This is a genomic window from Serratia sp. PL17, from assembly GCF_017832355.1.
In the GTDB taxonomy this organism is placed as follows: Bacteria; Pseudomonadota; Gammaproteobacteria; order Enterobacterales; family Enterobacteriaceae; genus Serratia.
The window spans coordinates 341,515-399,185 of the sequence record NZ_JAFIBY010000003.1 but is presented as its reverse complement, the minus strand read 5'-3'; the positions used below and the strand labels follow the sequence as shown (position 1 = coordinate 399,185).

46 protein-coding genes, 1 tRNA gene, 1 pseudogene and 1 riboswitch (2 of these 49 only partly in view) are annotated in these 57,671 nt (G+C 51.6%); of the genes and pseudogenes, 22 read left to right on the top strand and 26 right to left on the bottom strand.

Features of this window, described 5'->3' with window-relative positions:
- The 5 genes from JOE25_RS13485 to JOE25_RS13465 form a co-directional block, all read left to right on the top strand.
- Positions 1–153, top strand: the end of a protein-coding gene (locus tag JOE25_RS13485) for an ABC transporter ATP-binding protein (protein WP_209635913.1). The gene continues 1,506 nt to the left of window position 1, outside the view; 153 of the gene's 1,659 nt are visible here — the last part of the coding sequence; the start codon falls outside the window, past its left edge; it ends in the stop codon at positions 151–153.
- Positions 143–1,189 carry a putative FMN-dependent luciferase-like monooxygenase gene (locus JOE25_RS13480; protein WP_209635911.1) on the top strand — a complete coding sequence of 349 codons (1,047 nt, stop codon included), beginning with the start codon at positions 143–145 and terminating at the stop codon, positions 1,187–1,189. The genes JOE25_RS13485 and JOE25_RS13480 overlap by 11 nt, the downstream gene beginning before the upstream one ends.
- Positions 1,186–2,307: an alkylhydroperoxidase domain protein gene (locus JOE25_RS13475; RefSeq protein ID WP_209635909.1), complete on the top strand. Its 1,122-nt coding sequence runs from the start codon at positions 1,186–1,188 to the stop codon at positions 2,305–2,307. Before JOE25_RS13480 ends, JOE25_RS13475 begins: the two co-directional genes overlap by 4 nt.
- Before the next feature lie 260 nt (positions 2,308–2,567).
- A complete protein-coding gene (locus JOE25_RS13470; RefSeq protein ID WP_209636135.1) occupies positions 2,568–3,476 on the top strand; it encodes a sugar glycosyltransferase in 909 nt (302 codons plus the stop codon).
- Positions 3,454–4,635 carry an O-antigen ligase family protein gene (locus JOE25_RS13465; RefSeq protein WP_209635906.1) on the top strand — a complete coding sequence of 394 codons (1,182 nt, stop codon included), beginning with the start codon at positions 3,454–3,456 and terminating at the stop codon, positions 4,633–4,635. The genes JOE25_RS13470 and JOE25_RS13465 overlap by 23 nt, the downstream gene beginning before the upstream one ends.
- Here JOE25_RS13465 and JOE25_RS13460 read toward each other — a convergent pair.
- Positions 4,621–5,715 (bottom strand): glycosyltransferase family 9 protein, encoded by a 1,095-nt coding sequence (locus JOE25_RS13460; RefSeq protein ID WP_209635904.1) that lies wholly within the window; start codon positions 5,713–5,715, stop codon positions 4,621–4,623. The genes JOE25_RS13465 and JOE25_RS13460 overlap by 15 nt on opposite strands.
- A 318-nt stretch (positions 5,716–6,033) precedes the next feature.
- Here JOE25_RS13460 and JOE25_RS13455 point away from each other — a divergent pair, with 318 nt between their 5' ends.
- Together JOE25_RS13455 and JOE25_RS13450 are read left to right on the top strand one after the other, a co-directional pair.
- On the top strand, positions 6,034–6,621 hold the full coding sequence (locus JOE25_RS13455; RefSeq protein WP_209635902.1) for a nitroreductase family protein: 588 nt from the start codon (positions 6,034–6,036) through the stop codon (positions 6,619–6,621).
- A gap of 155 nt (positions 6,622–6,776) precedes the next feature.
- Positions 6,777–7,070, top strand: a complete 294-nt coding sequence (locus JOE25_RS13450) for a DUF2623 family protein (RefSeq protein ID WP_209635900.1) — start codon at positions 6,777–6,779, stop codon at positions 7,068–7,070.
- Positions 7,071–7,097: 27 nt separating this feature from the next.
- Here JOE25_RS13450 and JOE25_RS13445 read toward each other — a convergent pair whose 3' ends face one another.
- Complete coding sequence (locus tag JOE25_RS13445) at positions 7,098–7,667, bottom strand: XRE family transcriptional regulator (RefSeq protein ID WP_209635898.1); 570 nt, start codon at positions 7,665–7,667, stop codon at positions 7,098–7,100.
- Between the two features lie 39 nt (positions 7,668–7,706).
- Between JOE25_RS13445 and JOE25_RS13440 the strand changes: the two genes are divergently transcribed.
- Both JOE25_RS13440 and JOE25_RS13435 read left to right on the top strand, forming a co-directional pair.
- The gene (locus tag JOE25_RS13440; RefSeq protein ID WP_209635896.1) at positions 7,707–8,225 is read left to right on the top strand and encodes a GNAT family N-acetyltransferase; all 519 of its coding nucleotides are present in this window, start codon (positions 7,707–7,709) and stop codon (positions 8,223–8,225) included.
- A gap of 24 nt (positions 8,226–8,249) precedes the next feature.
- The gene (locus JOE25_RS13435; protein ID WP_209635894.1) at positions 8,250–8,693 is read left to right on the top strand and encodes a DMT family transporter; all 444 of its coding nucleotides are present in this window, start codon (positions 8,250–8,252) and stop codon (positions 8,691–8,693) included.
- 48 nt (positions 8,694–8,741) lie between these two features.
- Here JOE25_RS13435 and JOE25_RS13430 read toward each other — a convergent pair whose 3' ends face one another.
- On the bottom strand, positions 8,742–9,629 hold the full coding sequence (locus JOE25_RS13430) for an SDR family oxidoreductase (RefSeq protein WP_245209868.1): 888 nt from the start codon (positions 9,627–9,629) through the stop codon (positions 8,742–8,744).
- A 140-nt stretch (positions 9,630–9,769) separates the two neighbouring features.
- On the opposite strand from JOE25_RS13430, the gene JOE25_RS13425 reads away from it, so the two are divergent.
- A complete protein-coding gene (locus JOE25_RS13425) occupies positions 9,770–10,702 on the top strand; it encodes a LysR family transcriptional regulator (RefSeq protein ID WP_209635890.1) in 933 nt (310 codons plus the stop codon).
- Positions 10,703–11,030: 328 nt separating this feature from the next.
- On the opposite strand, the gene JOE25_RS13420 is transcribed toward JOE25_RS13425, so the two are convergent.
- From JOE25_RS13420 to JOE25_RS13405, 4 genes and pseudogenes are all read right to left on the bottom strand, one after another.
- Positions 11,031–12,062: a methionine synthase gene (locus JOE25_RS13420; protein ID WP_209635888.1), complete on the bottom strand. Its 1,032-nt coding sequence runs from the start codon at positions 12,060–12,062 to the stop codon at positions 11,031–11,033.
- A 27-nt stretch (positions 12,063–12,089) separates the two neighbouring features.
- Entirely contained in the window at positions 12,090–13,067 is a 978-nt protein-coding gene (locus tag JOE25_RS13415) for a DUF1852 domain-containing protein (RefSeq protein WP_209635886.1), read from the bottom strand.
- A 333-nt stretch (positions 13,068–13,400) separates the two neighbouring features.
- A pseudogene (locus JOE25_RS13410) lies at positions 13,401–13,758 on the bottom strand (pseudouridine synthase); the annotation flags it as partial.
- A 101-nt stretch (positions 13,759–13,859) separates the two neighbouring features.
- Positions 13,860–13,935 (bottom strand) — tRNA-Asn (locus JOE25_RS13405).
- Between the two features lie 349 nt (positions 13,936–14,284).
- On the opposite strand from JOE25_RS13405, the gene nac reads away from it, so the two are divergent.
- Positions 14,285–15,208 carry a nitrogen assimilation transcriptional regulator NAC gene (nac, locus tag JOE25_RS13400; protein ID WP_209635883.1) on the top strand — a complete coding sequence of 308 codons (924 nt, stop codon included), beginning with the start codon at positions 14,285–14,287 and terminating at the stop codon, positions 15,206–15,208.
- A 71-nt stretch (positions 15,209–15,279) separates the two neighbouring features.
- On the opposite strand, the gene JOE25_RS13395 is transcribed toward nac, so the two are convergent.
- From JOE25_RS13395 to tenA, 7 genes are all read right to left on the bottom strand, one after another.
- On the bottom strand, positions 15,280–16,197 hold the full coding sequence (locus JOE25_RS13395; protein WP_209636133.1) for a bestrophin family ion channel: 918 nt from the start codon (positions 16,195–16,197) through the stop codon (positions 15,280–15,282).
- 673 nt (positions 16,198–16,870) lie between these two features.
- Complete coding sequence (locus JOE25_RS13390) at positions 16,871–18,331, bottom strand: AMP nucleosidase (protein ID WP_209635881.1); 1,461 nt, start codon at positions 18,329–18,331, stop codon at positions 16,871–16,873.
- A gap of 211 nt (positions 18,332–18,542) precedes the next feature.
- Positions 18,543–20,846 (bottom strand): phosphatidylglycerol--membrane-oligosaccharide glycerophosphotransferase, encoded by a 2,304-nt coding sequence (gene opgB / locus JOE25_RS13385; RefSeq protein ID WP_209635880.1) that lies wholly within the window; start codon positions 20,844–20,846, stop codon positions 18,543–18,545.
- Between the two features lie 249 nt (positions 20,847–21,095).
- The gene (locus tag JOE25_RS13380; RefSeq protein WP_209635878.1) at positions 21,096–22,031 is read right to left on the bottom strand and encodes an ABC transporter substrate-binding protein; all 936 of its coding nucleotides are present in this window, start codon (positions 22,029–22,031) and stop codon (positions 21,096–21,098) included.
- Positions 22,032–22,047: 16 nt separating this feature from the next.
- Positions 22,048–22,815: an ABC transporter permease gene (locus JOE25_RS13375; protein ID WP_209635876.1), complete on the bottom strand. Its 768-nt coding sequence runs from the start codon at positions 22,813–22,815 to the stop codon at positions 22,048–22,050.
- Positions 22,812–23,567: an ABC transporter ATP-binding protein gene (locus JOE25_RS13370; RefSeq protein ID WP_209635873.1), complete on the bottom strand. Its 756-nt coding sequence runs from the start codon at positions 23,565–23,567 to the stop codon at positions 22,812–22,814. The genes JOE25_RS13375 and JOE25_RS13370 overlap by 4 nt, the downstream gene beginning before the upstream one ends.
- The gene (tenA, locus tag JOE25_RS13365) at positions 23,564–24,244 is read right to left on the bottom strand and encodes a thiaminase II (protein ID WP_209635870.1); all 681 of its coding nucleotides are present in this window, start codon (positions 24,242–24,244) and stop codon (positions 23,564–23,566) included. Before tenA ends, JOE25_RS13370 begins: the two co-directional genes overlap by 4 nt.
- 62 nt (positions 24,245–24,306) lie before the next feature.
- Positions 24,307–24,409, bottom strand: a riboswitch (TPP riboswitch).
- 180 nt (positions 24,410–24,589) lie between these two features.
- Here tenA and JOE25_RS13360 point away from each other — a divergent pair.
- The 3 genes from JOE25_RS13360 (at position 24,590) to gap (ending at position 27,743) form a co-directional block, all read left to right on the top strand.
- Positions 24,590–25,612 carry an LLM class flavin-dependent oxidoreductase gene (locus JOE25_RS13360; RefSeq protein WP_209635868.1) on the top strand — a complete coding sequence of 341 codons (1,023 nt, stop codon included), beginning with the start codon at positions 24,590–24,592 and terminating at the stop codon, positions 25,610–25,612.
- Positions 25,613–25,679: 67 nt separating this feature from the next.
- Positions 25,680–26,654, top strand: coding sequence for a helix-turn-helix domain-containing protein (locus JOE25_RS13355; protein WP_209635866.1), 975 nt, complete (start codon positions 25,680–25,682; stop codon positions 26,652–26,654).
- A gap of 78 nt (positions 26,655–26,732) precedes the next feature.
- Entirely contained in the window at positions 26,733–27,743 is a 1,011-nt protein-coding gene (gene gap, locus JOE25_RS13350) for a type I glyceraldehyde-3-phosphate dehydrogenase (RefSeq protein WP_209635864.1), read from the top strand.
- A gap of 114 nt (positions 27,744–27,857) precedes the next feature.
- On the opposite strand, the gene JOE25_RS13345 is transcribed toward gap, so the two are convergent.
- The 4 genes from JOE25_RS13345 to JOE25_RS13330 form a co-directional block, all read right to left on the bottom strand.
- A complete protein-coding gene (locus JOE25_RS13345) occupies positions 27,858–28,646 on the bottom strand; it encodes an inositol monophosphatase (RefSeq protein WP_209635862.1) in 789 nt (262 codons plus the stop codon).
- A 24-nt stretch (positions 28,647–28,670) separates the two neighbouring features.
- The gene (locus tag JOE25_RS13340) at positions 28,671–29,732 is read right to left on the bottom strand and encodes an ABC transporter ATP-binding protein (RefSeq protein ID WP_209635860.1); all 1,062 of its coding nucleotides are present in this window, start codon (positions 29,730–29,732) and stop codon (positions 28,671–28,673) included.
- Entirely contained in the window at positions 29,729–31,957 is a 2,229-nt protein-coding gene (locus JOE25_RS13335) for an iron ABC transporter permease (protein ID WP_209635858.1), read from the bottom strand. Before JOE25_RS13335 ends, JOE25_RS13340 begins: the two co-directional genes overlap by 4 nt.
- 107 nt (positions 31,958–32,064) lie before the next feature.
- Positions 32,065–33,093, bottom strand: coding sequence for an ABC transporter substrate-binding protein (locus JOE25_RS13330; RefSeq protein WP_209635856.1), 1,029 nt, complete (start codon positions 33,091–33,093; stop codon positions 32,065–32,067).
- Positions 33,094–33,311: 218 nt separating this feature from the next.
- On the opposite strand from JOE25_RS13330, the gene JOE25_RS13320 reads away from it, so the two are divergent.
- Positions 33,312–34,352 (top strand): LacI family DNA-binding transcriptional regulator, encoded by a 1,041-nt coding sequence (locus tag JOE25_RS13320; RefSeq protein ID WP_209635854.1) that lies wholly within the window; start codon positions 33,312–33,314, stop codon positions 34,350–34,352.
- Positions 34,353–34,394: 42 nt separating this feature from the next.
- On the opposite strand, the gene JOE25_RS13315 is transcribed toward JOE25_RS13320, so the two are convergent.
- From JOE25_RS13315 to JOE25_RS13305, 3 genes are read right to left on the bottom strand one after another with little or no spacing between them, the layout of a single operon-like run.
- Complete coding sequence (locus JOE25_RS13315; RefSeq protein WP_209635852.1) at positions 34,395–34,733, bottom strand: DUF6616 family protein; 339 nt, start codon at positions 34,731–34,733, stop codon at positions 34,395–34,397.
- A gap of 13 nt (positions 34,734–34,746) precedes the next feature.
- Positions 34,747–35,523: a DNA alkylation repair protein gene (locus JOE25_RS13310; RefSeq protein ID WP_209635850.1), complete on the bottom strand. Its 777-nt coding sequence runs from the start codon at positions 35,521–35,523 to the stop codon at positions 34,747–34,749.
- Entirely contained in the window at positions 35,520–36,026 is a 507-nt protein-coding gene (locus JOE25_RS13305; RefSeq protein WP_209635848.1) for a MarR family transcriptional regulator, read from the bottom strand. The genes JOE25_RS13310 and JOE25_RS13305 overlap by 4 nt, the downstream gene beginning before the upstream one ends.
- A 700-nt stretch (positions 36,027–36,726) precedes the next feature.
- Between JOE25_RS13305 and JOE25_RS13300 the strand changes: the two genes are divergently transcribed.
- A complete protein-coding gene (locus JOE25_RS13300) occupies positions 36,727–38,022 on the top strand; it encodes an FRG domain-containing protein (protein ID WP_209635846.1) in 1,296 nt (431 codons plus the stop codon).
- A 75-nt stretch (positions 38,023–38,097) separates the two neighbouring features.
- A complete protein-coding gene (locus tag JOE25_RS13295; RefSeq protein ID WP_209635844.1) occupies positions 38,098–39,684 on the top strand; it encodes a hypothetical protein in 1,587 nt (528 codons plus the stop codon).
- A gap of 231 nt (positions 39,685–39,915) precedes the next feature.
- Here the strand turns inward: JOE25_RS13295 and JOE25_RS13290 are convergent, their stop codons facing one another.
- Complete coding sequence (locus JOE25_RS13290) at positions 39,916–41,763, bottom strand: UvrD-helicase domain-containing protein (RefSeq protein WP_209635842.1); 1,848 nt, start codon at positions 41,761–41,763, stop codon at positions 39,916–39,918.
- The gene (locus JOE25_RS13285; RefSeq protein WP_209635840.1) at positions 41,760–44,054 is read right to left on the bottom strand and encodes an AAA family ATPase; all 2,295 of its coding nucleotides are present in this window, start codon (positions 44,052–44,054) and stop codon (positions 41,760–41,762) included. The genes JOE25_RS13290 and JOE25_RS13285 overlap by 4 nt, the downstream gene beginning before the upstream one ends.
- A 668-nt stretch (positions 44,055–44,722) precedes the next feature.
- Between JOE25_RS13285 and JOE25_RS13280 the strand changes: the two genes are divergently transcribed.
- From JOE25_RS13280 to JOE25_RS13255, 5 genes are all read left to right on the top strand, one after another.
- The gene (locus JOE25_RS13280; RefSeq protein ID WP_209635838.1) at positions 44,723–46,222 is read left to right on the top strand and encodes an SAVED domain-containing protein; all 1,500 of its coding nucleotides are present in this window, start codon (positions 44,723–44,725) and stop codon (positions 46,220–46,222) included.
- A gap of 5 nt (positions 46,223–46,227) precedes the next feature.
- The gene (locus JOE25_RS13275) at positions 46,228–47,373 is read left to right on the top strand and encodes a hypothetical protein (protein WP_209635836.1); all 1,146 of its coding nucleotides are present in this window, start codon (positions 46,228–46,230) and stop codon (positions 47,371–47,373) included.
- Positions 47,370–49,172, top strand: a complete 1,803-nt coding sequence (locus JOE25_RS13270) for a ThiF family adenylyltransferase (RefSeq protein WP_209635834.1) — start codon at positions 47,370–47,372, stop codon at positions 49,170–49,172. Before JOE25_RS13275 ends, JOE25_RS13270 begins: the two co-directional genes overlap by 4 nt.
- A 1,459-nt stretch (positions 49,173–50,631) precedes the next feature.
- Positions 50,632–53,529: an AAA family ATPase gene (locus JOE25_RS13260; RefSeq protein WP_209635832.1), complete on the top strand. Its 2,898-nt coding sequence runs from the start codon at positions 50,632–50,634 to the stop codon at positions 53,527–53,529.
- A 481-nt stretch (positions 53,530–54,010) separates the two neighbouring features.
- Entirely contained in the window at positions 54,011–54,955 is a 945-nt protein-coding gene (locus JOE25_RS13255) for a zincin-like metallopeptidase domain-containing protein (protein ID WP_209636131.1), read from the top strand.
- 163 nt (positions 54,956–55,118) lie between these two features.
- On the opposite strand, the gene JOE25_RS13250 is transcribed toward JOE25_RS13255, so the two are convergent.
- The 3 genes from JOE25_RS13250 to JOE25_RS13240 all read right to left on the bottom strand — a co-directional run.
- Positions 55,119–55,406: a hypothetical protein gene (locus JOE25_RS13250; RefSeq protein WP_209635830.1), complete on the bottom strand. Its 288-nt coding sequence runs from the start codon at positions 55,404–55,406 to the stop codon at positions 55,119–55,121.
- 106 nt (positions 55,407–55,512) lie between these two features.
- Complete coding sequence (mobC, locus tag JOE25_RS13245; RefSeq protein WP_209635828.1) at positions 55,513–56,259, bottom strand: MobC family replication-relaxation protein; 747 nt, start codon at positions 56,257–56,259, stop codon at positions 55,513–55,515.
- A gap of 11 nt (positions 56,260–56,270) precedes the next feature.
- Positions 56,271–57,671, bottom strand: the 3' portion of a protein-coding gene (locus JOE25_RS13240) for a type IV secretion system DNA-binding domain-containing protein (protein WP_209635826.1). 471 nt of this gene lie beyond the right edge of the window; only the last 1,401 of its 1,872 coding nucleotides appear in the window; the start codon falls outside the window, past its right edge; its stop codon occupies positions 56,271–56,273.

Genomic DNA, 57,671 nt, shown 5'->3' with positions numbered 1-57,671 from the left:
CTGCACCGCGGTGTTCAGGTGGACAACGGTGCGACCGGCGATCTGTTCGCCATGCCGGGCAGTGATTACACCCGGCAGTTGATTGAGGCCATTCCCGGTCGGCAGTTTTATGCCGAACCGCCTAAGGTTGAGGATGCAGTCTATGAGCAGTAAAAGACTCGGTTTTTTTACACGGTTACTGGATCAAGGCAGTGCGCAGCAGCGCTATCGGCTCGCGACCGAACAAATCGTGCATGCCGAACGGGCCGGATTTGATAGCGCTTGGGTAGCGCAACACCATTTTCATGAGGATGAGGGGGGCTTGCCTTCCCCGTTGGTATTTCTGGCGCAGGTGGCGGCGCGTACCCGCGATATTCGGCTGGGAACGGGGGTGATCACGCTGCCGATGGAGTCCGCCATTCGAGTGGCAGAGGACACCGCGGTGCTGGATCTCCTGTCCGACGGCAGGCTGGAAGTTGGCATCGCGGCCGGCGGTACGCCTTCTTCGTTCAGCGCCTTTGGTTTCGATGCCACGCAGCGCCACGCGGTATTTGCGGATAATTTCAACACGCTATTGCGCGCCTGGCGAGGAGAGGACTTGGGGGGTGGGGACAACCGCCTGTATCCGGCTGCACCGCAGTTGGCGGAACGGGTCTGGCAGGCCACGTTTTCGGTGGAGGGGGGCGAACGCGCCGGACGGGCCGGTGACGGTCTGATGCTATCGCGCACGCAACCGCGCCCGGCGGATACCCCCGACTTGCCGTTAGACGAATTGCAGAACCCGATTATTGACGCCTATCTGGCAGCTTTACCGGCGGGCATCGCGCCGCGCATCATGGGATCGCGCACCGCATTGGTCACTGACAATGGCCAGCTGGCGCGCGATCTGGCCGCGCAGGGGCTGGGCCGTGGGCTTGAACGCCTGCGTGCCAGCGGCCATCGACCGTCCGATGAGTCGCTTGATGGGCTGATCCGTGCCTTTGACGTGCATCTTGGCAGTCCGGATCAGGTCATTGCTTCGTTGCAGAAAGACAGCGCGCTGGCGCGGGTGACGGACCTGGCGTTTCAGGTACATTCCATCGATCCGCCGCACGCCCATATTTTGCGCTCGATTGAACTGATCGCTCGCCATGTCGCCCCTGAACTGGGTTGGCAACGCCGCACACCCGCGACGGTCTCCTATGAACATCACGCTGAGGAAAAGGTATGACTGCAACATGGAACAACGACGATCTGCTGGCCGTGTTGGCTGAGATTACGCCCGGTTCTGCGCTGGCGCAGGCAAGAGCAACGCGGCAGGCGGCAACAGACGCGATTCAGGCCAGTTACCTGGCGCTGTTTTTCCCCGCAGACGCGGGGGGCTTTTCCGTAGCGCAGCGGTTGCACATCGCGCAGCGTATCAGCGAATGGCATGCAGACAAGCGACTCTCCGCGCATTATGCGGCGTTGCTGCAACAACGGGGTAGTGCAGAGGAGGGGCCGTATTTGCAGGCCGCCCTGGATCATGCCGAGCGGCTGGCGTTTAAACCCGCCAGCGCCGACGCGCAGCATCTGCGGGGGCTACAGCAGGCGGGTTGGACGCTGGACGCTATCGTCACCCTGTCGCAACTGATCGCGTTTGTCAGCTTCCAAAGCCGGCTGCTGACGGGGTATAGGTTGCTTGGCGGTAAGCCGGTAGAAGAGGACAGTGTGGGTGCGCCAGTCAGAGCAGGCCGTTGGCGCACCGAATCGGCCACGCTGAGTGGTCGCCATACGCCGCCGGCGTTTACTCGGCAGGAACTGGGGTGGGAGCCTTGGATCGCCGCTAAACCACTGGCAGAATTTGACGCATCAGGCCAGGCGCTGTTGACGCGCTTTGGGCATAGCGATTCAGAATATTTCCGTCTGTTGGCCCGCAATCATCCGGTGTTGGAACAGCGGACGCTGGCGGACCGCGCGATTTTCTACACCTCGGGCGGGCTGGAGCGTAAAGATCGTGAACTCGCGGCGACGGTTGCGAGCAAGGTCAATGGCTGTATCTATTGCGCGTCGGTACATGCTCGCAAGGCAGCGCAATTGTCTAAGCAGACGGATGAGGTGCAGCGTTTGCTGGACATCGCTCCGGGAGAGGTATTGAGTGAAGGGCAAGGGGCGTCGTGGCGCGTGCAAATAGACTTTGCCGCGGCGTTGTCCGCCACGCCGCCACAGGCTAATGCCGTTCATCTGGCGCAACTGCGCGGGCTGGGGTTGGATGAGGTGTCCTTGCTGGATCTGGTGCAGTCAACGGCCTTCTTTGCCTGGGCGAATCGGCTGATGCTGACCCTTGGAGAACCCTTCGACGATCGGTAAAGCAAGTGCAAAACTCACGTTGAAATAACCGGGGATACGTTATTCGCCCCGGTATAATTAAAATAATAATTACCGTTCCCTACAGATTATTAACCTGATTAACAAATGCACACATCTCTTGTCATTATCATGACGAATAATTCAAATTGAAAAAATTGCTCCATCCCCCTCAATGCTTAGATACTCAGCCCATCAGTGAATTTAATTCAAAAATAGACAGTTAATGTTGGCTGGACGCATTTTCGATGGGATACGGCGCGATGGGAAGTTTTTTTAAGCAGGTATATCGTTATTCTCATGCACGGCCTTATCGGCATAATGAAAACCTCTGGCCGTACGTGAAAATTGAGCGTGCAGAGAGCGGAGAAATTGCGGTATTAGCGTATAAAAGACAGACCGTGCCCATAGCGACGTTGTCAGCATTGAAAGACAGTTGTCAGGGGCCGGTATTGCTCACCGCAACAGGGCCTTCGGTAAAAAAGATGTGCTTTAGCAACATCCCGGATATGCCGGCGATCGGCGTCAATGGTGCCTATTCCTTAAGCAAACAGGTCAGCTTCCGCTTTTACGTTATTGTCGATATGGGCTTTATCGATCGGCGGCCGGATATTATCCAGGATATTATCACTGAGCCTGACTTAATCCTGTTTACGACGGTACACGGCGTGGCGAAAATAATCGACCGGTTCACATTGACCGGGGTGAAGTGCCGGTTTGCCGTGGTTGAGGATGCAGCCTTCAAAATTTATAACCCGAAAATCAATCCGTTGGCGCTGTGGGAACATTATCGCCACGATCCGAGCGTTGATTTCTCGCCTGCATGTAAATCCATCGCATTTAGCCATGACATTCGGCATGGCATTTTCGATGCCGGGACCGTGGTGTATTGGGCCTTTCAGATAATTGCCTTTTTGGGCTTTAAACAGCTCTTTATTGCAGGGCTGGATATGAACAATTTCCATTTGCCACGCTTTTATGAAACCCCCGAAAACCAATTGCCAACCTTTTTACCAGAGAAGGTTGATGATTTGATTATCCCGGCTTTTAGCCATGCCGGAGAAAGCATGAAAATAAAAAATATTGTTATAAGAAATTTTTCTTTGAGCAGTGCCATTGACACAAGTATTTTTGAAAAGGTTGATTGCAATGATTTTTTCAAGAAGAACTGATGTCACGGCATTGATCTCTGTTTACGCTTTTCTGGCCTTCTCTTTTTTCAGCGCTATTTTCTGCGGTTTTACCCGGGTTAATAATTTATTCCATATCGCGGCATTTTTCTTCCTGTTTAGGTTGTGCACCAGGACAGCGTTTCGGCAAGCCTGGCATAAAAGACGATCGGCCGTCGTGGGGATCGTGTTGGCCGCATGTTTTCTCACCTATTACTCTGTCAGCAATCTCTGGGGGGGCACACCGGGTAATATGGTCTCCACCTTGACGCACAGCGTTTATATTCTGATTTATCTTGCTCTGTTGGTCACCGTGTTGGAGAGCCCTCACCGTACTCTTTTGCTGTGCTGCGTGATCGCTGGCATCACTGTGCTATGTCTTTACCTGACCTGGGTTGATTACCGGGCAATTTATGCCCTAAGAGAAACGTCAGACGCCAATCCCGGCCCGCGCAATGTGATAGACCTTGCCGGTTATGCCGCGTTGGGGATTATTTTAAGCCTATTGGTATTTCGTGATACCCAACAAAGAAAGGTGCTGCTGTCGATCCCGGTGCTCTTTGCTTTTATGGTCTTAACGCAAAGTCGTGGGCCTTTAATCGCACTATTGTCCTCGCTGGCATTAACCACATCCTACCTGGCGCTGAATAAAAAAACGGCTGTTTCCATTGTGGCGGTGCTGATACTTGCCATTGGCGCGGTTGTGTTTTCACCGATTGGCGAGATGCTGATTACGCGTTTTGGTGAATTGTATCAGCAGAGTTTTGTACGGATGAGTATTTGGCGACACAGCGGGTTGCTGATAGCGCAGGCGCCCTTTTTTGGCTATGGGTTTGATAAAGAACTGACCTTCACCAATTACACCGGCGAGTTTATTCATACGACACATAGCCTGTACCTGGGGGCATTACTCAAGGGTGGGTTAGTCGGGTTTGGCTTGTTTGCAGGATTATTGGTGTTTGGTGCGGTGCTTGCTGTCCGTCATCTCAACGCCGGGCGACGCCTGGAAGCCACATTGTATTTCTTCATGCTGATTTTCTATTGTTCACAGGGCATGTTTGTCATCGCCAATCCGGCCGAGTTTTGGTACCTGTTTTGGTTCCCGCTGGCCACGGTGTTTGCCCAGCCTGTTCCACCGGACAGCCGATCAACCGAGTTGTAACGCGTTCGTCACTTTGTCAAAGACCTGCTGCTCTGTGATGATGCTAAGCGGCTGGCGGCGTTGGGCGGCACTGAGCTGTACCCTATCTGTAGGGACGTACATGACCTGGTGCAACGCGCTATTTTGATAGGGGCCGGTATGCTGCGGATTGGCCGTGACAAACAGGCTGACGGTGGGGGTTTTGAGGGCAATGGCCAGATGCAAGGGGCCGGTATCGCCGGTGACCAGAACTTGCAGGTTTGACATCACCCCCAGCAGCTGCGGCAGGGTCGTTTTACCCATATGGCTGACCACGCGTTGTTGCTCTGAGGCAGTCAGGCCGGCCATAAATGCCTTTTCGATAGCGAGCTCTTTCGGGGTGCCAATTAACTCAATCTGGTTGTGTGGCGAGTGCGCCAACAGCAGCTTTGCCAGTTGGGTAAAGCGTTCGACGGGCCAGCAGCGCAACGTCTCGGAAGCCCCCATTTGGAAACCAATCAGGGTGTTACCGGCGGTTTTATTCACCGCTGGAAACTCAACAGGGATAAACATCTCGGTATTGTCTGTACGGCAACCCAATTGCGCCACCAGATCCAACTTGCGCTGAATTAAATGCCCGCCAGTGCTACGGCTGACTCCGGTCAACCAGGGTTCCATGCCGGTGGCTTTGTTGCCGTAAGCGTCTTTGAAGACATATTGGCAACCGGCAGTAATGGCGGCAATGACATCGTAAGGCGATTTGGAGTGTAGGATGATCGCCAGTTCAGGCTTATGTTTGCGCAGTTGGTGAATAATACTGAGGATGTCTTTTGCTTTATGATCCCAATAAATAACATCATCAAAGTATTGGCTTGTCGCGACCAGCTGTTTGTTTTTATGGCTTGAAATAAGGGTGAGGCGTGCCGCCGGGTAACGTTCACGCACTGCGCGAATAGCGGGCGTATTAAACATGAGATCGCCAAGTGCGGTGGTAGAGAAAATAACAATGCGATTAAACGTCAGGTCAGGATGAAAACCGGCTTTATCTTTAAGGTTGCCGCCAAACCGGGTGTAGACCTGCAAAAAGGCGTTGGCCGCCGTTATTTTCCATTGTTTTGACATCTTATTTCACTTTGAGTTGATTGGCGTACCGGCCTGACGGGCACATCATATGATGTTTATCCTGACGGGCCAATGGGCGGCAATATATTGCTACATATACTTGCGCAACCTTAATAAAGGGGCAGCGGGCTGCCCCTTTACCGCATCAACGTTGCCAAACTTGTGGGCCGGAAACGACACCCGCCCTGGAGGGCATGCCTGGATGGGCTGCAACAGGAACTCCTGCGCTGCGCGATAGCACAAAATAAAAGTTTTGCTGGCGTGAGTCGTGGGAATATCAGATAACGTTGCTATTCCCTACCCATGAGAGAGATGTCCATGAGCCAGCCAAGAATTTCCGATCACCCGATTGATGCGCAGTTTATTGAACGCTGGTCGCCGCGCGCGCTGGCGAATGATCCTATCGACGATGCAACCCTGCTGAGCTTCTTTGAAGCGGCGCGCTGGTCGCCTTCAGCGTATAACGTTCAGCCATGGCGCTTTGCCTACAGCAAGCACGGTTCGGCCAGTTGGGACACCTACCTGGATTTCCTGGTTGAATTCAACCGCGGTTGGGCGCAACACGCTTCAGCGTTGGTGGTGATCATCTCCAAAACCACCAGTCTGAACGGTGAAAAAGAAGTGAGCAACCCAAGCCACGCCTTCGATGCCGGTGCCGCATGGGCCAATCTGGCGCTACAGGCGCATTTGAAAGGCTGGTTGACCCACTGCATGGGGGGCATCCACCACGATAAAATCAAGGCTGCGCTCAATCTGCCGGACAACTATCAGGTGCATGGCATCGTGGCTATCGGTAAAGCGGGGGACAAATCCCGTCTGCCTGAGTTTCTGCAGCAAAAAGAGATCCCTTCAGGGCGCTTGCCACTCGAGCAGACCGTGGTGGAAGGGCTGAACTTTACCCTGTAAACATTCTGTCAGAAACTCATCGGCCCGCAAGATCGCCTTCTGCGGGCTTTTTTATGCCGTAAGACGATGAGTAAAACTTTGTGAGTATGTTCATGGCCACAATCATCGTTATATAATATTTTATATAGCGAAAGTGAAGAGAAAAGGGAGGGGCCATGAACAATCACTTCGGCAAGGGGCTGATGGCCGGTTTGAAAGCGCAAGACGCCAGCCCACCTGGCCAACTATCCCGGTTCTGCTGTGACTACAAACGGGGTTTCGTGTTGGGATATGCCCACCATTTGGCAGAAAGCTTGGGGGACGAAAATCAGGCGGCGTTCGAGGCCGGGTTACTTTGCCGGGCCTACGATCTCAACGGGGAACTGATGAGCGAGTTCTTCTCGGGCGGTGCCAATCGCCTGGCCGAAAAGTTTTTCTGCGCAGGGTATAACCGGGATCCGCAAAGCTAAGCGCAACACGCCTAAGGCCTGACGGGCTCAGGCCTTGTTCATCACCACCACCAGGTAAATGCAGGTTTCAGCGCTCTCATTTTTGAACACACAGTCGGTGGGCGGGCCAAGTTCAAGGCAATCACCTTCAGCCATCTCATGGCGAATTTCACCTTCCTGAAACACCAACGTACCTGACAACACCCAAAGCAATTGCCGCATAAACGCGTAGGCCGAGGCCGGCATGGGGATCTCTGCGCCCGCAGGCAATTCGATGCGTACCAGATCGAGCGGCATATCAGACTGTGGCGACACGTGGCGACGGATGTAGCCGCTGTCAGGATCGACCCAAATCGGCTGGTCCTGCTGGCGCATCATCCGGCCTTCCTGCGTTTCCGCCCGGGCAATCAATTTGGACATGCTCAAACCGAACGCGCCGGAAAGCCGCCCGAGCAACATCGCGGTAGGGCTGCTGTCGCCACGTTCAATTTTGTGCACCATGGCGCGCGAAACGCCGGCCCTCTCGGCCAGATCGGACAGCGACCAATGGCGTGCTTCACGTTCGATGCGGATCCGCGCGCCGATGCGTTGATTTAGGTTGTCTAATTTATTATTCATATCGTAGTATGATAGTAGACGGTCAACCAAGAGGTCAACATGCTTATACGTAACGCGACTATAACCGATAGTGCAGGCATTGCCGCTATCTATAACGACGCCGTGCTCAATACCACGGCAATCTGGAATGAACGTAGCGTCGACGCGGCGAACCGTGAGGCATGGATGGCGGAACGGCAGGCCGCGGGCTATCCGGTGTTGGTCGCGATTAATGAGGCGGGCGAGGTGATGGGTTATGCCTCATTCGGCGACTGGCGGGCTTGGGACGGTTACCGTCACACTGTCGAGCACTCGGTTTATGTCCGCAAAGATTGCCGTGGCGGCGGAGTAGGCAAAACGTTGTTGATCGCACTGATTGAGCATGCGCGGGTGATTGGCAAGCATGTCATGGTGGCGGGTATTGAATCCGGTAACCAGGCGTCCGTCCAGTTGCACCTCAATCTGGGCTTCGAGATGGTCGGACGGATGAGCGAAGTCGGCGCCAAGTTCGGCAAATGGCTGGATTTGACCTTCTTACAGTTAAAGCTCGATGACAGCAACGCGCCGCCGGCCCGCTAATCGCGCCGTAAATCCAGGATCGCTATGAATATCATGCTATTGCTGCTGGTGGCTGCCGGGATCAGTTTGGTTATCCAGAACCTGTTAATGGTGCGCATTACTGAAAGCGTGTCGACGGTGTTGATTACGCTGGTCATCAACTCTAGCGTCGGCCTGTTGCTATTGATGGGGCTATTGTTCGCCAAAAATGGCGTGAGCGCGTTAGCGGAGGTGACTGGCGCGCTCAGGGTTTGGATGCTGTTGCCCGGTTTACTGGGATCATTTTTTGTTTTCTCCGGCATCCTGGGCTACCAGAAGCTGGGGGCGGCGACCACCATTGCCGTATTGGTTGCCAGCCAACTGGTCGCAGGGTTGATGGTGGATATCTACAAAGCCGGGCCTGCCGCGTTGCGCGAAAATTTGCCAGCGCTTTTGGGCGGCGTGTTGTTGGTCATTGGCGCTTTTCTGGTGGCGAGACGAAGTTTTTGAACGTGGCAAGGCCCGCCCGGTTTTCCGAACGGGCCAGCCGAAAAGGGGCTAATAGGTGAAAGCGGCCCGGTGTTTGCGGATAAATTCAGGCCAACGAACCGGTTCTCTGCCGGCTATCGCCGGGAAGTTGTCGAAAGTCTCTTCGACACCGGGAATATCGCGTTCGGCAATGCGCCGCAGGTTGTCGCCCACGCAGTTCATATAGGCCATTTCGGCACCGGACTGCCGCATATTTTCCAGGAAAATCCGGGGGTCAAGTGCTTCATAGCGGAACGGCTGGCCAAGTATTTCAGTCATCATGGCCGCGATCTCGCCATAAGACTTGGCGTCATAACCCAGACGATAGGTTTTACCCGCGTGCTCTTCAGGGTGCAGCAGTGAACAGGCCGCTGCCCGTGCAACGTCCTCACCATCCACCCAACTGAAGGGGGCATCGCCGGTGTATTGCTGAATGACGCCATTGACGACGGCCGGAACGCCGCCGTAGCCGATCACATTTTGCATAAAGCACTCCGGCCGCAAATGCGTAAAGGAGAAGCCCAAAGCTTCAATATAGCGTTCGATCAGCTGATGCCAAGCCCAGTGTGCAATCGTGGTGTCGTCACGACCGCAGGCGCCCAGGTGCACAATATGCTGTACGCCGGCTTGTTTTGCCTTATCGAGAAACACTTTGCTCTGGCGCAACATATCGACGGTGTAGCCGGTTGCCAGAAAGACACGGTCAATGTTTTGCAGCGCGGGCGCCAGCGTGTCTTCTTTATCAAAATCCATAATGACAGTGCGAATGTTTTGCGCCTCAAAAGGCGCCGCTTTTTGCGGGGAGCGCACGGCAGCGATCGGCGTGATGGAAGGATCCGCCTGGAGAAAGCGCAGAGTATCACCCCCTATCTGGCCGGTGGCACCGGTAATCAGCACCCTGGGTTTCGTTATGCTCATGAGTAAACTCCTTTTGTGTGTGACTGAATAAGGCATGGGCCTCATGCCTGGCGATAGAGAGGAGTTTACTGAGAAAAATATTCCTATTTAGGCTATAAATTACCAAGTTTATGGAATTAAATTCATTAATGTGGCGGGTTATGTATTCTTCAGAAAGACTGAAAGGTATCGACTTATTTGTCTGCGTGGCGGATATGGGCAGCTTTACTGCTGCGGCTGAACGCATGAATTTGACCACCTCGGCCATCAGTAAAGGTATTGCACGTTTAGAAGCGCGGTTGCAGGTTCGTCTGTTTCATCGCACGACGCGGCGATTGTCACTGACCGATGCCGGGGTGAGGTTTTATCGCACCTGTACCGGTGTGCTTGGCGAACTGGAAGAGGCGGAGCTTTCAATGCAGGCCGAAAGCACCCAACCACAGGGAAAGGTGCGTATTGATCTGCCAGCTTCCTACGGCCGTCTGCATGCGTTGCCGGTGATCCTTAAACTGATCGAGGATCACCCATTGTTGATGCCGCATATTTCTTTTTCCGATCGCTTTGTTGATCCTGTAAGAGAAGGCATCGACATTATCGTACGTATTGGTGGCGCGGATATTTGGCCAAATACTTTGGGGCATTGCTATCTGGGCGCCCAACGGCATATTTTCTGCGCTTCGCCAGCCTATTTGGAAAAGCGTGGCGCGCCGGCAACCGCACAGGATTTAGAGAATCACAGCTGCGTGGTTTACGGTGAGGGAAACGGTCTGCCCACGCCTTGGCATTTTGCCGGCGTACAACCCAATAGCAGCGAGAAAAAGGTGTTGCCCGGGCGGGTGGCAATCGGTGATGCGGAAGGCCAGCTTACCGCAGTATTGGCCGGGCACGGTATTGCACAATTGCCCACCTGGCTGGTGAAGCGACAGCGTGAAGAGGGCACTTTGGTTGAAGTGTTGCCCCATTTGGCAACCGATGGGCTACCGATTAATTTGGCCTGGCTCAAAAGCCGTCAGGCATTGCCTAAAGTCCGTGCTTTGTTGACGATCCTGACCGAGAATTTGGGCCCGTCAGGCAGTCAGTTGAGCCCAGTATGAGGCAGAGTAACCTTTCATTAAGCCCTTAGGAGAAAGATCAGGAGACGGCGACGGTGAGTTTTTTTACTTCCCTGAATCCTATTTTATTCCTTAATTTTTACGGTACTTACCGTACATTCAAGTCGCTTGGTCAATTTAATAGCAACTGAATCTAACGGTGAGGAAGCTAAGTGGTGCAAGCATGTCTCGGGAATAAAGACGAAAAGGCGGAGTGTGACGCAGACTGATGCAACGAACACTAACGATTGCGGGTGGAAAAGCGAAAGCCCACTCAGGTTTTCCCGAGTGGGCTCAAAGGGGAGTCTCTGGACGTAAACGCCGGGTGACGTTATTTCGCCGAAAGCTCTTTCCGGATGATTTCTGCTCCTGCGCTTAAGGCATTGAGTTTGCCCGTGGCGACCTGACGAGATAAGGGAGCCATGCCGCAGTTAGTTGAAGGATAAAGCTTGTCGGCATCTACAAACTGGAGTGCTTTGCGCAATGTATTGGCGACTTCTTCCGGTGTTTCTATGGTATTGGTTGCCACGTCAATGGCCCCAACCATCACCTTTTTACCGCGAATCAGTTCAAGCAGGTCCATTGGGACATGCGAGTTATGACATTCCAGCGAGATGATATCGATGTTAGATGTCTGCAGTTTGGGGAAAGCCTCTTCATATTGCCGCCACTCTGAGCCCAGCGTCTTTTTCCAATCGGTATTGGCCTTGATGCCATATCCATAGCAGATATGTACGGCTGTTTCACATTTAAGTCCCTCAATGGCCCTTTCTAATGCGGCGATCCCCCAATCGTTCACCTCATCAAAAAATACATTAAAGGCCGGCTCATCAAACTGGATAATATCGACGCCGGCAGCTTCTAATTCTTTTGCTTCTTGATTGAGAATTTTTGCAAATTCCCAGGCGAGTTTTTCGCGGCTTTTATAGTGGTTGTCATAAAGCGTATCTATCATCGTCATAGGGCCGGGCAGGGCCCATTTAATCGGCTGCTTGGTGAGCTGACGTAAAAACTTGGCATCTTCGACAAAAACAGGTTTTTGACGAGCCACCGCTCCCACGACAGTCGGCACACTTGCATCGTAGCGATTACGAATTTTAACGACCTGACGCTTTTCAAAATCAACGCCGCTGAGGTGTTCAATAAACGTCGTGACAAAGTGTTGGCGCGTTTGCTCGCCGTCACTGACAATGTCGATGCCTGCACGCAGTTGATCTTCCAGAGATAAACGCAGAGCATCTTGTTTCCCCTCAACTAACTCTTCATTTTGCAACTTCCAGGGGGACCAAAGTGTCTCTGGTTGCGCAAGCCAGGAAGGTTTAGGCAAACTGCCAGCCGTTGACGTGGGGAGTAATATTTTCATAGTAGATGACCTTTTATTTTCTGTTAATCAAAGCGCGCAGTTAGCGGACCATTGTTCAAGAATATTTTTGTAGGGTTTGATAAAGTGCTCTTCAGTAAATTTCCCCTGCTCAATAGCTAACTGGCTGCGTTCTTCCCGGTCATAAACAATTTTTGTTAATGAATGATCCTGGTGATTCAGGCTGGGTTGATAATATTGCCCTGCCGCAGAATTACTATTATAAATCTCAGGTCGGTAAATTTTTTGGAAAGTCTCCATCGTACTGATAGTGCTGATAAGCTCAATATCAGTGTAATCACTCAGTAAATCACCAGAGAAATAAAAGGCCAAAGGTGCAACGCTATTTTTAGGCATGAAATAACGAACCTGCAACCCCATTTTGTTGAAATATTTTTCAGTTAAAGATGAATCATTCTGCTGGTATTCGATACCTAATACAGGATGCTGGTTCCCCGTCCGGTAGTAGGTGTCTTTACTTGAGACACTTAAACATATCACAGGCGATTTTTTAAAGTTCTCTTTGTACTCATGTGAGTTAACGAAGTATTTAAATATGTTCCCGTGCAAGCTACCAAAATCATCTGGGATGCTAAAGTGGGGTTGGTTATTATTGTGTTCTAACAGCAATACGCTGAAGTCATAATCCCGCACGTAAGAAGAGAAATTGTTCCCAACAATGCCTTCAATGCGTTCGTTATTTTTCTTGTCAATAACATTTGTTTTCAATATTTCAATCACAGGGAAGGTATTGCCATTGCCTGAAATATTCATCTCAACAGAAATGATTTCAAGTTCGACCGAGTAGCGATCCCCTTTGGGGTTATCCCAATGCGCTAATGTATTGAAACGATTATTAATCATCACCAAGGTGTTGCGTAAATTCTCTTGGCGATTTTTCCCTCTGGCCAAGTTAGCAAAGTTGGTCGTAATACGCGTACCTTCTGAAGGGTTATAGTTCTCATCAAAAGGAGTGCTCTTAATCGTAAATGTGAAGTCTTTATTCATCCTAATCTTGCACCCTGGTTCTGACATGAAAAATGAATTTATTTCTTGATTAGCCCGAGGTTACCGGCTTTCTCATTCATCAGTCTTTATGTTGTCAATACGTTAATATTGTATAATTTATGCCAGAGCCATGAGATGAGTGAAAGCGAGTTAATTTCATTACGACATGAGTCATATTCATGATCTGGCGGATGGGTGGGGCTGACACTGTCGCAGAAGCCCCTGGCCTGAAAGAGGCCGCGCGGGGAGCGGTGGCATGTGCGTGCGCAGCCATGCGCAAAAGCACACTCTTTGTATTATCACCCCAGGTCCGCGGATTCCCGTCAAACGCGTTTAGAACGGGCTGGTATTGTGGGCTTTGATCCACGCATTGCTATGGATGAATAAAATGCAGCTCACTGGCGTGCAGCATTAGTCGTTGCGCCTGTTCGGTGCCTAGTAACAGGCGGCCACCATACAGGTCACAACCTAAAATAGGGTGACCCAACTGCTGGCAGTGGATGCGGAGTTGATGAGTACGACCGGTTTCCGGGGTGAGCTGTACCCGCGTCAATGGCAGTAACGTCCCGTCTTCCCATTCATGACAAAAGCGCTCAACCACCCGATAATGGGAGCGCGCGGGTTTACCCTGGATTGCGCTAATCGACATCAGCGTGAAAAGCGCGGGGTCCTTGGCAATTGCTGCGTCTATTTTTCAGTCTGCTGACGAATGACGATCGCCTTTTGCCGACGATCGGATATTACGCATAGCAAAACGCCCGCTTAAGTTTCCTTAAGCGGGCGTCTCTAATATGGCTCCTCTGACTGGACTCGAACCAGTGACATACGGATTAACAGTCCGCCGTTCTACCGACTGAACTACAGAGGAATCGTGTGAACGGGGCGAATAATAGCGGGGTGGCTCGGGCTTGTAAAGCCTGAAAACGCCTTGCCGTTTCGTTTGCTGCAAGATTATTCAACTTGCTGCTTTTTATCGCTTTTATTGGTGCACGGCTGTGCGATGCGCCAGGGATGCCCCTTTGGCACCCCTGTTATGCCTTATCTTGGTGCACGCGTTTGTTTCTTCCTGCCGCGTAATGTGGCGATTTTATCGACGGTAGCATCATTTTTTCTTATTTTTCCGTCGATTAGTTCATGCATCCTCTTATTGTGTCGGTCTGGCCCGGATTTTGCTGCAGCTCTTCTCATTCGCAGTTAAGGGGTATGACGGAGGCAATATGAATTTCAGACGTCTGAAGTATTTCGTGAAAATCGTCGATATCGGCAGCCTGACTCAGGCGGCAGAAGTGTTGCATATTGCTCAGCCAGCGCTCAGCCAACAATTGGCCACGTTGGAAGGGGAGCTGAAACAGCAACTGCTGATCCGCACCAAACGTGGCGTGATGCCGACCGAAGCCGGCAACATTCTTTATGCGCATGCCCAGACCATTTTGCGTCAGTGTGAGCAGGCGCAAAGTGCGGTCAACAGTGCCGGACAGGCCATGAGCGGTCATGTCTCCGTTGGGTTGGCACCGGGTAGCTTGGCGTCTCAACTGGCGCTGCCGTTGCTACAGGCGGTACGCGATCAGCACCCGGGTATTTTGCTCAGCCTGAACGAGAATATCGGTTCGACGTTGGCCGGGCAGGTCGCCAACCAGAATCTGGATATGGCGGTCATTTACGGCACTAAAATGCCCGCAGGTCTGCAGGCCACGGCATTGATACGGGAAGATCTCTATCTGGTGGCGACGCGGGCGGTCCCCAATCCCGGCAACAGTGTTGATCTGCTGGACGTCGCACGACTGAATTTGTTCCTGCCACGCGAAGGGGATGTGGTGCGAAACCAGGTGGATGAAGCCATGGCGGTGCGCAAGCTGGCTGCCAACGTGATTGGTGAAATTGAATCCTCCGATACCCTGAGCGCGGCTATCGCCAGCGGTCTCGGTGCCACCATTTTGCCGGAGTCGGTTGCGCGCGCAATGATTGGCCCCGCGAAGGCGTGGATGGCACGCATCAATGCCGCCTCGCTAAGCGTACCCTTGTCGTTGTGTATTTCCGGCCAGCAGTCGCTGTCGGCGCCCGCGTTGGTGGTGAAGGATATTTTGCTGTCAATCGCCGCCAGCCGCAGTCAGGAAAAACGCGTGCTGGCGTTGGTGCAGTAAATCAGGACCGGCCCCGATGGTGAGCGTGCCGTTTCAGGTGCGGTTTTCACCGCCCCTGACATTGTCGCCAACTAGCTGAGTTGATAATGGCTGTCCGGCCGTGCCGCTGGCGGTAAATCGGTCTCGTCGTTCATCTCGCGCAGGTTGATCTCAATGGCGTTGCACATGGCATTAAGTGGCAGATCGTTGGCGGCGGTGCCGAACGGATCTTCCAGTTCTTCTGCCAGGGAATCGAGTGAGATGAAGGTATAGGAAATGAATACCGACACCAATGGCGTCATGTAATGCAGATCCGGTACCAGTGCGAAAGGCAACAGCGTACAGAACAGGTACACCGTCCGGTGAACGATCAGGCTGTAGGCGAAGGGGATCGGCGTATTGGCAATGCGTTCACAACCACCGAGGATCTCGGACAGTCGATTGAGGTTCTGATCGATACTGTGAAACAGCACGTCAGACAGCTGTGCCGATTGCCGCTTCTCACCCAGCCATTGGCCCATCATCAGCAGCAGCCTGTTGCAGGGGGACGTGCTCGTCTCAATCGGCCGTAAATCAGCGTTGGGTAACAGGCGTTGCAGATCGGCACTGATATCGGTGCCGCGCAGTTGGTGTTTCAGGCAGTAGCTGAACGCCATCAGCAGGGCCGCAAATTCACGCGCAGCCTCATCTTGCTGAGGCAACAGGCTTTTAATCTGGCGTAACAGCGAGCGCTGTACGATCAACAAGCTGCCCCATAACAGCCTTGCCTCGGTAAATCTCGCATAGCTGACGCTGTTGCGAAAACCGAGGAAGATGGCGATCGCCACGCCCAAAAGACTGAAGGGGGCCAGCGTGAGTTTGACGCCCAGATGTTCGTACCATTGAAAACACAGCACGGCAACGATCGACATGGCAATGTTAAGGCTGAGACGAAACAGAATTTTGGAGAGCACCGAACCGTGCCAGACGAAAAGCCGTCTGAACCAGTGTTGCTGAGGTCTGACAATCATATGAGTGGTAACGACTGGGGAATGGGAGCCGCTGTTGTAACAGATATGAGGCGTAGACATCAACGATCTGCGGATGAAAAGTTAAAGATTCGCATTCTGCGTAATGCGGATTACTTACGGTGTTTTTGAGAGCGCTCAAGGCTATTTCGGTCGATAAACGTCAGATGTACTATGAAGCTCATGCGCCCCGACCGAGCAAGGGGCCGTAAACGCGGCCCCTTGCAACCCGCGCTCTTGCCCACTCAGACGGTTGGCTACGCCAACGGCTCTTACTTCATCACGCCGCATCACAGCCTGCTACGACAGGCGTCCCTGCCTGTCTCGCCTGAAACTGCCGTCCATGGCGGTTTCGCCTATGCGTTGTGCTTGCGTTCGACGTCTTCAGGGCGCCCAATACCATGCTCATCGCATCATGTTCTCTGTCTTCACCCAACGTCACACTGAGGGCATGGGTTGCCCGGTGGTTGTCAATGCGGGGGTTGACCTTGGTGCGCATCACCGGCTGCCGGGGCCGCGCCTTAGGCTCCTCCAATTGCCATTCATTGCGGAGGCAGAGAAAGGCAGGATATTTAGGGCAATGCTACCTGCTCTGAGCCTGCAGAAGCCGAAAAAAATGCCGACCAGGCTTAACCGATCGGCATTGCGCAAAAGCGGGCTTTTCATCGCCTGTCAGTTAACGGAACGGCGGCTCGTTAAAGGTCCGCAGTTTACGGGAGTGCAGACGATCGCCTTCGGCACGGAGCAAATCAATGGCGCAAATGCCGATTTGCAGGTGCTCTGAAATTGCCCCTTCATAAAAGCGGTTGGCTTGGCCTGGAAGCTTGATTTCACCGTGCAGCGGTTTGTCCGATACGCACAGCAGCGTGCCGTAGGGCACCCGGAAACGGTAGCCCTGAGCGGCAATGGTGGCGCTTTCCATGTCGACGGCGACCGCGCGGCTGAGGTTAAAGCGCAGCGCCGAAGCAGAATAGCGCAATTCCCAATTGCGATCGTCGGTGGTCACTACGGTGCCGGTACGCAGACGCTGTTTAACTTCTTCACCTGGCATGCCGCTGACCATTTTTGTGGCGTCGTACAGGGCACGTTGCACTTCGGCAATGCTGGGGATAGGGATATCCGGCGGTAACACGGAATCCAGCACATGGTCATCGCGCAGATAAGCATGAGCCAATACGTAGTCACCAATCGACTGACTTTCACGCAGGCCGCCGCAGTGGCCGATCATCAACCAGGCGCTTGGTCGCAGTACCGCCAGGTGGTCGCAGATGGTTTTTGCGTTGGACGGACCGACACCGATGTTGATCAGCGTGATGCCCTGACCGGTACGTGAGATCAGATGGTAGGCCGGCATCTGGTGGTTTTTCCAGGCCAAGTCGGAAACGGCCTGATCTGGCGCGGTCGTTTCCGGCGTGATGTAGATGCCGCCGGCACTGGACAGCGCAATATAAGGGCTGGCCGGGTCGGCGATTTCGGCGCAGGCCCAGCGGACAAACTCGTCCACGTAGCGGGTGTAGTTGGTGAACAGCACGAAGGGCTGAAAATGCTCTACCGGGGTGCCGGTGTAATGGCGTAACCGCGCCAGCGAGAAATCGGCGCGTAAGGCATCAAAATGCGACAGCGGGAAGGTGCTGGTGGCGTGAAACAGGCCGTCGGCGGTTTCATCGCCTATTTGCGCCAACTCGGTTGTCGGGAAATGCTGCGCCAGGCTGGCACTCATCGAACGATCCAACATCAGGTTGGAACCGTCAATCACGTAAGGGAAAGGAATTTCCTGCTGTGAGGGCCGCACTTCAATATGCGCATCGTACTCACCCGCCAGCATCGTCAATTGCTCGGTCAGATAATGGCGAAACAGCTGCGGGCGGGTAATGGTGGTGGTGTAGCAGCCGGAATGGGTGAAGCGGCCGAAGGCGCGGGTTTTGCTCTGGCCAGACTTTTGCCCATCCCAACTGACACGCAGTTCGGGGTAAACAAACAGCCCTGCGGCGCGGGTCTGCGCGTCGGGTAACCCGCCGTGATTGATAAAATCCCCCACTGCCTGGCGCAGTGCTTCAACCGAGGCGTCATACAGCGCTTCCAGTTGTTCGATCGCCTGAGTGGGGGTGAGGCCGGTGCCGGATTGCTGACTGCTCATACTCTCTCCTTGGTTCTCCCGCGATGCGGCGGGAGGCAGGCGGATGCCAATATCAATTCACAGCAACAGGTTAGCTGAATATGGGCGAATAGAATACGGGGAAAAGAAAAAGCAGCGTTCGCATTTACTCCCGGGGGATTTGCTGCAGGGGGCGAATACATTCGCCCCGATTAACGCGGGCGCCGCATGCGGCGCCCTTACAAGGTGATGCTCAGGAGGCGGGGGCGGTTTGTTCTATCTTCAGCGACACCAGGCCAATGCCCAGTTTCTTCGGGGTAAAGCCACCACTGGCACCTTCCTGCGGTTCAGTCGGCGTCGGTGGCGTGATACTGATGTTCTGTGCGCCGCCGGGGTTGTCGAAGCGCAGGGTTACGGTGGTGTCCTGCTCGGTGAGCGTCACAAACTGTTCCTGATCGCCAACGCGCACGGAGATCGGCTCGCCAACGTTTTTACCGTAGGCGCGAGCGCGTAGCACCAGATCGAAGGCGGGCGGCAGAGGGGCGACATAATCGATATTCACCGCCGGTGCCAGATTGGCATCTGACCAGCGGCCCCAGTCTTCAACGCTGGAAACCCCGGTGATGGCCTTCACGTATTCCGGCATGCCCGGCAGCATAAATGCGATGGCATCTGCCTGATATTTAATGGCGGCATCGTCCACATTCAACCGTTCTATGGCGCGTTGATAAGCGGCAACGCTGTCTGCTTCCGGCCCGCTAAAGTTGACCTTGCCGCGGTAGTTCCCCCCTTTGGCCTGTACGATCTGCGGCGGGGCGGCCAGATTGCCTGATGCGACACAGGTTTCGGTGCTCAGTGCCATTTCAGGTGCCCATACCCGGCCAATTTCATAACATTTGTCGACCCAAACGAATTTTTCACCTGCGCCCAAGCCAGCAAGCTGCTTTTTCAGCGGCGTGGACAGATAAACGTTAAACATCGGCTCAATTTTGTTATCTGCCACTTTCAAGATAAATGGCACCTTAAAGGTGATACCGGAGAAGGTAAAACTGTTGCCTTGGTTACCCAGGGTGAAGTTGTCGATGCGGTTTGGGAAGCCCCATTGTTTCACTACCGCCGGTTTCCAGGCGTTGATCTTCTCATCGATATTCATGAAAACAGTAGACAGCGTTGGGCTGGAGAAGCTGCTGCGGCCTAGGCCTATGTAGTTATCGCCGCCCATCACGTCCAATACCGTGGCGCCGTTGTCCAACGTGCTGCGTTTTTCGTTATGCAGCGCGGTCTGTGGGCGAGTGCCGTCAATGATAAAGAACAGGTTACGGCGTTTCTGTTTGGTCAGAACGTCATAGGCGGTGTTATTCATCGCCAGATGATCCGAAGACACCACGATGACGGTGTTTTTGAAATAGTCGGATGCCTTGATTTTATCGATCAGCGCCGCGATATGCTGCTGGCTACAGGCTACCGCGCTTAATGAACGGTTCTCTTTGTTCTGCCAACTGAATGTGTTTTTGCTGCAACTGGCGGAGATAAACCCGTCCGGGTGATGGGTGTCGACGGTCAGTGCAAACAGTGAAAACGTTTTATTCTGCTTAGACAGTTCAACAAATTTGTCGAACACCACATCCAGAACGGTATCGTCGTACCAGCCCCAGTCATTTTTGTAACTGGGATCGCTGACCTGCCCACGCAGTTCTTTGAAGCCGTAGGCATGATCGAAACCGTGCGATTTCAGAAAGGTGTCTTTACCGGCGAAGGCCAGATCGGCGCCCTGATAAAAGTAGTTATCATAACCGGCGGACTTCAGTACATCGCCCAGACAGACGTTTTCCGGGTAAAAGGTAGACACGGCGCTGGAGGCGTTACCGTCGAAAGGGGCAAACAGCGGGATGCCACACTGTGAGGCCACCATGCCGGCAATGGTATAACCGGTGCCTGGCAACTGTTGGGTGTTGCTGAAGTCGATGCTGTTTTCACGATGTTGATTCAGTTCGTCAGCGAGGCCGGGGAAAAGTTGCTGATCGAAGTAGGTTCTTTCCAGGCTCTCCGCATAGATATACACCAGGTTCGGCGCTTTGCCCTGTACGCTTCTTTTGGGGGCTTTGTAATAGGTATCAAAATCGCTGGTGTCCCCGCTGATCTGGCTTCTGACCAGTAGGGAGATATCCTGAAAGGCGGGAGTAGTGCCGACGGAAAACAAGGCCAGCAATACGGCGATCACACTGTATACCACACTGCTGCTTTTCGCTTTGCGTCGCACCAGGCTCCAGGTGAGTACGGCGAAGATCAGCGCCAGTACCGCCAACAGGCCGATAAACGGCAGCAGGTATTTGCCGACGCCGGCACCTTTCAGGCTGCTGGTGAGGGTGTAAATTACCGCGTCGGTGATGCCGTCACCGGTAAAGTAGTTGCTGGCGATCAGGACAACGTTGAGGATCAGATAACTGCCCAGCAGCGTCAGCAGAGTGGCAAGCCACCAGCGGTTGGCAGCGCCCCGGGTCCGGTAGATTAAAATTGAGGCGATAAAAAGTGCAAACGAGATTAATGCTGAAACCATCCACCGTACCCTGTCTGATTAAAAAGAAAAACTTTAGTGCTCTGATCAACGCCGCTGACCGCTGCCGCCGCGAGAAAGAGGAGGGTATAGCGCATTGAAACCGTCAGAGCAATGCGTGTTTGCATCGCTCTGCTGGGTCAGAGTGTGATTGGCGATTTTTGTGACAATAGTGTGACACTAATCACGCCAGCGAAGAGGGAAGGGCATCATAGAGAAGGGCGCAGTTCAAAGGCTGCGCCCGATAACGGCTTAATGCAGTTCCACCGCGTATTGTTCCACGGGGGTGATTTTCTTGATCAACTTGTTGTCGAACAGGAATTGTTCGTAGGCTTGATAGCGCGCTTTATCCAGCTTGGCCGGATCGCGGGCAAACAGCGGCAAGCTGGCTTGCCATGCCTGTTTGTTCAGCGCGGTATTCAGTTCCGGATGGGCCTTGGCGAATGCTAGCCAGCTTTCCTGCGGATGAGCGTGCAGGTAATCGCCGCCTTTTTTCAGTGCCGCGAGGAATTTTTTGATTTTCGGCTCAGTGATGGTGTCGCGATTGGCGACGATGATCAGTTCGTCGTAGGCGGGGACGCCGTAGTCTTCCACGTTAAACACCACCGGATCTTTCCCCTGTAATTTCAATTCCAGCGCTTCAATATTGCGGTACCCGCCGATCACCGCATCGACCTGGCCTGCCAGCAGGGCACTGGTCAGTTGGAAGTTAACGTTAATCAGTTTGGTGTCATTGGGGTTGAGATGCTCATGTTCGAGCATGGTTGCCAGCGTGGCCTGTTCAATGCCGCTGACCGAATAACCGATTTTTTTGCCCTTAAGCCCTGCCGGGGTGGTGATGCGCTTATCCAGCGTAATAACGGTATTGAGCGGCGAATTAATCAGGGTCCCTATGCGCACCAGCGGCAAGCCCTGGTCAGCGAAGAAGTGCAACTGCGGTTGATAGGTGATGGCAAGATCGGCCTGTTTTGCCGCCACCAGACGTGGCGGTAGTGCCGGGTCGGAAGGTGGCACTATCTTGACGTCGAGGCCCTCGGCCTTGAAGGCACCGATCTGATCGGCCACCATTATCGGCGCGTGATCGGGGTTGATATACCAATCGAGCACCAGCGTCAGTTTTTCAGCGGCGGTTGCTTGCCCGGCCAGCGTAGCGCTGAGCAGCAGCCCGCAGAGGGTCTTTTTAATCATGGTTGGTTCCTTATTATCAGTTATTTTCCGGTGCCCAATCGATCAGGCGCAGCAGCAGCGCGTCCACGGTCACCCAGAGCAAGACGGTCATCAGCACCAGAATAAACAGCGCGGCAAAACAGACGTCAGTCTGCATGCGCGCATTAGCGTTAAGCATTACGTACCCCAAACCTTCCGCCGAGCCGACCCATTCGCCGATGATGGCCCCTATCGGGGCGACGGCGGCGGCCATGCGCAGCCCGGAACCGAAGGCCGGCAGCGCCGCCATCAGCCGAACGTGCCGCAGTTGGGCCCAGGGTGAGGCGCGCAGGGTACGTGCCAGATCGAGATAGTCGTTATTGACCCGCCGCAGTCCATCAAAGAAGGCGGAGGTTACAGGGAAGAAAATCACCAGTACCGCCATCACCACTTTGGCGCTCATGCCAAAACCAAACCACAGCACCAACAACGGGGCCAACGCAAACACCGGGATCGCCTGGCTGGTCAGCACCAAGGGCATCAACCAGCGTTGCAGGCGGGGGGAAAAAATCATGCACAGTGCTAACACGGCCCCCAGCAATACCCCTGCCAGCAGGCCGCAGGCGATTTCTGACGCCGTAATCAACGTGTGATAAGCGAGATAAGCCCGGTCATTCCAAAGTGCCTGCGCGACCGCAGAAGGTGAGGGCAACAAAAAGGCGGGAATATCACCCAACGTTATCCCTCCCCACAGCAGTAACAGGCCGGCAAATACCGTCAGGCTGCGGCGCATCCGCGACAGGCGGCTTTCACTCAGCGGCTTCATTCGGCGGCCCTCACCAGTTGTAGCAGTAGCTCGCTTTGGCTTTTCAGCAGTTGAGGGTCGTCCGGTGCCCGTGGCGGCAAGCCTTCAATGACATGGCTGTCGTCAATGCCGGCGGGATAGCGTGACAGGACCAGCAAGCGGTGACTAAGGCGGCAGGCTTCCATCGGATCGTGGGTGATCAGTAACACGGTATGCTGCGCAAGCAGATCGGCGGCAAGCTGCTGGATTTTGGCGCGGGTAATGGTGTCCAGCGCCGAGAAAGGTTCATCCATCAAGACGATCGGTTGGCGTTCATACAGCGTGCGGGCGATGGCTGCACGTTGGCGCATGCCACCGGACAGTGCCGCAGGCAAGGCGCTGCCATAACCGCTCAGGCCCACGCGTTCCAGTAAATGTTCTGCCCATGCGCAGTCGACTTTTTCACCCCGCAGCCGTGCACCGAGGCTAATGTTCTGATCAATGGTCAGCCACGGATAGAGCAGATCCTTTTGCCCCATGTAGGCGATGCGTCCTACGATCGGTAAGCCATCGCTGCCGGTGACCGTGCCGGACGTGGGTTTCGCCAACCCGGCAATGATCTTCAGCAAGCTGGTTTTACCCGCACCGCTGGCGCCGAGCAACGCCACAACATTGCCGCCTGCAATATCGAAATTTAGCCGGTCGAAAATCACCTGCTGACCAAAACGCAGGGTCAAATCCCGGACCTGAATTCCTGGTCTGGTCCCCTCATTCGGGGCCTTGCCGATGCTCATTGGGCATTCAGCCCCATTTGCCAGAAGGCAGATTCCAGCCGGGTGGCGGTGGTGAAAATGGTCGACAGTTCGGCCAGGCGGCTTTCAGCCCCACGTTGGTGGCCCACGTTTTCCAGCAGGTCGAGTGCGGCCTGCACCCCAGATAAATAGGCGGGGTCACCATAGTTACGGATCCATGAGGCATAAGGGTTGCCTTCCATCACGGTGGCGGGATCGTTAAGCAGCCGCAGGCCTATTTCGGCATAGCCGGCGACGCAGGGCATCAGAGCGGCCAGCAGATCGAGTGCATCACCGGCGTGGCCTATATCGAGCACATAGCGGGTGTAGTTAAGGGTTTCCGCGGCCTCTGGTTCGGCGGCAATGTCGGGTTCGCTCAGCCCCCAGTCTGCGCAATAGGCCAGATGCAAAGGCAGTTCGGCGACAATGGCATTGAGTGAGGCGGTGGCTGCACGCATCTCCGGCAGAGTACGCAGTTTGCTGACCAGCAGCGCATAGGCGCGGGCAAAGTGAATCAGGAACAGGTAATCCTGTGTCAAATAGCGACGGAATGCCGGCTCAGGTAGGGTGCCTGCGGCCAGTTGCTGAATAAAAGGGTGTTCGACGTAGTCCTGCCAGTGGCGACCAGCCTGCTGGCGCAGCCGTCCGTAAAGACCATTTTCAAATTGAGGGGTAAACATGGGACCTCCAAAAGTGTGTGGAGATCCGGGCGCGCTGAGGTATGAACAGGCAATGACTGATGGTGTTATTGCCGACCCGTCCCTTCGCTGGCATGACCCAGATCAGGTTCAAAGGGTTCGGCTTGCGCCATCTCAGCCCGTAACAGGACACCCCTCGGAGGAGCTTGTTATACGATATTTACTTTTTGATTACAACGGGCGGGCGGTTGCGTTGGGCAACGATGAGGGCATTTTTCGGCAGCCAAAAACGGTTCGTTTAGTGCGATCCCACACAATTTTTCTGGCCTGAGGAGGGGCATTTTTGTCACTGTAACTCGGTCATAATTGAATCTAAGGGCTACTCCTATGAAGAAAATTGGATTTCTCTCGTTTGGTCACTGGACGCCGTCGTCACAGTCGGGTACCCGGTCTGCTGCGGATGCGTTATTGCAATCCATCGATCTGGCCGTCGCGGCAGAAGAGCTGGGGGCGGACGGGGCTTACTTCCGTGTGCATCACTTTGCCCGCCAGCTCGCTTCGCCGTTCCCGCTGCTGGCTGCCATTGGGGCAAAAACGCAGCGTATTGAGATCGGCACCGGCGTGATCGACATGCGCTATGAAAACCCGCTTTATATGGTCGAAGACGCGGGTGCTGCTGATTTGATCTCCGGTGGACGGTTGCAACTTGGGATCAGCCGCGGCTCACCTGAACAGGTCATTGAAGGCTGGCGTTACTTTGGCTACACGCCTGCAGAAGGCGAGACTGAAGCCGACATGGCGCGTCGCCATACCGACGTGTTCCTCGATGCGCTGCGTGGTGAAGGCTTTGCCGAACCGAATCCGCAGCCGATGTTCCCCAACCCGCCCGGCCTGCTGCGTGTTGAGCCTTTCTCCGCGGGTTTGCGGGATCGGATCTGGTGGGGGGCCAGCTCGAACGCCACGGCAGTCTGGGCGGCGAAACTGGGAATGAACCTGCAAAGCTCAACGTTAAAAAATGACGAGACCGGCGAGCCGTTCCACGTGCAGCAGGCCAAGCAGATCCGCGAGTACCGTGCGGCCTGGAAGGCGGCAGGGCACCAGCGTGAGCCGCGCGTGTCGGTCAGCCGCAGTATTTTTGCGCTGATGAACCAGCAGGATCGCAGCTACTTCGGCAACAGCGGCCAGGATAGCGATCAGGTGGGGTATATCGATCAGCAGACGCGGGCCGTATTCGGCCGCAGTTATGCCGCTGAGCCGGAGTTGTTGATTAAACAATTGGCGCAGGACGAAGCGATAGCCGAAGCGGACACCTTGCTGTTGACCGTGCCGAACCAGTTGGGCGTCGATTATAACGCCCATGTGATTGAATCCATCTTGACCCATGTCGCCCCGGCGTTAGGGTGGCGCTAAACGCCAGAACGCTTCTCAGCGAGAGAAGCGTTGTTGACTTATTTTGTCTTATTTGTATTTTAAGGACATGCATACATTCCTGATTATCGTCCCTGAAGGGGGCATGTTGTTTGAGTCGGCGGGCATCGCCGATATTTTGATGCAAGCCAACCGCTTGAGGCCTGATGACGCGCCGCTCTACCAGATGGCGATAGTCACCACCCAGGCTCACCGGGTGGTGCATGGTTCCTCCGGCTTGAATCTGTTGGCCGATCACCGCCTGGCGGATCTCGAACCTGAGGAGGAACGCGATACCATCATCGTGACCGGCAAAGGGGCGACAGCGGAAGAAAGTGCCTATGTGGTCGATTGGCTGCGTCGCGCAGCCCCTAAAGCGCGACGTGTGGCGTCAGTTTGCGGCGGGGCCATGCTGCTGGCCGAGGCCGGTTTGCTGGATGGGCGCCGGGCAACCACGCATTGGCGACTGCTGGAAACGTTGCAGGCTCGTTTCCCCAAAGTGAAAGTCGAAAATGGGCCGATCTACGTGCAAGATGGCGCTGTCTGGACCTCCGGCGGGGTCAGTTCCGGGTTCGATCTCACCCTGGCATTGGTGGAGGATGATTACGGATTCGTGCAGGCCCGTGAAGTGGCGCAAGATCTGGTGATGTTCCTGCGCCGGCCCGGGGGGCAGGCACAGTTCAGCCGTTATCCCTTGAATCAGGCCAAAACGCCCGGTCCAATTCGTGATCTCCAGTCCTGGATCCTGGAAAACCTGTCCAGCGATCTTGGTGTCGAAAAACTGGCAGAACGGGTCGCCATGAGCCCGCGAAACTTTACCCGCGTGTTCACGCGTGAAACCGGCATTTCACCCGCTAAATTTGTTGAAGAAGGGCGTCTGTATCTGGCTCGGCAACGGTTGGAGCAGAGTGCTGAAGGTATTGAGCAAATTGCCATGAACTGTGGGTTTGGCAATGGCCTCAATCTGCGGCGCGTTTTTGAACGGCATTTGCACCTCACACCGACCGAGTACCGCGAACGTTTTCATTCACGCATCTTGGCGTAAATTGATCTATAAACGTCATTTACGACAATGTCTCTCCGGCTTAAATTTACAGCAAAGCCAATAACGAAGGAGTAGAACATGGTCAAAGTAGGCATTAATGGATTCGGCAGAATCGGCAGGAATGTTTTGCGTGCTGCGTTAGGTCGCAGTGACTTTGAGGTTGTGGCGATCAACGATTTGACCGACAGCAAAACCTTGGCGCATTTGCTGAAATACGACTCGCTGTCGGGTACCTTGGCAGCCAGTGTCGAAGCCGGTGAAAACCAACTGCTGCTCGATGGTCGGCCAATTCATGTTTTCTCCGAAAGAGATCCGGGCGCAATCCCATGGAAAAGCGTGGGCGTTGATGTCGTCATCGAAGCGACGGGGTTCTTTACGGACAAAGCCAAGGCCGAAGTGCACATCACGAAGGGTGGGGCCAAGCGAGTGATTATCTCGGCGCCAGGCAAGGACGACGATATTACCATAGTGATGGGCGTTAATCAGGATCTGTACGATCCGGCCAAGCACCGCGTAGTCAGTAACGGCAGTTGCACCACCAACGGTTTGGCCCCTGCGGCGCAGGTGCTGCATCAGGCCTTCGGGATTGAATACGGCCTGATGAATACCACACACGCTTATACCAATAGCCAGGCATTGCATGACCAACCGGAAAAAGACTTGCGTGGCGCTCGCGCCGCAGCAGAGTCGATTGTGCCTTACTCCAGCGGGGCGGCCAAAGCGCTCGGCAAGGTGATCCCTGAACTCGATGGCCGTCTGACCGGTTATTCGCTGCGGGTGCCGGTGCCGGTGGTGTCTATCGTTGACTTAACGGTGACGTTGAAACGCGACGTGACGGCTGAAGAGATCAACGCCGCGTTCCGTCAGGCTTCGCAGTCGGGCCCTCTCAAAGATATTTTGGGCTACAGCGATGAGCCTTTGGTATCGAGCGATTATAAAGGCGATCCGCGCTCATCGATTATCGATGGGCTGTCAACGTTGGTTATCGGTGGCAATCTGGTCAAGGTTTTGGCTTGGTACGACAATGAATGGGGCTTCTCCAACCGTTTGGTTGATCTGGCGGTGTTGATGGAAAAACGCGGCTTGTAGGCTCTAAAAGTAAGGGCGCTGCATGCTGCGCCCTTGAGCATACTCAACGGGTTAAATCGGGTCGAACATGTTCGACCCGATTTAACCCTTAAACAGATTTGTTAGCAGTATCAACTACAGCTGCGCGATCTGCATTAAATCTTGTTTGGCCCCTGGAGCCACCGCCAGCACCGGCCCACCCCGGAACAAATGTTCCCCTTCGGTATTAAACGGATGCGTCCAGCCGCCGGCTTCGTTGACCAGGCAATATCCCGCCAGACAATCCCAGGCATGCATATAAGGTTCGTAGTAACCCACCAGACGCCCTGCTGCAACCCAAGCCAGCATCATGGCACCCGAACCATTGCGGAAGAAATTGCCACCGGCCGCGGTGATCCCGGCGGCGATCTCACCGACGCGTTCAGGCGTCACATAGCTGTTGGCACCAAAACCGGTGACGTGGTTTTGCATCGTGCGTTTTGGGTCTACGCGCAGCGGTTTGCCATTGAGAGTGGCCCCCGCGCCGCGCGCCGCGATAAAACATTCTTGCTGGCAGGGTGCGACGATCACGCCGATCACCGGTTCGCCGTGGTGAATCACGGCAATAGACACACACCAGTTTGGCATACCGTTAACAAAAGGGCTGGTGCCATCGATGGGATCCACCACCCAGGTGTAACCCGACTCACCGGGCTGCAGGCCAAACTCCTCCCCCAAAAAACCGTCCTGCGGAAACTGGCTGGCGATCTGTTCACGGATCAACAGTTCAACTTCGCGGTCAGCAATGGAGACCACGTCCTGGGCATCGCGTTTGGTTTCAATCACCAGGCTCTCGCGGCGGTTAAAATAGTCCAGCGCTTTACTGCCTGCGGCGCGTGCCGCCTGTTCGGCCAACAGCAGGCGCTGGGAAATGGGCTCATTCATGTTTGATCCTTAACGTTGTGAGGCTCACTGGGCAATCAGTGCCAGCCCCTGAGATTTGAAATCAATGGCCACGCGTGTGGCGGGTGCCAACTGGCGTTCCATCTGAACGTCGACAATAAATAGCGCACCGAGATCGGTCTTCACTTCATATTCAATATGGTCCCCAAGCCAGGTACTGTGGGTTATCTCCCCGCTCAATGCACCATCCTGCTCCGGCTGCAGGGTAATAAACTGCGGGCGCACCGACAGTTGCGCGGTGCCGGGACGTGCTTTGGCACCCGGTACCCGATACTGGCGACTGCCGAGGGTGATCAGTGCCTGACCATCTTCGACGCGCTCAATGTCACAGGGCAGGATATTGGCCTCGCCCATAAAGTCGGCGATAAACACGGAAGCTGGTGAATGATAAAGCTCCTGAGGCGCACCCTGTTGGGCAATATGCCCTTCTTTCATGACGATAATCTTATCGGAGACCGCTAATGCCTCTTCTTGATCGTGGGTGACGTACACCGCAGTGAAACCAAGGCGCTGCTGCAAATCACGAATTTCAGTGCGGACACGGCGGCGCAAACGTTCGTCAAGGTTGGATAATGGCTCGTCGAGCAGCAACACCTGCGGTTCCAATACCAGCGCACGCGCTACGGCAATACGCTGCTGCTGTCCGCCAGAGAGTTCGGCGGGGAGACGTTGGCCCATCTTTTCCAGACCGACCAGTGTGAGCCCTTCGCGTGCCCGGTCCTGCGCTTCTTTACGCGGCAGACCGCTGGCAAGCAGGCCATACATCACGTTGTCCAACGCGTTCATATGTGGGAACAACGCATAGGATTGGAACACCATTGCGACGTCGCGTTCGTTGGCGGGCAGGTGCGTGACGTCCTTGCCGCCGATCAGAATACGGCCAGAGGTTGGATGCTCGAGGCCTGCCAACAGGCGCAGGGTAGTGGTTTTGCCACAGCCAGACGGACCGAGCAGTGTGACCAGCGTGCCAGGTTCGACGGTGAGTGACAGGCCGGGTACGGCGGTGAAATCGGCAAATTGTTTGGTGACGTTTTCAAACACCACCGAGCCGGAACGAATGGCAGTCATACGGCATTCTCCTGATGTAGAGCCGGTGGAGGCGTCACCGGCGGTGTGGCAATACGGATTGCGCGACGCAGGCGGCGTTCGCCGACCAGTAACTGGAAGGTGAGGATCACCGCCAGCATCACAACGATAAGCACCGAGGAGTAGGCGATAGCCACGCCGTATTCCCCATTTTCGACCAACCCAACGATGTAGGACGTGGCCATGTTGTACTGGGCGCTAACCAGGAAGATCACCGCGCTGATGGAGGTAATGGCACGCACGAAGGCATAGACCAGAGCCGCGCTGATCGCCGGTTTCAACAGCGGTAAAATCACTTTGCGCAGGGTGCGGAAACTGCTGGCGCGCAGCGTCAGTGAGGCTTCATCCAGGCTACGATCCAGCTGGCTCATGGCGGCAATGCCACCGCGCACACCCACCGGCATGTTGCGGAACACAAAACAGGCGACCAGAATCAGGGCGGTGCCGGTGATCTCCAGGGGGGGCAGGTTGTAAGCCATAATGTAACTGACGCCGATGACCGTGCCGGGAATGGCAAAGCTGAGCATCAATAAAAACTCAAAGGTTTGGCGACCGGCAAATTTCTGGCGCACGATCAGCCACGCAGTGAGCAGGCCAACGATGGCGGTGAGCGGCGCGGCGATCAGCGCGATTTCCAGCGTCGTCCAGAATGAGTTCCAGGCGACACCGGTCCAGACTATCTGGCCACTGTTCCACTGGAAGCCAAAGGCGCGCGCGTAGTGGCCCAGCGTCAGGCTGCTGTCGAGCCCCCATGACTGGACGAAACCGCCGATCAGGATCATGCCGTAGATGACCAGCGTGAACAGGCCCCAAGGGATCACCAGCGCGTATACGCCGTAACGCAATCCACGCGGCAGCCCGCAATGCATCCCGGAATCCCCTTTACCGGTCACGGTCGCGAAGTTTTTCCCCGTTAACCACAGGCGTTGCAGAATAAAGGCGCTAAGGGTGAAGCACAGTAGGATGATGGCCAGCACCGCGGCACGGCTCGGATCGTTCTGTGCACCCACCACCGAGAAGAAGATCTCGGTCGACAGCACGCCGTGGCTGCCGCCAAGCACCATCGGATTACCAAAATCCGCCATGCTTTCGATAAAGCTAATGAGAAAAGCATTGGCCAGACCGGGTGCCATCAGCGGCAGTGAAACATAGCGGAAGGTGCGCCAGCGGTTCGCACGCAGCGTTTGCGAAGCCTCTTCCAGCGAGGGGCTGACCCCTTCCACCACGCCAATCAGCACCAGGAAGGCTATAGGGGTGAAGGACAGTACCTGGGCAATCCAGATACCGGTCAGCCCGTACAACCAACGGCCGGGCTCAATGCCAAACAGGCTGGCGAGCAGTTCGGTGACGACGCCAGCGCGGCCAAACAGCAGCATCAGCGCCAGGCCAATCACAAAGGGGGGCGTAATGATTGGCAGGACGGTGAGTAAGCGCAGTCCTTTCTTGAATGGCAACGGCGTGCGCGTAGCCGCCAGCGCAAAAGCCAGACCGAGCAGCGTGGAACCGCTGGCCGTCATGAGCGCTAACGTCAGGGTACGCCAGGCGGTTCCGCAGCTGCCACCTTTCAGGCAACTGAGGCTCCAAATCGCCGGGTCTTGCATATTGGCGATCAGGCCATCGGGTTTAAAGGAACCGTCCACGTCCTGCACGGAAGCGACAAACATGCTCAGCACCGGGTAAAGTACAAAGGTGGTTACCAGTGCGACCAGCAGCACAATGGCCGCGACCACAAAAGCATCGCCTTTCAGGACGCCGCGTTCGGCGAGCGCAAAAGAGAACAGCAGTAGAAAGGCGGTGATGAGCAAAATAGCACCTGCGCCAAACGCAGGTTGGCCGTCGCTGAGCGCCCCAAACAGATGTTCGCTCCATTGCCAATTCCAGCCGCTGTAGCCGATGGCATGGCCTTCAAACAGCAGAAAAACGACGCCGACAGCACTGGCACACAGCAGTAATTGTGAGCGCAAGCGGCTCACTGGCAGCACACGCGCCAGTGCGCAAACCAGTAACATCAGCAAGGCAATGGTCAGCCAGGGGCGCTGAAATACCAGAATTTGCCACAGTGCCGGTGCGCTTGCCTGATCCTGCCACAGCGTACTTAGCCAGCCAAAGTCGAAGAACCCGGCTTCCAGGCTGTACCAAGGCAGTAGCAGCAATGCCAATGCGCCCAGCACAAGAGCCCCGTTAAGGCGGCGGTTTTGAGCATTCATCGTAACCTCGAGAGTTCATATTTCCTTCACCCTGCGTTACACGGGCGAGTGTTGCCTCGCCCGGCCTATTGCAGAGCGCATAACATGTGTAAGGAAAAGGACGTGAATTATTGGGCGCTGGCGCCGATCTCTTTATCCCAGCGGCTGAGCAGTGCTTTGCGTTTATCTGTCGCACCGTAGGTTTTGAAGTCGTAATCGATCAGTTTGATGTTCTCAAAACGTGGCGCATATTCGGAAATCGCCGCGTTGCGGTTAGAAGGCAACTGGAAAGATTTGGCATCTTTCATATGTGACTGTGCGTCCGCACTGAGCGCCCAGTCGTACCACACCTTGGCCTCACTGAGGTTACGTGCGCCTTTGACGATAGACATGGAGCCAATTTCAAAACCGGTGCCTTCGCAAGGCGCGACCGCTTTGATCGGGAAACCATCGACCTGCATCGCCACGGCATCATGCATAAAAACGATGCCGATGGTCGTTTCACCGCGCGCGGCTGCTTTCACGGGTGCCGAGCCAGATTTGGTGTACTGCGAGATATTGGCGTTGAGTTTTTTCAGATAATCGAAGGCCGGTTCTTCCCCCATGATTTGCACCAGTGTGGCGAGGGTGTTGTAGGCGGTACCGGACGAGTTCGGGTTGGCCATCTGGATCTCGCCTTTATAGGCCGGATCCAGCAAATCGCTCCAGCAGGCGGGGACCTTGAGCTTTTTATCTGCCAGTAGCTTGGTGTTGTAACCCCAACCCAGCGCCCCGGCGTAGACGCCAACGGTACGGTAACCGGCACTTTCGGCCTGTTTGCGCGCCCAGTCGTGCTGTTGATCAAGCAGTGGGGATTTATAGGGTTGAGTTAAGCCTTCGTCGGCGGCCTGCATGTGCGGATCGCCGGTGCCGGCCCACCACATATCGGTGCGCGGGTTGCGGGCTTCGGTACGAATACGCGCATAGGCTTCGCCAGCGGAAAGGCGCACCATGCTGACTTTGATATCCGGGTGTTGTTTCTCAAAAAGATTGGTCATCTGTTCGCAGACCACCACATCGGCGGAGCAGATCATGTTTAATTTCCCAGCGGCGAAAGCAGGTGAAGCAGAGAGTGCAGAGCCAGCGGCGAGGGCCGCTATCAGAGTAACGCGATGCATGGTGTTCTCCTTGGTTGTGTAGGGTGGCGATACGTTGTCGCCTATTTTTTTTGCACGTGTGTGCAAATAACTAGAGGATAAAAATTGTGCTGTCAATCGCGTGATGAAACAATTCAACCTTTGCGTCACAAAAATGAAACATTTTAACCGATAAAAATTTGCACAGCTTTGCAAAGTACGGCAAACTTTTCTCAGAGCACAAACGGATGGATGTGAAAATGGCAGCGGACAAGGCGATGATCAGTGCGAAAGACGTGGCGGAATTGGCCGGGGTCTCCCGCTCGGCAGTCTCACGGACTTATACGCCCGGCGCCAGCGTGTCAGCAACGACCCGTGAAAGGGTGATGCGAGCGGCGGAAGAGTTGGGTTATCACGTGAATCATTTGGCTCGGGGGCTAGTGCGTAACCGTAGCGGCATTGTCTGCCTGATCGTTTCAGAACTGGCGACGCCTTATCGTGCCAGCCTGGTACGGTTGCTGACCCAGCACCTGCAGGATGTGGGGAAAATTGCCATGTTGATTAACACCGATCGCTCTGATGACAGTGTTTCCCAGGCGTTGCAGCAGGCAATTAACTTCCGTGCAGATGCCTCTTTTGTGCTGTCCGGGATGCCGGACAGTGGCATCGCCCGTTTGTGTCACAAACACGGTCAGCGACTGGTGCTGATTAACCGTAACGACACCTTACCGGGGTCACTCAGCATCCGGCTGGATAACGAAGAAGCGGCAGGCAGGATTGTGATGGCCTTTGCCCGTGCGGGCTGCCAGCGCATTGCTTTTGCCAACTCATTGGCCGGTACGCCAAGCCTGATGGCGCGTGAACGCGGTTTTCTTCAGGCGGCAGAAGGCGTGGGCTTGCAGGTGAGCGTTGAGCGTTTTGGCACCACATCCTATGAAAGTGGTCAGATCCTGGCGCACCGGCTGTTGACCCGCCGCGAGCGGCCGGACGCGGTATTCTGCGTGACCGATCTGCTGGCCTGCGGTTTTATGGATGAGGCGCGTCATCGCTTTGGGTTACGTATTCCAGAGGATTTGTGCGTTGCCGGTTACGATGATATTCCGCAGGCGGCCTGGTCCTCTTATAACCTGACCACCTTTACTCAACCGGTGGCGTTGTTTGCGCAGGATGCCGTTGCGTGGCTGATGGCGGAAGAAAAGAAAGAAGAGAGCATGATGCCAGCATTGGGGCAGGAGATGCCGGGTGAAACCCGGCTATATCATGCCGATTTCGTCTGGCGTGGGACCATTCGCGGTGCCTGAAACCGGCGTAATATCTTGTTTTATTGCGGCGCTGCGACATTGTTATCCGGCGGCCAAGGCAACTAAATGAGCCTCGAAACCGTTGTCGCTTCCGGCTGCATTGACATGGTCGAAGTAGTTATACCAGCCGCTGGCTTTAATGCCTGCGAGCAACATCTCCCGCGTTTGAATGTCAGCAAAACGCCAGACACCCACAAAACGATGGCCTGTAGATTTGTCGATAGTGCTGTCCGTTTCACTCAACGTCAGAATTTCAACACCAAGATGGGATAGGTTGCCCATCGCAAGCTGAACGTTGTCGACGAACTGCTGACGTTCTGTGGCGGATAAAGCGCCCCATTGAGTGTTGGGGGAATATAGTTCAATCAGGTAATGAGACATGGTCGGTTTCTCCTTATTTCAGATTACGCATAGCGCGTTGGCAGATACGCTGGGTCGCTGGAGAGGGAGGGGGTTGCAACCATTGCTGACACAAGCCCATTACCCAGTCAGGATGACTTTTGGCGGCGTCGTTGAGCCAGTTCGCCAGCGAGTCTTGTACATACGGGGACGGATCGGCCCGCAAAGGGGAAAGTATTGGCAGTGCTCGTTCAGGCCGTTGTTTTAGCGCAGCAATATGCGCAGACCAGACGCCGCGTGGCCGTAATGCTTCGCTGGCAAAACGACGAATACGTTCAGAGGGTGACCTTGTCCATACGGCCAACTGTTCGATAGCGTTATCGAGCTCTAGCACCAAAGCTGGACGCACCGCCAGCCAAGCCCATTCTCGGACACCGAAATGACCGTCGTCAGCCAGAGGGCGGATAGCGTCTAGCCTTTCGGTTACGCGCATTTCAGTCTGTGCCCCAATCATAAAACAGGCCCAACCACGCACGGTATCCGAGCGGTGTGACATGCATTGTTCGATGCCGGCCATACCCAGTTCAGCCAATAAAATGTCGCCAATGCCTGCCATTCGCTTGACGATTCCCTGTTGGCAAGTCACCTCGGCCGCTTGCAGCGATTGAGGTGAGAGGGTAGGGAAAACGGTACGTAGCAATAGGATTTGGTCAAGAGCCAATACTTCGACCAGCGTAGCGCTCTGTTGCTCACCACGGGATAATGCAGTCAGAATGTCGGGAGCAATGTCTGAAACGCGGATTGCCCCTTTACGCGTGGGAGAGTGGCTCATATCGCTGGCTTCTCTTTGGCTGGCGTTACGTTGGCTGCGACTTTTTCGAGTAACAGACCCAGTTGAGTTTGTTCGCTAGCGGAGAGGTTCCCAAACAATCCTGCTATCCAGCGGCTATGCTGCTCAAAAACCTGTTTGGCAACCTGTTCGCCCTTGTGAGTCAGCCGAACACGTAACGCCCGGCGATCGCTGATATCGGCGTGGCGCTCAAGCAAATGTTCCCGCTCAAGGCCATTGAGCAGACCCGTAACGGTGGCACGCGTTACGCCCGCTTTTTCCGCCAGCGCATTCGGTGCCAGCCCTTCTTTGGCTGCATCAAGCAAGAACAGCATCACGAAGCGGCCTTCAGACAGGGCATAAGGTGCCAGCAGTGAGGCACAGTCCCGATCGATGGCTGAAGCCAGCGAAAGTGTTTGAAAGCATAATCGAATATTCTCCAGGTCAGGAAGCTGGCGTTGGTGGGCCTCCTGGAGCAGGGAGAGGTATTTTTGCTCAAGTTTCATGTTCGATCTCACCATGTAGTATGGCGCCTAACTATATGCAAAGAAAAACAGAAGATCAACAGGCTGAGGTAACTATGAACGGAGGGGCGGCTGAATAGCAAAACGCCCGCTTAAGTTTCCTTAAGCGGGCGTCTCTAATATGGCTCCTCTGACTGGGATCGCCTTTGCCAGTAACTGGCTAATAAATAGGCTAAACATGAATTCCCTTTCTGTCAAGACCACCAGAATGACCACCAATAGTTGCGGGTTCTATAAATCTGGTACGAGCGTTCCGCAGCATGGGTGAACATTACTGTTTTACTCTTAAAATGAAGCATAGTTAGAGGTAACGTCGAAGGCGTTTATCCTATGTGGAACTGTGTGCAAAGAGGTTTAACTGTCGGCTGAGTGTCAGGGGCGGACTCTCAAGAGTAACCATGGACCTTTACTTCTCCGTTGATGACGATACTGGGGCAGCCAGTCAGGAACGTGTTAGATGCATAAATTACGAACGTTACACCACGTTGTGTCCGATGTGTAAAATCTCATGGTCCACTTAGGCGAGATATTTACATCAGGTTAATTTGTTGTTTTATTGAATTTTTCGAGGTATAAATTTCTAATACTCGAATCAAGATGTTAATCAAATTTTAGAGTTAATAATATTTTTACATAGATTGCTTGCCGCATGTAAGATAACTTTAATGGAGCGTCTTTCATCATGTACAACCTTTTAGTCACCGCAAGAGAAGGTGCTTGGGATGAAAAATCCTACGAGTTTGATAGAAGCAGATTCCTAGAATATACGACTGAATCTATTGCTGCCATTTTTCAGTCTCTTACCCCGGATTTAATTGAAACTTTGAAAGGATATCCTTGTTTATTTGCGTACGAAGGCGATATAAATGATCTGCGGATTGGAAAATTAAATTCAATCAAAGAAAGAGGAAGGAAAATATTTATAGAGTTTGAGCTGAATGAAAATCTCCCACCTATTCCTTTTGAAAAAATTAAGCCCTTAGCTATGCTACTTGATTTCCGCAATTGGGAAATGAACCGAACCCATTGGGCCGTCAAAGATGAAGATCTCTTTTTACGGCTTAAAGAAGCAGGAGTAATAAAAGATGAGCATGTTCTCGAGCCGGAAAAATCAGTGAGACTGTCTGCAAAAAAGTATAACAACCCTAAGGTTACAACTGTCCAGGGTTTTATTGCAAAAGTTATTTCGGCTGAAAGAAAGGTTGGTTCAGAAGTTTTTTATAGAGGTCATTCAAATAAAAGTAAATACAAACTGGAGCCATCCCTATTTAGAAAAGATGATGAAGGGAATCCTTTACACCTTGAAAGTGAACATCTCTTATATAAAGAATTGATAGTATCAAACTCAGCTGACTTCCAATCCGATGTGAATACTCTAGATACTCTTGTTCGTATGCAGCATTATTCGTTGCCTACAAGGTTGTTAGATATAACATCAAATCCACTTATTGCGTTGTATTTTTCTTGCAAATCAGCACATACGGAAGATGGAGAAGTCATCATTTTCTCAATGAAGCGTAGTGATGTTAAGTATTTTGACTCCGATGTTGCAAGTTGCATTGCGAATTTAGCTAGATTACCAAAAAAAGATAAGGATGATATTGATTTTGATCATCCGAATTTTAACGAACAAATAGCAATAAAAAAACTAGGACATTTCATACGAGAAGAAAAATCGTATTTTGAGATGAATATACTTGCTGAGGACTTAAGGAGGATAATCTGTGTAAAAGGGAAGAAGAGTAATGCTAGGATTTCATCTCAGTCTGGGGCATTTATATTGTATGGTCTAGATGCAGTAATGAGCGAAGAAGGAACGTCTGAAATTGCCATAACGAGAATCACTGTTGAAAATAAGAAACAAATTCTTAAAGAACTCGATCTGTTAAATATAAATGAAAGCACTGTATTTCCGTACATTGAAAACTCAGCAAAATATATTGCTGAAAAATATAAGTTTGACAAAGAATCAGCATAACAGTTCTTTGATTAACTATGGTTGTTGGAGGGGTTTAATTTCACTAATATTAATTAATGATTTATGAAGGTAAACATGACAATAAAAGAATGCGCAGAAATCCACAGAGCACTGTGGTACACCGAAAATCTTGGAGTCGCGCAGGGGTATGGCCCTTCTCCACGGGATCGTGAATTACTGGTTGTACTTGCTAATAAACTAGGTATACCAGACGAGAAATTTATCACTTCCGACGAGAGTAAAAAAATCACAGCTCAGAAGTATCTGACAGCTATGATTGAGACAATGGAACCGCTTTCTCAAATGTTCCAAGATATTTGGATTTATTGCGAACGTACATTAATTAGAACGTCAAAAAATGCCCTCGATATTGAATGGAATTTCAATATTAATGGGGAGTCGATAGCAATAAATTTCGAAGCATTCAGGAAATATCAAAAGCTGCTCAACAAGACCCTTGATAAAGACAAATTCAACGAGGTTTGTAATGAATTTGCTACTGTTTGCTGTAAACATAATGATGGAAAGGGTTATATTAGATATGCCCCGATGCCACTAAAACCCGATGATGCAGACCCAACAAGTGTTGCTTCGAGAATTCATGATATGTGTAAGCACGTCAAAGAAGAAGGGTTAATTGACGATGGATATTATGGAGCGACAGACGCAATTCCTTACCTGTCAGCCATACGGAGCAAAAACCTCTGGCGACAAGAAGACTTTGCAGAATTAAAACCATTAGTAGAAGACTTTTATAATAGTACAAAGCTAGAGGATATTCTATCTTTACCATTCTGGACATTTCGCTGGCAAATTTACGAACTATGGTGTTTGATAATCACCCTACAACTCTTTGAGTCTCGTGGCTTTACACTAGTACAGTCCTCTGACGGTGCTTCCTTGCTTGAACTGGGGCAAAAAGTAGTAGTTGCTGAAAAAAATTCGAATCCACTAGGGCAGATTATTTACCAACCTTCATATCGCAGGACGACAGGGCAATGTGTTCATCCTGACATTGTAGTTGTTCAGGGGCACCCGGAAGCTCTCACTCCTAATATTGTTCGAGCAATAGTTGAATGCAAACAGCATAAGATGCCTGAGAATGAGAGGTTTTTGCTCCTTAAAAAGAGATATTTCGATGGTGTTGCTGAAGCTTATAATGATTCTATCGGTCCCGACGGTAAGCTGATACTATTAAACTATGATAAAGTCGATTTTACTACAAACTATGCACTTCTTGATGATTTCAAACCACAAAATATTTCGCCTTTAAAAGGGGCACTCAGCTCAATACTTGATGAGTATTCTGCGAATGAAGAACCTCGTCAAATTGTACTTGTAGTTGATGGCTCACAGAGCATGCTGAAAACCCTCGTAAAATCTGAAGAGTATATCAAAGAACTCCATAAAGTATTGGGCGCCTTCGATGAAGTCATATGGCTCAGAGGGGGTAATGTTCATGTCGAGAATATAAATCTTTTTGATTACACATCATTTTATAATATCGAGAGTGTGGATCTTTTTCTGGCCGGAATAGATAGAGCAAACCAGTTTGGTTCAAATATTAGCATACATCTTATCACTGACCTAAAACCACAATCTGAAATATTGAATGAAGTGCTAAAAGAGGCCCCCAAACTGCATATACATTATATTTCTTGAGTTAGCGTGATTTGATTGGAGCGAAAAGCAGGTGCACCAGCTTTTCGCTCCAATCAGATAATTTTTCCAGTATAATATGAATCAGCGAGTTATGAGCAATTAAACAGCTCAACTGCACCATTGTCCGCTCCTCGCTCATAACTGCCCAAGGTTTTACTGAAAGCGACTCAGTGCAAGAAGTGGTCATTGGACATATACAAGTCACGGTCTAATCAGACCAAGGAGGAAGCTTCATAGGATTTCGACTTCGCTCTCTTGGAGCCAGCCAGCAGCAACAACGTTTCGCTTGGCCAGTGTCGGCTGAGGTGTATATACGACAATCGCTAAGCTATTTTCAGCACGACTACACGTTACGTAGAGAAGCCTGCGAGTACGAGCTAGTGCGTGGTCCTTGCCCTCACGCTCATTGTCTCGATCAGTTTTTGTTGGTTCTTTCACACCCAGCAATTTGTCGTAGCTGAACAAAAAGCCGTCTGCCTCATCATCGTTGATGACAACCATAACTCGAGGGTACTCGAGTCCCTTTACGCCTTGGTGCGTACCATAGGGTGAAAGGCCATCTGTATAAGTCGCAAAAGCTGCCAGCTCCGAAAATGGGCGCTCAAGAAATAGCTGATAGGCGTAATTGGTTATCGCGTTCGTATCTTCAGGATCGGGCGCCTCACCAGGAGATCCCAACACCATTGCCTCAATCAGATTTTCAGGAACATCAAGCAGTTGGGTTTTCAACAGAAGCGTTGCGACTTCGCTCAGTGTTGGATCGTTTCTTTCGAAAAGAGAGAGCAGGGTGTGCGTCGCGTCCTCTACACGCTGCATGTGGGCCGATTGATCCACTGTTGATTGCATAGCGTCCTTGCTGAGCAAGGAAGAGCGAGAGCGTACTGCTTCAAGCAGAAGGAAGTGATCGTCCTTTGCGGTAAGGATGGGAAGAACGCCTTCGCTGAAAACGCGAAGTGCGGGCAGGGTTCCATCCAACAAGCCTGTTTGAAGGTGCTCAACCGCGTAGAGGGGCGTGAACAGCTTCTCGAACCCCATCCGCCGTCCAGCCATCTTATGTTCGAGGATCAAGGTCTTTCGGCCTTCAGGGCCGGTAGCCCATTCTCCGTCGTCGGTGATTGCAGCCATCGAATGAGCGATGCCTTCCTCAAGATTTGCTGCCTGTTCTTGGTTTTGGCTAATGCAGTACATGCGCACTACACCTTGAATGGCATCAGGCTTTGGGGTCTGCTGATGATTGTCTACGGCGCTTCGAATCACGTTTATAAGGTCTATCACTCTACGAGGACAGCGGCGATTAACGACCTTTTCAGGTTTCCGCCAGTCATCCGGGATTGCTTTATCAAGGTGCGTTACCCCATGGCCGTAAATCTGTTGCATGGTGTCGCCGAGTAGCCCCAGGCAGAAGCGTGTCTGCGCCAATTGCTGGACTTTCAGAAAAGCCTCCATTACTGGCGCGTGGGTGTCTTGGCTTTCGTCGATCAATACAACTGGGTAGCGGTCTACTAGAACATCCAACAAAGGGCGCTCAGGAGCGAATGCTGCGGTCAACTTGATGACTTCATCGTGATTGAGTGCTTGTCGTTCTCTGTTGTTACTTGTAGGGCTATAGGTGAACTTAGTAATCTCGTCGAGAGTCTCAAGTCTGCGTATTTTGCTTTGTAGCTTCCGTCGGTTTGCTCGAGATGTTTTATTGTCGCCTCTCGAGCGTGCTAGCTCGCCCTCGATCTTCTCAATGTCCTGGGCAAGTTTGATCCTTAGCCACTCTCTGATCTCGTTGTCGAATCCTTGGATTAGGCGCCAGGCGAACGCGTGAATGGTTGAGACTTCCACGAGTGGATCAAACTCTAGCCTTCGAAGAATCTCCTCGCATGCTGCGTTTGTATAGGTAATCACCGCAATGCGCCGCCCCTCGAACGTCAGGCGTTCTCGCTCGCGACTTTTGAGTTCGCGGATAGCCTCGACAAGTGAGTGGGTTTTTCCTGAGCCCGCACCTGCGTAAAGAAAAAAACTCTTCGGATCTGACAGATTCAGGCAAGCCTGCATAATGGTGTCGGCATCTGCGACAACTGCCTCGCTCATGACGTCACCTCCGCGCCCTCGGGCGGAATTACCAGAAGCTCTTTTTGCTTGCTTCGCAATTTGGACTCAAGCCAGTTGAGGCCTTCAATGATGTACTCAGGGATTTCGAGGCTGGGAAAGTTTTTGTCGCCCAAAACGAGCAACACAAACTCTGCTTTCTTTCCTTCGCGTAATTCGTTGAAAAACCCTTCTCCGACGGCTTCTGATGTTTGCGCGTCATTCAAAATTTTTACGAAAGCCTTCATCAGACCAGTACCGTTTGTCTTTTCCGCAAAGTAACCAGCGTTGCTAAGCACAAAGCTGTCTTCAAAGGTATTTGGAAGAGCTTGTATTACTTCACCAGTAGCGGGCAGGTGGGTGGAAATAGGAGTTTGATAGGCGATACGTACCGAGTACAGGTCGTCGATTTTGTGCTCTTTTTGGTTCGCTGGTAACTCAAGCAGTTCATCCACTGTGCTGCCCAGATGCATCAGTTTCATCCAGCTTCGCAATGTCGGATTGTTCGTAATCTGATCTGAGTTTCTTTGCACCGGTTTTGCAGCTTTATTAAGCCCTGCATCGAGGTCTGTAATAACCAGAGTGAGGATGCCAAGGGCGTCAATTAAAGGCCTTAATCGATGTGCGTGACTGCCACCGATATCGAGGGTTGTGATGTAGCAGCGGTCAAGGAATGGAAACTTATTTCGCAAAAAATGCGGCAGCATCATTCGCTCTGCTGAACCCTCTACCAAGATGACGGCATCGGCGAAGAATATGTCTGCATGCTGTGCCCGCAGATACCTGGTTACGAACTCCTTCGTCTTTGTTCCTTCGCCGAACACGTTAGAGAGATTAGAGACCGTCGACACCGGTACACCGATACCATACATCCCGGCTGGAAGCCGCCTGAAATACCTAAGGTTCTGGTACTCCACTTCATGTGTTACATGGCTGGAGTGAGTGCTCACCAAAAGCTGAGTCTTCAGATTTGGGTAGCGTTCAAGCAAAGCGTCTCGGCATAGAACTTGGTAGGCGTGCCGCACGAACACTTGCTGCACTTGAACATGAAGGTGGGCTTCAGGTTCTTCAATGAGCACGAGGTGGATGGGCTCGACGCGGTCTATTACTTCCGTGCTGGCAGCCCTGGTTTTTCTCAGCCACTCGTCCCTGAAGCCCATCAGCCGGAAAATCATAGATATGAGGTTTTGATATCCCAACCCATTAGCGGTCTCTGGTAAATGAAGAGGAGGGGCTCCTGGGACACCCTGGATTGAATCCAACTCAAAAAGGACGGCCGCTTCATGGTTCATGCCGTCAGTTGTTGCTAGGCGACTTGCGACTTTGATGCGTGGGTCATTACGGCCGGGGTAACCCAATCCCTCGACCTCTCTAATAGCAGGTTCGAAGCTGCTACCTAGCTTCGTATCGAATGCCGACTGGGCTGCTTCTATCGCCCGCAACGCTTCGAGGTCTGAGACATCAGGGCTGTCACCTGGGTCAAGGTGTCGGGAGTAATAAGATCTGAGTTGTTCCGAGAGTTTTTGAGTGCCGCTGGGTCTAGTATGATCTCCTTGTTTGTCGTCCGAATGGTCGCCGAATCCCCGCTGTGCATTGATTTCATGTATTCGAATTAATCCACTGAGAGGATTACTTTCCAAGGGCAGGGCAGTAGGGCTTAGTTGCTGCATTTGCGCCATTCTGGTCGACTTGTCAGGCTTCTTAAGTTGTTGCGGATCTAGGCGGTACCAACCTATTTTGAATTTATCTCCCAGCCGACGGCTCAGGTAATCATGTAGGCTCTGCGGCCATAGCTTCAGCGGTCTACCGGGTGGTTCTTCCTTCTCTAGAGCATCTTCAAGCTCTACAACCCTCGTGCGCTCTTTACGATAGTCCGTGTACAGCGTATTCATATCATCAGGTTCAAGCAGAAAACGCATTCCCACTAGTCCTCCGCGCCACGCAAAGTTGGGTATGAGGTCCCGGATGTAGTGGAACTCCCCTTGATCTGCTGACACCCAGATATCCAGACTAGGGAGCCAGTCAGCCCAGTCCTTGGCTGTAGGGATTTCAAAGTTTTCCGGCGCGTTCTCCCAAACTTTACCAATCTCATCCAGCTTGGCGAGATGACAAAGAGTCAGATCCTGGAGCCGAAAAGCTGAAGCTTTAGAAACCAAAAATCTCCGGAGTGCCAGCATGGCAGAGGATTTGCCGCTGTTGTTTGCACCTACAAGCAGCGTGGTCTCATTAGCGAAGTCAATTCGCACAGAAAGTAGTTTTCGGAAATTAGATATCTCTATGTGCTGGATGTACATGGGCCGTCCTTGAAAGCCTGAGTAATATCAATTTGCCATCAATAATATATCTTGTCGCCTATAGCAATCGAAAGAGATTAAAATGGCGGCACTGCTCTAAACGTCCGCACCTCGCTCACAGCTGACAAACCGTGTTTACAATTTCTTTTTTATCTTCCATTACTTTCAGCGGACTGTTTCTTTTCCCTGTCTTTTACTCATTTGGGCCAATAAGACTGACTAGATCGACTTTCAGCGGTGCTGGGACCAGCGATCGCCATCAGACCCCAGCCATCATGCCGGAACTCATCCCTTAGCGGGACCCGGCTAGACTGGGTGCCGAAGGGGCACCAGGTATCATGACCTTGATGGCTCTGATGTCTTGAATACACAGTCAATAATCACACCGTTGCAAAATTTCAGAATCATTAAGAATTGATCATTCAGTATGGGCATGCAGTTAAGTGCTTTTTTCAGGGACAATATGGAAAATAAAAAATCTTACTCTTCTGTTTAACTGAAGTCTGATAGAAATTATTATTTACATGTCAGATTGTTTATTAAAAATCAATTATTTATATCAGATGAATTCGTTTAACCTCCCAAAAATCGACGACAACACTGTCTGCTTGAACAGTGTCTTCTTACGTGATAGTTTCGAAATATTACTGTTATTTGGGAGGAATCTTATGGCGACTGCTGTGTTGGCAAACTGGCACGGTCATGATTATCAGGCTCGATATTTCTGGATTCAGGCATCCCGGCTTAAAAATCCTCAACAGGATTTTGTCGCAGAAGTGTCCTATGAGGCCGACGGCCCTAAAGCCTTTGATGACGTAATTACACGTTATAACCCTCCCCGCCGCAGCACTGGGCCCGAGCGGATTCAAGCCGATTACTATCAAATCAAGTTTCACGTTACACAGGCTACAAGTTTTGGTTTCGAAGACTTGATTGATCCGGCCTTCATTGGCGCTGAGACCTTCTCAATCCTTGAAAGGCTACAACAGGCAAAGAGTACCGTGCCTGCCAACTCTGCTTTTAATCTTGTTACGACAGACCGAATTATTGATGAAGACCCGCTTGGTGAGATAATCAGCAATGTGGATGGCTCCTTACGACTCGATAAGCTGTTCGATGGCACGACTGACAGGAGCCGAAAGGGAAAGGTTCGCAAGCTTTGGCGTGAACATCTCAAGCTTGCCACAGACCAGGAGCTAGAGCAGGTACTGACAGGGTTTCACATCCACCAATCACAGCCCACGCTTGAAGCGATGCGTGAAAAAGTTAATACCTGCTTCCAGATCATTGGCCTGATTACCTGCGAAACCAGTTCTGACTTCCAGTTCGATGCAGCTGCGCGTGCATTACGCAGTCAGGAACGTTATAGCTTTACACGAGAACAATTCACAGCCCTGTGCTTAGAAGAGAACTGGCTCAGGCCCGAACCACCTGAAAAGTTCAGAAGTGTTGCGCTGCGCTCTTTCAGTGATGGACCACTGGAAATCATGGATGCGCTTCCGGAACATACTCTCTCCCTTCTCTCACTGTTCGATGGTCGTTTTCCCTCCCCTGGCATTGCGTGGAATGATGTTATTAAGCCCCAAATAGAAACCTTCCTGACAGGTATCAGACAGACGGAGCGTAAAGTGCGACTGTATCTGCATACCCACAGCTCAATTGCTTTGCTTGCCGGCAAATGTATCGGTCACAAGTCAGGTGTGGAAATAGAGCTGGTCCAGAAAGGAAGGTCGGGTGACTCCATCTGGTCTGAAAACGAACCGCACAATGAACCTGATGCGGTTATCGAGACCGAGACTGTCGGAAGCGGTAGTCATGTTGCTTTAGTGCTCAGCATGGCGAGAAATGCACTGCCAAAAGCACGCGCGTACATACTCGCAAATCAGCCTGACATAGGACGGATCATTCACGCCACCCCCGCAAACGGATGTGGGCCACGTGCGGTGAAAAACGGTTCACATGCCGTAGCGCTTGCCGAACAGATATCCGATGCTGTCACGGATGCAGATTTACCTGTTGAAGCAAGTCTGCATATTTTCAGCGCTGCGCCAAATGCCGTTAATTTTTATCTTGGCCAGCACACCGATTTTCTGGGTACATGCATCTTTTACGAGTTTGACTTTCAACGCCAGCGAGATGGCTCTTACCTTCCTTCATTTAAGGTTTAATCACCATGGAACTTCAACCACAGTTCAGCGAATTCTTAGCAAACATTAGGCCGACAGATAAGCAGAAGGAAGACTGGAAAAGCGGCGCAAGGACGCTTCGCGAGCGCCTGAAAAATTTCGATCTACTCAAAGATATCGTTGTATCGACGTTTCTGCAGGGCAGTATTCGTCGTTCAACGGCAATCCGTCCGCTGGGCGATAAGCGCCCTGATGTTGATATTGTCGTGGTGACCAACCTTGACCATACCCGGATGCCACCCACTGATGCAATGGATCTGTTCATCCCATTCCTCGACAAATATTACCCGGGGAAATGGGAACCTCAGGGACGCTCCTTTGGTATCACCCTCTCGTACGTCGAACTGGACCTTGTGATCACTGCCATTCCAGAGTCAGGCGCAGAAAAAAACTATCTTGAGCAGCTCTATAAGTCAGAGTCAGTTCTGACGGTTAACTCTCTGGAAGAGCAAATTGACTGGCGCCTGAACAAAAGCTGGGCCCCCATAATGGGTGGATTGTATGAAGCTAACGGAGCCCAGGTTGAAGACGCCCCCGCTTCAGAATGGAAAGCCCACCCGTTAGTGCTTCCTGACAGGGACAAGAACGAGTGGGGTAGGACGCATCCGCTCGCGCAGATCCGATGGACCGCTGAGAAAAATCGCGTTTGCAACGGCCACTACATCAACCTCGTCAGGGCGGTGAAATGGTGGCGACAGCAGAACAGCGAAAACCTTCCTAAATACCCTAAAGGCTATCCCCTGGAGCATCTGATTGGTAACGCGCTGGATGATGGTACCACCTCAATGGGCAAAGGTCTGGTTCAGCTGATGGACACTTTTCTGTCCCGCTGGGCAGCCATTTACAATCAGAAAGCCAAGCCGTGTTTACCGGATCACGGGGTTGAAGAACATGACGTGATGGCGCGCTTATCGGCTGAGGATTTTTGTTCATTTTATGAGGGTATTGCGGGTGCGGCGGAAATTGCCCGTAACGCGCTGGCGTCTCAGGATCCTAAAGAAAGCGCAGAACTCTGGCGCCAGCTGTTCGGCTCCAAGTTTCCAGTGCCCGGACCTCAGGGCGGCGACCGCAATGCTGGATTTACAGCGCCAAGTAAACCAGCAGAACCACAGAAAACCGGACGCTTCGCTTGAGAACAATCGTTCAGCAGGTTCCAGCAGAGCTGCAGGCAGTTTTCACCCTTATCAATAATGATTTAAGGATGCGGACGAACAATGCTTGGGTGCTCTCTGCTGATAAAAGATGGTCGCTTAAATTCACCGCAGAGCTTTCCGTACCAGCATCCCGGTTTATGCCAGACAACAGCGTTTGGCATCTGGTGCTCTGGCAGGAAGAGGCCCAGATACGTGTAGAGGTTTATCCCGATAAATCGGAAGGTATATCGGTAACTTTTCAGCACCAAAACTACAACTTTTCCGATGCGTCTCCCCGCGCATGGACATCAGGAAATCCCTGCCTTGAGAACACGCCAGCCGCATTTGGTCGTAACTTATGGGGTCAGGAACCTGAAGCTTTACACGACAGAATTAGCTGGCGACTCAGCAGGTTGCTGCTGTGGATTGACGCTGCTGCTCAGGATAAACTGACCATAACGGGGGATGCAGTTGAGTTACCCGCCTTCCCTGAACAGTCGCCCTTTGCCGTGATCGGTTTTAGCGAACAGATGGATGACCTGCCTTTCTGGGCATCAAAAACAGGAGAATGGGGGTTTGCGAGCAGCAGTGGATTGTCCAGCGCGCACAGGACCCGCTTTTTACGTGAGTTTTTTGATAACAAGGGAAAGCTTATCCGGGCAACCAAATGGTCTCCGTTTATGCGTAAATGCGCGAGAACAACAAACGCAGTGTGGTCTATTTTGCCCACTCTCCCCGTTCTGTCCCCCTGGCAGGCACCGAGAACGTGGCAGGAACTGAGCCAGTGCTTCGAGCAATGCGGGATATCATTGCCGGATCTCTTTTCGGATATTGGCCGTTCTGTCAGAGCCCAACGGAAGCAACGCATGCCCGGATTGTTCTTGCTGGGCTTCCCGCTGGAAAACAAAGTTGGAGATGCTCCAGCACGCATCCACTGGCTGGCTCTGCGTTTAACGGGCCTCAGTGATGAAATGACGAAACGCCCTGGATTCCGCCCAACGGAACGGAATCGAAGAGCATGGGATCGCGAACAGCCAGCTTCACAGGACCCCATCCGGTGGGTGCGGACACAAAACTGGGCTGCTGACCAGCTCAGAACGCGGGGCGAAGCAGCCAACGACATCCGCAGCAAAAAGGTGCTGATAATCGGCGCAGGCTCACTGGGCAGTATGATTGCAGAAAACCTTATGCGCATTGGTGTTGTCAGACAGGGCATTCTGGACGCAGACCTTCTACAGGCCGGAAATCTGAGCCGCCACTCCCTGACGATGACGTCAGTTGGGCATAACAAAGCGTCTGCGCTTGTCGAACATTTGAATCGCATTCTGCCTGACGCGAGTGCGCGTTCATTCAGCACCGCCTTTCCCCCTGATAGTGAGGTTGCAAAATGCTCACTGCGTAAGTATGACGTCATCATTGATTGTACCGGTGATGATGGTGTTCTTAATGCATTGGCGGCATTTGACTGGCAAAGTGAAAAAATATTTATCAGTCTGGCTATGACATGGCGAGCAGAAGGTTTATTTGCCTTTGCTGCCAGTGAAACAACTTTTCCTGTTACGGATGCTTCCAGCCGCTTCGACGACTCGGCGTCACCTGAAATCGACATGGATGAGGCCAGAATAGAAGGGATCGGTTGCTGGCATCCCGTCTTTCCGGCCCGTGCCGATGACGTACAGTTATGGGCGGCCGTTGGAACAAAGTTCATCTGCAGGGTGGTCAGTGCGCCAGGGAGAATCTATGAATATTTTAAGCAGATGCCTGATGGCACTGTCGAGCGAGAACCGCATGAGTATTAAAGATGTGACTTTTTCCAGTGATGGGGCGACCTATACGGTCGTCCTTAGCTCCTCAACCATTAATCAGATGGTTTCCGAATGTCTCAAAGCCGGTGTGAATGAAACAGGCGGTATTTTGATTGGCTCATACAGTGAGGACAGTTCGACGGCCATGATCGAGGAGGCCACGACACGGCCTGCAGATTCACTCGCTGGCCGGACGACATTTCAGCGAGGTGTCAAAGGTCTGAGATCTATACTTCGTGCCCGCTGGAAAACGGGACTGTATTACGTTGGTGAGTGGCATTTCCATCCAGGGGGATCACCCGAGCCCAGTCGTGATGACCTCATGTCCATGACAAGCATTGCAGCAACACCTGGTTATCAGTGCCTTGAGCCTATAATGATTATACTAGGAGGGGACCCGACAGGATCTTACAGTCTGAGCGCTAGTGTATTCCCCCGGGGAGACTCTCCCATCAGATTGCGAGAGATGCTGATTTAATGTCTGTTCCCGTAGTACTCCATTAGACCCCGGCTGTCAGGTCCGGAACGCCACTGGTCCGACGGAGCTTACCGCTCTACCGTTTAGCGCAGTCGGGCTGACGATCCGACTTGCCAGCGAGCCGAAGGAGCCATAGTAAGTGAAGTAACTGAAGCATTGACTCCATGAACGATATCTCCCGTTAAGGGGCTTAACACAAACCACACCCGCTTATAAAATCGCTTTCCGGAAAGAGAAAACGCAGGATTACAGGAATAACCGGTGCGTCAGCACCCGATGACTCCGTCGACCCCTCATCCTAATCCTGACAGTGGGATTGGCCACGGAGATTGATGCCAGCAATGTGTGTAAACAGGGCGCATTAGTCACTATGAACACCACGTGAACCTCTTGCTTTTGGTTTTCACAGGGTTGCTGAAAGCGCATGAACAGAGTAGTGCTGACTGCGATTAGGACGGCCATTTACCAAACCGGATACCGATCCTTACCGCTATGAGCTAAAACCCATCGCATGATATCCGGTTTTCGCAGAGGATCATCCTGAGGATGACAAGCTGCCTAATGCAATGGCATTCATCCGCTATATTCTGATCCTTTCGGTACATGACAATATCCGCCTGTCTGATATGACTAAGGGCTCATAGTTAATAGCCCGTCTGATTAACGGCTAGCACACCGTGCCGGGATAGATTGCTTTAAGCAGTGTGTATCCCGGCAGTTTATGAATAAATGCTCATGGTAACTGGTTGCAAAGTGCCAGTAGCGGAAGTTTCTAAAATGGTCTGTACTAACCAAAGGGAAGTATGTCAGCCCTGATTTGCCATGAATGCAGGATTACTCATAAAAAATGATGTCATCCCTATTTCAGTTGTCTCCGAAAGATGCGATAACAGGTTATAAATCAAACAGAAAAGCATGAACATTGAGATAAGCGCCACGGATCAGAAATTTTCAATACTCTTATTGGGGCTAAGTATGAGCAGAGAAAAGGCTTTCGAAAAATTTAAGGAAGTTCAGGAACGGTATATTGCCCGAAAAGATATTCTTTTTGAAGCAAATGAAGCTGAAAGCCGCTTACTGGTGATAGATGAGATCCTGAATATACTGGGTTGGAATAAAGAAGAATTTACGCCGGAAGCGTATTGCAGAACAGCGGGATATGCCGATTATATACTGAGTACGGAAAGAACGCCTCGCCTTGTGGTTGAAGCCAAAAAAATCGGCGTGACCTTCGGACTCCCCAAAAACACCTTAACTTTGAACGAATACTCTGTCGCCTATCTTAAAAAAGCATTCAATAAGAAAATCTCTGAGGTGATCGATCAGGCACAAAGATACTGTGTCGAAAAAGCGGTTCAGTATGCATTGATCACAAATGGTGCAGAGTGGTTTGTTTGCCCAATGCTGCCAAAAGCAGGTAAAACAACTGACTCGATGAAAGGCGTTTATTTTGGGAATATCTTTGGAGATGAGTTTTCGTTTGATCTCATGTATAACCTCATCTCTAGGGAGAGCACAGAAAAGAATAATCTGGACAGCTATCTCTCAGAACTGAATCATGTACCGTCAGAAGTGTGTTACATGCTAAAAGATCATGTTCATGATTTCATTTGGGATAGTAACAAAGATAATCAATGGATCGATGATTTTTATGAAAACTTTTTCTCTCAGATAACAGAGAAAAATCAGCGAAAAATGCTGGAGCACTGCTTTGTCAGTGACTCTAAGTTGGATCAGTTTAAAGGAGAAATAAAAAGAGCGTTAAAAGATTCAAAACCCAGTTTTCTTCCTAATGATGCGTTAGATCTCTCACCTTCTGAAGGGAAAGAATTCATCCTGGAGCATCATACTGGTAAAGTTATCATCATTACTGGTGCCGTTGGATGTGGAAAGACCACTCTGGTGACTAAATGTTTAGTAGAAGCAAGACAGCAAAAGAACATATATGCAACCCCAATCATCATAGATTTGATAAATGACGTATCAAAACATAGCATTGATGTGAAAAACATCGTATTCAATTATCTGCATGACAAGATAAAAAACGAGTATGAAAGCGAGTTTACATTAGATGCACTACGTATCACATTTGCGCATGAAATTAAAGTGTTAAAAAACGGCCCCTACAAGGATATATTTTCCAAAAATCCAGAAATGTTTATGGTGAAAGAAGCTGAACTACTGGAAAAGGAAAGCGCCAACCGGCAGAGTCTAGTATTAAATATATTCCAAAAACGTGTCAAGGAAAATAAAAGTGTTATTATTGTTATTGATAATGTCGACCGAGCTTCTGAATCGTTTCAAGAGGAAATTTATGCTTTATCTCATTTAATAACCCAAGCATCGGGTGCAACAGTCATCATCACACTCAGGGAGTTCACCTTTTTTAAGAATAAAGATAAAGGCTTTCTGGACGTTAGGCCAGAAGACAAGATCATTCATCTCAAATCACCGGACTTTAACAAACTAATTTCGACTAGGATAAAGTATATTAAAGAATGTCTTAGTGAAGACTTTAGGATGAGAGACTGGAGAAAAAAATATCAGCTTCAAGATTTCTTGGGTAAAATGAATTTCTACGCTGATGTGCTGAGGAAAAATCTTCAACTGTCGAATGAGAGTATGCCCATTCTGGAAATATTATCTTCCGTGTCTTGGCATAATATCAGAAACTTTTATCAATTGATTAAACACGTACACTACCAATTGGGAAACGAATCAGCATGGCGTAAAAAGGATGTTATCTCCACGCTCACCTACCATCCCGATCACACGGAAAAAGCATATATACCGAATGTTTACCTGCCCTATCAGAACGTAAACCAGTGCTACTTCCTGAAGTTAAGAATACTCTATTTTCTGAATGATGCTGTTTCCCCCGGCGAAATTGCAAAAGGAATTAGCCTTGAAAGGATAATCCGGTTCGCATCACTTTATGGTTATAAAAAAGACTGGATTAGCAAAGCAATTGAGAGTTCGGTTAAAGAAAGGATTATTGAATGTATTGAACTACCCTCTGACAGCGACTTCAACATAGAGTACACCGTCAGCTCGGCCCATACGTTTCGTATATCGCCTTTAGGCACTTGTTTGATACTCGATATCTGCCATACATCAATTTACCTGTCTTTAACATCTCTTTATTTGCCTTTCCATGAAAAAAAGCCCTATAACGAAGCAAAACAAGAACTCACCAGACTGATTAATGCGATTTATAATGATAAGAGTATTAACACCAATCATGAAATTATTGATCTGGTCGAAGAAAGTCAGATACCAGTTATAATATCAAAATATCTGTCATCAGAGTATTTAAGAGAAAAACTGACTTTATCATTACTGAGAACTCAAACAGACGTACTCTTGACGGAAAAAAGTATAAGCCGACTGGTGGCATCGTTCAGTCGTAACATAGGTAACAACGATGAGTTTACCGCTAACCGTGAGAAAAGCGATTACGGTAATTTATCCTTCGATTTCGGCGATGGAATTGAAAAAGACTGCGCATCTGGTGAAGAGATAGACATCCCGCCTTCATTCAAGCCATTATCTCTTGAAAGTGTCATGTCCTGCGGAAGTGAGTATATCCCTCTCATCTTTGTCGCCCTGGTGATACGATCCTATCTTGGTTTTGAGACCAGCATTGGAACTCAGATTACAGAAACAATTAACGATCACATAGTAAATGATGACAATAAAAAATATACAAATAATGTTTCACGCGCGCTGCGTTCTAACTCTCTAATCAAACAGAAATGGTTGCTGATTAGGACGGATTTGCATCCTAAGTTCAGGAAGTTTTCACTGAGCAGCACTTGGCAGTCAGAATGGATTGAAATATTCGGTGAAGAACCGCCAGAAATAGAAATTTGACGCGGGGCTAAGGAGTAAATTGTGCAATTAAACTGTAAAAGTGAAATTGAGGATAAGTCGATAGTAGACCAATTGACCCACTTCCCGTGGATCCCAACGTGACAACGTTAGTATTACAACTATGTGCGAACTTCCGCTTCTAGCTCAAAGCAGAAAGCCAGATTTGAGTGTGTTCTACCTCAGAACACTGCTATATCAGGTCTGAAGTTATACAGTTAAATTCAATTCCTAAACCACAACCTTCAATCCATTTCACCGCTGCGGACCAAGGGGCGCTACGCCCGGCTATGTAGGTCATATCTTTTCCTTCCGTGTGCTTTTCGTTCCCGTATCAGCTTCCGGCTAATCGTTTCCCAACACAACCCGTCCCGCAAGGGTAAATAGCACGCATTCTGCGCCCTTGCAGGCCGGAACGATGCCGGGAAAGCGAACCGTCAGGCGATACGAAGACGAAATTCACACTACTGACGGAGAAAAAACCATGACGATTTCCCTGCATACCCAGACTAGCGCCCCTAACACCGCAGCGGCGACTAGCGTATCCCCGCTGGACCCGTCAGGCTCCTCAAAAACGAAATTTTCTCAAACCAGAACCGACATTTATCAGACCGTTACTGACAGCATCATTTCTGCGCTAGAAGCCGGTGTAAAACCGTGGTCTTGCCCGTGGCAACGTGTAGATGGCATGTCTGGTCTGCCTTCCAATTACGCCACTGGTGTGGCTTATAGTGGCATGAATATCATGTTGCTGTGGTGCAGCGCATCTAAACAGGGATTCAGCGATTCCCGCTGGATGACTTACAAACAGGCGCAAGCGGAAGGCGGACAGGTGCGTAAAGGCGAACATGGCACAACAGCCATTTTCTATACGACCCTGAAAAAGGAAAATGACGACGGAGAAACTGACTTTATCCCGATGCTGAAGACGTTCACCGTGTTTAATGTTGAGCAAATTGATGGTTTGCCTCTGAGTGACGAAGCCGTTTTCCCGGCAGAGACCTTTGAGCCGTTACCGCAGGTGGAAGCGCTTTTCCGTAACAGTGGTGCAACCATCATTGAGAAGGGACAAAACGCCTTTTTTGCACCGTCAACCGATGAAATCCGTTTACCTGAACGTTGTCTTTTTACCGATGCGGCCAATTTCTACGCCACCGGACTGCATGAGCTGGTTCACTGGAGCGGGGCAAAAAGCCGGCTGAACCGTGAAATGAAAGGAAAGTTTGGCAGTGAGAATTATGCGTTTGAGGAGTTGATCGCCGAACTGGGAAGCGCATTCCTGATGGCGGACCTAGGGATTGTCGGGGAGGTTCAGCATGAAAGCTATATCGCTTCCTGGCTGAAAGCACTGAAGAACGACAAACGCTATATTTTCAAGGCCGCCAGCGCGGCATCGAAAGCGCATCGTTATTTAATTGATAAAATCTGAGCAGGAAGTGGCCGCAAAGAAATGCGGCTTTGAGTGCTGGGATAGGCTTAACCAGTAACGCTGTAGAGACATGAGTGAGGCGGAGCGCAGCCAGGCGAGCACCGAACAGTCATGTCTCTACAGTGGAATAAAGCAAGTCACACGGACAGGGGGGAATGGGCAGTTATTCTCGGTTACCAGCAACTACCTGAAGTGCAAGCAGCCGCTGTTCCAGATTATTAAGTCTTTCTTCGAGGTCATGGCTATGCTGCTCAATATCTTCCAGCGTTTCTGACAAAACATCACGTAGCAGCACAAAGTTTGACTGTAGGGCGTACACAAAATCGCTGCCGCGAACCAGTAATGCTTCGCGTGGTATGTCCTGCAAAGCGGAATGCGTCATCCATGTGACCAGTGCTTTGGCGCTCATTTCAGTCAGTACGTCAGCAAGTCGGTCAGTTTCTCTGTTCATTCTGGAGTCCTGTCTGTTCTGATGTTGGGTGAGTATTTCGAGGGGAATTATTTCAGGCCGTTGCGCTGCTGGTGGGCGGGTTGGGGCAGTTGGTTATACAGAAGAACTATATGCCGTGGCCTACATCGAGCTGTTGCAGCTCGTCGAGCGTGTAGATGCGGAAGACATGCCGGTGGCGGGTTTCCAGCGGGATGTGTTGATGGTTAACGATGACGTGCCGGATGCTGTCAAACAGCCGTTCAAGACCGCGCTTTTTCTGCGGGTCCGGCACGATATAAAAAACGTAAATCCAGTCTTTACGGGTTCGGGCAAGCAAATGACTGGCGATGATCGACTGATAACGGGCTCTGGTTTTCAGACGGCGCTCGGTCTCAATGGCGATCACGATGCCGCCGGGCAGGGTAATCAGTCCGTCCGGGCGGTGGCTGGTCTGATAACGATTGAGGAAGGTTGTGCGATCGCCGTTTATCCATCCGGATGCGCCTTTTTGCTCAAGGATGATACGGGCGGTCTGATTATCAAGATGGTGCTCCAGCGTCCAGCCGGTAATTTTTGAAGGCTCAAACCGCGCCGGAAAAATCGCATCGTCGGGGGTTAATACAACGGCCAGCCCGTCAGTGGTTATGCCCCATAATGAAATTTTCATCGTGCGCGATACCAGGACATGTTTTTGTATCAAGCCCATACCCTCGGCTTTTGAAAGCAGGGAATACAGTGATTTATGATCCCTGAAACCGAACAGCAGCATCAGTGTTTTAAAGTCACTGTACGTTTCCTCCTTCAGAAAATTCAGCAGTCGTTGTATTTTTTCGTGGTGTCGCGTCTGGCGTTCGCTGTATGCGGTGATAAGCATCATTCCCCCCTTTAAAAATCCAGCAATGACGGGTTTTCCTCTTTATCGGCATTCGGTGTTGTTGTGTCTTTTTCGTCCGTATCAAAAAAAAGATCGGGCCGCGTTGTGGTGATATCCGGCATTGATACGGATACGGAGGATGTTTCCTCCTCGCTAAAATCCAGGGTGATGTTTACCGTTGCGGCGGTGGCGGCAATCGCGGACGACACGGCGCAGATCTTCAGTTCGCGTTTCTTCACCCTGATGGGCGAAATCAGCGAAGCAGAGGGGAGTGTTTTTGTCGTAAAAATGAAGCTGACAAAATCGGGTAGATTCAGGATCATATTGCTGTCAGTAAAGAAACGCTCGGCCTGCCTGATGGTGCGTTCACTGTCGATAGTCTCTGTCAGCACGGCATCGGTTTTTGCTTTGCGGACCTCATCATCGACTAATATAGTGCCTGACATCCTCGCCACCCATTCAGCGGTATCCGGGTCCATGACACGATAAACCAGTTTGAATTTGGCGTTCTCAACGACAGCGCCGACAACTGCGTCACCTTTCAAATCTGCCGGGCAGTCTTTTAAATCGGCAATAGACTGATGGTCCATAATAATATGCACGCCTTTATCGCGTGCCGCGCCTAAACCTTCCAGTGCGGGCCTGGATAAATGGTATTTCAGTTCGGAAAGATAAACAGCAATGGGGCGGGGGACGTCTGTTACTCGATCGCGCTTTTCTGCCAGCTGGTAAAGGCGAACCAGCAGCATGCGCTGGGCGGTAATAATTTTGCTGTTTCGCATGGAGCCGACAACATAGCAGCAGCCGCCTTCATCAAATATGTGCTTAAGCGCAAAGCCTTCTGGTGAGTTAATGGCATTGAGTAATGCCAGTTCCTCAATCTTGCCGAAAAATGCTTTGATTTTTTCGGCAACCCCCTGAACGTAATCACCGTTATAGACATCACGGATTGTTGCCGATGGATTATCACTGACAAATTGTGCGGCGGTACGCGCGGCTTTTCGGTCATCAATGCGATAAAAATCCGATTCCTGCCCTTTTTCCGCGAGGCTGAAACCGGCAACGAACAATTCTTCCAGTTCATCGGGCGTGATATCTTCAATCAGGTTTAACTGATATTGCTGTTTTCGCAGGTCAATTAAGGCAAAGGGTTTGCCTGCATCCTCGCAGGCTTTGCGGTAAAGATGCGGGGCCCATTCATCGTCTTTGGGGTCCATAACAAAGACACCTTCACCGGCCAGAATGCTTTGATAAAGTAATATCCCGGCGGCCACCCCTTTACCGGCTCCGGTGGTACCGATAATATCTGCGTGCTGTTTCTGCCAGTCTTTTAACGGGAGATACATTGGTTCGTTCTCCCTGTCCATGCCAGTAAAAATGCCTTTATTCAGGTCGATATAATTCAGCGGATT

Bases quoted from the DNA above. Each gene is read 5' to 3' on its own strand.
- JOE25_RS13480 (WP_209635911.1), top strand. From the start codon at position 143: ATGAGCAGTAAAAGACTCGGTTTTTTTACACGGTTACTGGATCAAGGC.
- JOE25_RS13475 (WP_209635909.1), top strand. From the start codon at position 1,186: ATGACTGCAACATGGAACAACGACGATCTGCTGGCCGTGTTGGCTGAG.
- JOE25_RS13470 (WP_209636135.1), top strand. From the start codon at position 2,568: ATGGGAAGTTTTTTTAAGCAGGTATATCGTTATTCTCATGCACGGCCT.
- JOE25_RS13465 (WP_209635906.1), top strand. From the start codon at position 3,454: ATGATTTTTTCAAGAAGAACTGATGTCACGGCATTGATCTCTGTTTAC.
- JOE25_RS13460 (WP_209635904.1), bottom strand. From the start codon at position 5,715: ATGTCAAAACAATGGAAAATAACGGCGGCCAACGCCTTTTTGCAGGTC.
- JOE25_RS13455 (WP_209635902.1), top strand. From the start codon at position 6,034: ATGAGCCAGCCAAGAATTTCCGATCACCCGATTGATGCGCAGTTTATT.
- JOE25_RS13450 (WP_209635900.1), top strand. From the start codon at position 6,777: ATGAACAATCACTTCGGCAAGGGGCTGATGGCCGGTTTGAAAGCGCAA.
- JOE25_RS13445 (WP_209635898.1), bottom strand. From the start codon at position 7,667: ATGAATAATAAATTAGACAACCTAAATCAACGCATCGGCGCGCGGATC.
- JOE25_RS13440 (WP_209635896.1), top strand. From the start codon at position 7,707: ATGCTTATACGTAACGCGACTATAACCGATAGTGCAGGCATTGCCGCT.
- JOE25_RS13435 (WP_209635894.1), top strand. From the start codon at position 8,250: ATGAATATCATGCTATTGCTGCTGGTGGCTGCCGGGATCAGTTTGGTT.
- JOE25_RS13430 (WP_245209868.1), bottom strand. From the start codon at position 9,629: ATGAGCATAACGAAACCCAGGGTGCTGATTACCGGTGCCACCGGCCAG.
- JOE25_RS13425 (WP_209635890.1), top strand. From the start codon at position 9,770: ATGTATTCTTCAGAAAGACTGAAAGGTATCGACTTATTTGTCTGCGTG.
- JOE25_RS13420 (WP_209635888.1), bottom strand. From the start codon at position 12,062: ATGAAAATATTACTCCCCACGTCAACGGCTGGCAGTTTGCCTAAACCT.
- JOE25_RS13415 (WP_209635886.1), bottom strand. From the start codon at position 13,067: ATGAATAAAGACTTCACATTTACGATTAAGAGCACTCCTTTTGATGAG.
- nac (WP_209635883.1), top strand. From the start codon at position 14,285: ATGAATTTCAGACGTCTGAAGTATTTCGTGAAAATCGTCGATATCGGC.
- JOE25_RS13395 (WP_209636133.1), bottom strand. From the start codon at position 16,197: ATGATTGTCAGACCTCAGCAACACTGGTTCAGACGGCTTTTCGTCTGG.
- JOE25_RS13390 (WP_209635881.1), bottom strand. From the start codon at position 18,331: ATGAGCAGTCAGCAATCCGGCACCGGCCTCACCCCCACTCAGGCGATC.
- opgB (WP_209635880.1), bottom strand. From the start codon at position 20,846: ATGGTTTCAGCATTAATCTCGTTTGCACTTTTTATCGCCTCAATTTTA.
- JOE25_RS13380 (WP_209635878.1), bottom strand. From the start codon at position 22,031: ATGATTAAAAAGACCCTCTGCGGGCTGCTGCTCAGCGCTACGCTGGCC.
- JOE25_RS13375 (WP_209635876.1), bottom strand. From the start codon at position 22,815: ATGAAGCCGCTGAGTGAAAGCCGCCTGTCGCGGATGCGCCGCAGCCTG.
- JOE25_RS13370 (WP_209635873.1), bottom strand. From the start codon at position 23,567: ATGAGCATCGGCAAGGCCCCGAATGAGGGGACCAGACCAGGAATTCAG.
- tenA (WP_209635870.1), bottom strand. From the start codon at position 24,244: ATGTTTACCCCTCAATTTGAAAATGGTCTTTACGGACGGCTGCGCCAG.
- JOE25_RS13360 (WP_209635868.1), top strand. From the start codon at position 24,590: ATGAAGAAAATTGGATTTCTCTCGTTTGGTCACTGGACGCCGTCGTCA.
- JOE25_RS13355 (WP_209635866.1), top strand. From the start codon at position 25,680: ATGCATACATTCCTGATTATCGTCCCTGAAGGGGGCATGTTGTTTGAG.
- gap (WP_209635864.1), top strand. From the start codon at position 26,733: ATGGTCAAAGTAGGCATTAATGGATTCGGCAGAATCGGCAGGAATGTT.
- JOE25_RS13345 (WP_209635862.1), bottom strand. From the start codon at position 28,646: ATGAATGAGCCCATTTCCCAGCGCCTGCTGTTGGCCGAACAGGCGGCA.
- JOE25_RS13340 (WP_209635860.1), bottom strand. From the start codon at position 29,732: ATGACTGCCATTCGTTCCGGCTCGGTGGTGTTTGAAAACGTCACCAAA.
- JOE25_RS13335 (WP_209635858.1), bottom strand. From the start codon at position 31,957: ATGAATGCTCAAAACCGCCGCCTTAACGGGGCTCTTGTGCTGGGCGCA.
- JOE25_RS13330 (WP_209635856.1), bottom strand. From the start codon at position 33,093: ATGCATCGCGTTACTCTGATAGCGGCCCTCGCCGCTGGCTCTGCACTC.
- JOE25_RS13320 (WP_209635854.1), top strand. From the start codon at position 33,312: ATGGCAGCGGACAAGGCGATGATCAGTGCGAAAGACGTGGCGGAATTG.
- JOE25_RS13315 (WP_209635852.1), bottom strand. From the start codon at position 34,733: ATGTCTCATTACCTGATTGAACTATATTCCCCCAACACTCAATGGGGC.
- JOE25_RS13310 (WP_209635850.1), bottom strand. From the start codon at position 35,523: ATGAGCCACTCTCCCACGCGTAAAGGGGCAATCCGCGTTTCAGACATT.
- JOE25_RS13305 (WP_209635848.1), bottom strand. From the start codon at position 36,026: ATGAAACTTGAGCAAAAATACCTCTCCCTGCTCCAGGAGGCCCACCAA.
- JOE25_RS13300 (WP_209635846.1), top strand. From the start codon at position 36,727: ATGTACAACCTTTTAGTCACCGCAAGAGAAGGTGCTTGGGATGAAAAA.
- JOE25_RS13295 (WP_209635844.1), top strand. From the start codon at position 38,098: ATGACAATAAAAGAATGCGCAGAAATCCACAGAGCACTGTGGTACACC.
- JOE25_RS13290 (WP_209635842.1), bottom strand. From the start codon at position 41,763: ATGAGCGAGGCAGTTGTCGCAGATGCCGACACCATTATGCAGGCTTGC.
- JOE25_RS13285 (WP_209635840.1), bottom strand. From the start codon at position 44,054: ATGTACATCCAGCACATAGAGATATCTAATTTCCGAAAACTACTTTCT.
- JOE25_RS13280 (WP_209635838.1), top strand. From the start codon at position 44,723: ATGGCGACTGCTGTGTTGGCAAACTGGCACGGTCATGATTATCAGGCT.
- JOE25_RS13275 (WP_209635836.1), top strand. From the start codon at position 46,228: ATGGAACTTCAACCACAGTTCAGCGAATTCTTAGCAAACATTAGGCCG.
- JOE25_RS13260 (WP_209635832.1), top strand. From the start codon at position 50,632: ATGAGCAGAGAAAAGGCTTTCGAAAAATTTAAGGAAGTTCAGGAACGG.
- JOE25_RS13255 (WP_209636131.1), top strand. From the start codon at position 54,011: ATGACGATTTCCCTGCATACCCAGACTAGCGCCCCTAACACCGCAGCG.
- JOE25_RS13250 (WP_209635830.1), bottom strand. From the start codon at position 55,406: ATGAACAGAGAAACTGACCGACTTGCTGACGTACTGACTGAAATGAGC.
- mobC (WP_209635828.1), bottom strand. From the start codon at position 56,259: ATGCTTATCACCGCATACAGCGAACGCCAGACGCGACACCACGAAAAA.